This window comes from Legionella moravica DSM 19234 (assembly GCF_000423305.1).
GTDB classification, from domain to species: Bacteria; Pseudomonadota; Gammaproteobacteria; order Legionellales; family Legionellaceae; genus Legionella; species Legionella moravica.
Genome location: NZ_AUHS01000011.1, coordinates 57,672 through 115,342 on the forward strand (window position 1 = coordinate 57,672; position 57,671 = coordinate 115,342).

Genomic DNA, 57,671 nt, shown 5'->3' on the forward strand with positions numbered 1-57,671 from the left:
GTGGTACGGCTTTGGCGCTGCAAGCAGCAGGCGTAGACTGCCGACGAGTTTTTAAAGTAGCTGAAGGCAGACCTCACGTGTTGGATTTTATAAAGAATAATGAAATTGATTTTATTGTGAATACAACTGAAGGCAAGCAAGCCATTGCGGATTCATTTGCTATTCGACGCAATGCGTTACAGCATAAGGTTAGTTATACTACGACATTATCAGGAGCCGAGGCTGCTTGTCTGGCGATGAAATATGAAGATAGGGAAACAGTAACTCGATTACAGGATTTACATTAGAGGTGGATATGAGTAAACATCCTATGACAGTACAAGGTGCTGAAGCACTTAAAGAAGAATTACAACGTTTAAAATTCGTCGATCGTCCTCGTATCGTTGAGGCTATTGCAACTGCCAGGGCTCATGGTGATTTGAAAGAAAATGCGGAATATCATGCGGCTCGCGAACAGCAAAGTTTTAATGAGGGACGAATTCAGGATCTTGAAGCAAAATTGTCGCATGCGCAGATTATTGATATCAGCAAATTACCCAACAATGGGAAAGTTGTATTTGGGGCAACAGTGACCATATGCCATCTGGCAACCGATGCTGAATTAACGTACCAAATAGTTGGCGAAGATGAGGCTGATATCAAATTAAATAAAATATCCTACAGTTCCCCAATTGGTCGTGCTTTGATCGGTAAAGAGTTGGATGACACAGTCACTGTGAATACTCCAGGGGGAATGGTGGATTATGAGATCATTGATGTTAAATATTGTTAGCTCCCGTTGATAATATCCCCTATGGTCACCTGAAAAAATGATCCACTGATTGCTTTTAAATCGTGGATCATTTGATTGCAATCTACACGATGCTTCGTACAAATCTTAACTGCTTTAGTTCTTTGGGTTTATTCGTTGTTTAAATTTGTTGCAATTAAGGGTTGATTTGCATCTGTTCAGAGGTTGTTGTAATGCCTGATGAAGTGGCTAGAAAACGGTTGGAAAGTGAACTCGATAAATTAAATCTGAATATACCTTCATCTGTTTTTCAATACGAAATGAATCGTGAACGGGCGGTAGAATTTTTACAAAATAATTCTTCGGTACCGTTTATTGTTCGCAACTCGAGCATTAATGGATATTTTGTCTTTGATATACCCAGCGAAGACAGACAGAGTTTCAAACATTCTTTAGTTTTACCTCCCAAATCAGATGAGGACGAATTTAAATTATGCAACTATTTTAAAACAACGATTACAGAAGCCTGTTCGCTAAAGGATTATTTTGAACTTGTCTGGGATCCTCTTCACAAGATAATCCGAGCACCTGGAAGGTTGATTTGGCAACAGTTCAAACTTTTAAATCAACAGAATCAGGTCAGAACAATTGCGGTAATGAGCATCCAAAGTCTTGATAACGAAAAAATCGCACTAACATCTGAAGAAGTACAGAGTTATGCGAAAAGTAAGCCTGGTTTACAGTATTCAGGTGATGGGCATACTGGATTTGCAATGGCTGTTGCGCTTAGGTCTCCATTCCTGGTTTTACGATCAAAGGATAATCGTGAAGCAGCGAATAAGATATTAAAAAATCATATTGGTGATAATGGGTTAATCGTTATTACTGGCCATGGGAATCAAGCAGGTTATGGAGTGAGTGGAAACTATATTAGTTTACAATCGCAGGAAGACATCATTTCGATTAATCCAAAAATAAATCGCAGCCCACATGAAATTGCAAGTTCCGCCATGGAGTCTGGTCTAAAAATGGGTAATAGCGTTACTATTTTATTGTGTATTTGCTACGGTGCTTTTAGCCGTCAAGGGAAGGCTGCCAGTTTTGCTTATAGATTAGTACGCGAGTTTGCGAAGCGGGGAGTAAGTACGACAATTTTGGCCACTGATCAGCTCTTTAATCGTTTTGGTTTAAATGCGATTGTTGATAATAAAATCACCTTTGATGAAGGGACAGGGATGGCTGCAAAAGATGTACATGTTATTACAGCCAAGGTACATCGCCCTGAGTTACATCCAGTAATTAACGTATTTAAGCCCAATGAGACCATTCAACTATCTAGCAATGGTATTGATTTTTTAAATCCCAACCTATCTCAACCGATGACGCTCAGTGATACAAGGCGGCAACGAGATGAACGTATGCTTGAGCACCAGAGTAGCCAAAAACAGGTTGAAGAGCACTTTTTGTCAAGACACTCTGTCCCAGGGCATTCTATTGAAGCTAAAGGCCTACGAAAAGGAAATACTACCCCGATTCGAGAACAATCACCACAAGAGAAGAGATTTAATCAGCATCTTCAACTGCTTCTCAACAAAGGCGTGAATTTAAAATGTCGTCGGGACAGAATCAATCCCCTTCAGCAGCAGGACGCTTTTCATGCTTTGAATGATGCTTATGGTGCAGTACTAAACCTGCATCACGCGTTAAAAACAGAAGGAGATGAATATTTTAGTCATCCCACAATAGAAACTTACAGAACTTTTAAAAAGAACTGTGATCGTCAGATAATTGATGCGCGTAAAATTTTGGATAAACACAGAGGGTGGTCTGAATTTTTGATTAATCTGGTTATTGGAATTATTTCTGTGGGTTTGGGATTGATTGTCAAAGGGGGGATTAACCTGGCTCTTAATCACTCCTTCTTTTATGTGCATTCAACCGATTCCTCTAAAAAACTGGATGAAATTGAGGCGTTGATTGATAAAGCAAAGCCATAAACCGAGTTAATTATATGGTCGGCGAGCACTGCCCTGGGCAGTGCTCTATTCATGAAACAAGCAGCAGTATTCAGTCTGATTAAGGTTGATAAACTTCTTGCTGGATTCCACCAACAACCCATGCTTTACTGTTTGTGAATTGATAAAAATGCCAGATTTCATCAAGTGGCGCGATTGCTTCATCATTTTCTTTTATTGATCCTGTAAACCGAACGCTGGCAATTGTAGACAGCGTTTGTTTGGAGACATCAAGTAGTTCAGCATTGAGATTAATGACTTCTGTTTTATTAGGTTCGTCACCGCGCTCTTCAAGTTGCATTTTTATTTCAGCGAACACTTCAGGAGTAGTGAAGGTTTGAATATCTTGAAGGTTTTTTGAATCATACGCAGCCTGTAGGCGAATAAAATTAACTTTGGCATTACGTAAAAAGCTTTCTGAAACAAAGTCGACAGGATTTGAGGTGAAATGAGGGCTGTTACTACTGCTGTCTGAATTAGGTTGAGTAAAATGATTAAATGAATTCTGCCTGAAGGCATTCGATTGAGACGATTGAAATCCTGGCTGCATTCTTCTGCGTAAAAAACTGATTACAAAAAAGATCACTGAGCCGAGGATTAACCAGGTCATCAGTCCATTCGCAAGACCATGCCCCATGAACAGGCTGGCTAAAAGCCCCCCAACTAAAAGTCCACCTAACATACCTCCCCATTTGCTTTTATTGGCTTTTTGTCCCATTGAAGCCGTATTTTGTGGTTTATGGGATGAAAAAAGGCTGCTTTGCGATCGTTGTACACCAAAACTTCTTCCGCCGCCAAAGCGTTTTGCTGACGCCTCATTAATGACCAGTCCAAAAGACAGTAATGCAATTAAGAAATATGAAAGAAAATGACGCATTTTATTACACCTTAAATGTAGTACGGACTGTCATTATATCCGAACACAAACAAACTTGCTCGTGATCTGTTGGGTGTTTGATTGTTCATGGATGAATAGCCTGAAAACTCTATGATATTGCGAAAATTGCATTCTGATTATTGGTTGCATTTAGTTTTGCTCTTGATATGATGCTAGAGAATTAACTATAGGGATATTATTTATGAATAAATTGATTAATTTAGCTGTTTTGTCGTTATCTACTTCACTGGCCTTTGCCAGCCAGGTGAATCTAAAGGGTGAAGTTGACGTGAATATCACCCCTAAAAATCTTAGCGGTGTTACTAAAACTCTGAAATTCAAACTGCCAAAATACGAACTGTCAGCGAATGCAAAATCCTATTTGCATGATCAATTGTCACAATATCCCAAAAATGCTGTACCCTCTGCATCTTTTGCTTCTGAATTACCAAGAAAAGTTAATGTAGGAATGCAATTAACTCCAGTATTGGATCAAGGCTACCATGGAAGTTGTGTTACTTTTGCCGTCACTGCCGCGCTGGATGCTACTTTGGGTGCAGGTGATTACATCAGCCAATTATGCAGCCTGGAATTAGGTAGTTATTTAGCAATTCATGACAAGGCTCAAGCCAGTGGGTGGAATGGTTCTTATGGATCATGGGTTCTACAACAAATTTCTGATTACGGCATCATCAGCAAAAACCATCAAAAATTAAACGGTTGTGCCGGTGTTAAAGAGTATCCATTACAAGAAGAAACCAATGAAGGCAAGCCAATGTCTGATAGTGAATTTTTGGCTCATAGTATTCCAGTATCCAATCTCATTAGTTGGGAAGCTCTTTTACAGGATGAAGAGTCATTTTCTGCTAAAAGAGATATGAATGACGTTGTGTTCCAAATTAAAGAAGAACTGGCTAAAGGTAATCGCCTGACTGTGGGTATGTTGTTGGATGTTTATGTGGGTGATGCCGGGGCTGTTGGTACTAACCGTGCTTATAATGACACCTGGATGTTAACTCCTGAAATTGTGACGGATGCCATGAATGGAAACATTTATGCAGGCCACGAATTGGTTATCACTGGATATGATGATGATCTTGAAGTAACCGATAATGAGGGTCATGTGAATCGTGGTGTGTTTACTCTACGTAACTCCTGGTCAAAACTAGCAGGAGATCAAGGCGATTATTATGTTACTTACGATTACGTCAAGTTCTTGGCTATGGAAGTAATGGCTGTACGTTTAAAAGCAAAAAACGCTTAGAGAGTAGTACTTTAGAATGACAGGTCCCTCGCCAGGGCGAGGGATCTTTAATTATTGGATTAGGGCAGGTAGTAAAACGGATTGGGTAATTTAAATCCTTTTTTTGCATAGCCACCACGAATATCACTGTATTGATCACCAATAGTTGCAATGATTGTATACCCTTGTTTGGTTATATCTTCTCGTGCTTTCGCTTTAAACGGTATAATCGAAGAGTGTGAATAGTTTTTGGGGCGGAGATAAAGGCCTGCCCATTGTTTATAACCGGCTTTAGTCAGATTAATTTGCGTGGCATTACGCTCTGATTCATGTCGGCCTGTAACGAAAAATACTTTTATGCCCTGTTTTAACGCAGTATTGTATAGAGCTAACATTGGTTTGATGACCTTGGCATTTGCAGCCATAATTTCTTGATGTATCTCTTCTTTGGTCCCAACAAAATCACGAGTGACCATTTTATCGTAATTGGACAGACTGGTTTCATCTATATCAAGCACCAACGCCAGTTTATTGGATGATTTATTGTTTTTGTGAAGTTTCGCCTGTTCAACAATGTATTGTTGCGCTTGTTTTATTTTATTTTCCAAATCTTTGTAATAAAGTCCAGAGTCATGGTAATTGACTACATCTTTTCTGACCAGGCTGAGGTTTGGTGGTTCTGAAAATATAGGTGTTGAATACAACAGGGTTAGACATAGGGTTAATATTATTCTGGGTAACACATTGAACTGATGTTTCATTGTCCATCCATAAATTAGCAGAATGACGCATTATATAATGATAATACTGTTTGTCAATTGCTCATCTTGTCTTTCGTTACTGCAATTATTGAAATTCCACAGGCTCTCAAATAGTCATACCTTCCAACCTCGGTTATAATGGTCAATAATTTATTATTTTTGCAATCGCCATGCATTTGAAACAACTAAAATTAGCTGGTTTTAAATCGTTCGTAGATCCCACAGTAGTTCATTTTCCCAGTCAGCTTGTAGCCGTAGTTGGGCCAAATGGCTGCGGCAAATCAAATATTATCGATGCGGTACGATGGGTCATGGGAGAGAGCTCGGCAAAAAATTTACGTGGTGAATCCATGATCGATGTGATCTTCAATGGATCTACAAATCGTAAATCTGTAGGCCAGGCCTCCGTTGAGTTGATTTTTGATAACAGCTTGGGGCGGTTAACGGGGCCGTTTGCCAGTTATGGCGAGATTGCTGTAAAGCGGATTGTGACCCGTGATGGTGATTCGTCATATTATTTAAATGGCAGCAAATGCCGAAGAAAGGATATCACCGATATTTTTTTGGGCACCGGAGCTGGCGCAAAGGGATATTCGATTATTGGTCAGGGAACCATTTCTCGTTTGATTGAAGCAAAACCTGAAGAATTAAGGGCGTTTCTTGAAGAAGCAGCAGGTGTATCAAAATATAAGGAACGACGACGCGAAACCTTACAGCGTATAGAACACACGCGTGAGAATTTGACTCGAGTTGCCGATATCAGAGAAGAACTGGATAAGCAATTACAGCGTTTGGAGCGTCAGGCCAAAGCAGCGGAACGCTACACCGTACTGAAGGAAGAGGAACAATTGTGCCGGGCTGAAATACTGGCGCTCAGATGGCAGGAATTCACAGAACAACAATTAATCAAACAGCGTGAACTTCATGATTGGGCGGTTCGTTATGAGGAACAACAAAGTTTATTAACCGGTTCGAATAAAGAACGCACCCTGTTAAATGAGCAATTACACGATGCCAATGAGCAGTCCCAACAGATTCAGGAAACTTTTTACCATTTAGGTACTGAAATAGCACGCCTCGAAGAAACCCTACAGCAGAAAGAGCGAGATAAAAAGCGTCTTGAGCAGGACAGGCAACAAATGCAGGAGGATTGGCAGATTGCTGAAGGCCAATTAAAACGAGATAAAGAAGAATTACTCAATTGCCAGCAAAGTGCTCAGAATCTTGAGATTGATTTAGAGAAGTTAAAGAGTGAATTTAAAGAGAAGGATCTGGAGCTGCAGGATGCTCAACAGCAACAAAAGAAATGGGAACATCGCTGGCAAGAAGTTCAAAACAATACCAATACAATAAAAAGTGAATTAAAGGTAACCCAGCTCAATTTACACCATTTGGAACAAAGGCGTCAGCAAACTCAGCTTCGCTTGGAAAAGCTGGAGTCGGAACGACACTCTATTTCCCTTGAGAATTTGCAGGAAAGCAAACGTGATTTGGAACACAAGCAAATAAAATTGAAAGAAACGCAATTGTTTGATGAAGAACAATTAAGATTGGGTAATGAACAAATCAATCAGCATCGTATCCATTTACAGGAAACAGAACAGCAATTGCATCAGCTACAGGATGAATTTCATCGTTTAAATAGTGAGCATGCTGCTTTAATTGCCACTCAAAAAGCAGCAAGACAAGCCAACAGGACAAATAAGGAAGGCATTAAGGCCTGGACAGACAAATCCAGATTAATGGATATTCTTCAGGTTGAACCGCAGTGGCAATCGGTTTGTGAAATGGTGCTGGGAGAGGACCTGCACGCTTATGTTTTAGATGATTTTGACGAATTATGGCCGCAGTGGTCTGATTGTGCACGCTTGGGGGAAAGTATCGTAACCCTGAATACCGTGTCGGCTAAGCAAAGCGTTCATTCACGATTGTCTGATAAAGTTAAAGGTATGGTTCCAGCTTCACTCAACAATCTGTATTCAATTTATACTGTAGAACATTTGGAGGAAGCGCGGAATTTGTTGCCGGAGCTGCTGGAACATGAATCTGTAGTAACCGTTAACGGATTTTGGTTAGGGAAGGGTTGGGTCAAACTGGTCAATCCTGGTGAGCAGGATGAAATGGGACTGCTCGCCCGACAGCAAAGAATTGCTGAACTGGCAGTCATTGTTGATGAATTGCAGCAAAAGATTGAATCCATCAGGTTGCTTCGCGATCAGTGTCATGCCCAGTTGCAACAAAGTTTAAATTATCTTGAGGTGTATCAGTTGAATCTTAAAGCCAGCAATGAAGCTTTAAGATTAAATATCTTGGCATTAGACGGAAATGAACAGGCGATACAACACGCTCAACGGCTTATGACCAATATAGCTGAGGAAGTTGACGAGTTATTGGTATTGGTTGAAGATTTGGCAACAGAGCAATTAGGACTTAATGAACAATTAATTTATTTGGAAAACCAAAATCAAAGCGCGGAACAACAACAGCTTCAGGTTATTGAAGAAAAACAAGCCTGGCTGGATTCAGTGACAGAGCAGAAGAAGCACGTTGATGAATTGCGCAAGATGTTGCATCAAACCGAGTTGGAATACGATAGAGAAATTACCAAAATACAGCAGGTTACTGATCGCATTAACAGAGAGCAGGAACGCCTGGATGTTTTGCAGGAACGATTAGAGCATTTAGCTATGTTGTGTTTGCAATCTGCTGAGCCCGATGCCGAATTGCAAGAGCAATTGGCTGAGCAATTATTGAAGCATGGTGAGCTTGAGTCGCAATTAACTTTAAGTCGTGAGCGAGTGGCTCAAATCAGAATGGAATTGGATGCGCTGGAGAAATCGACCCAAAATCATGATCTGGAGGTCAAACGGATACAGGATGTTATTGGGCAAACCCGTATGGATGAACAGGCTTTATCGGTACGTGCGAGCTCGGTTCAGGAATCACTTGATGAGCTTGGTTTGCAGGCCCAGCTTCTTTTGGAGCACATACCCGCAGGAACGACGCAAAGTATGCGTGAAGATGAATTGATCGCTATTACTGAACGCATAAAACGACTTGGGGCTATTAACCTGGCTGCAATTGAGGAATTTGCCACGGAACAGCAGAGAAAACTCTATCTGGATGAACAGCATGATGATTTGAGTGAAGCTTTGGCCACTTTGGAAACGGCCATTGAAAAAATGGATAAAGAAACTCGTTTACGGCTTGAAAATACTTTTGATGAAGTGAATACTTCTTTTAAAGCTCTTTTTCCTCGATTATTTGGAGGAGGAAGGGCGCAGCTTGAATTAACTTGTGATAATCTGTTGGAAGCGGGCATTGTCGTAATGGCTCAACCACCCGGAAAACGAAACAGTACGATTCATTTGTTATCCGGTGGGGAGAAAGCGATGACGGCTGTTGCATTAGTGTTTGCAATATTTCAGCTTAATCCTTCACCATTCTGTATGTTAGATGAAGTGGATGCACCATTAGATGACGTTAATGTGGGGCGATTTTGCGATTTAGTGAAAGAGATGTCACAATTCGTACAATTCTTGTTTATTACACATAATAAGGTAACTATGGAATTGGCAGATCATTTAATTGGGGTAACTATGCGTGAGCCTGGAGTGTCGCGTTTGGTTGCGGTAGACGTGAAAAACGCTTTGACTATGGAGTAAATTATGCAGGCAAATTGGAGCTTAATTCTTAATGTCCTGTTGTTGATTGGCGTTATAGTGGCCATCGGTCGCTTAATGAAAGCAAGAAAGCAAAGTTTAAGTCCAGAGCAGTATCAACCGTCATTGGGACCTGTAACGAATAGTCCTTATGATGCACAACCTTATAATGATGATATTATTGCGGTGAGAAAAATAAATGTGGGCGGTGCGCTTGATTTTGTTAACGATGAAGAGTCTGATCCGCAGATACTAACAAGTACCGCATCCAGACCAGTTCAGCCTCAATTGATCCCTCAGGAGGAGAACACTACGGAACGAAAGACAGAGGTGTCTACTGCAGATACACCCGCAACCATAATGATGTTTTTACTGGCTAAAGAAAACCGACAATTTGCTGGTTATGAGTTATTACAAACTGTGCTCGCAGCGGGATTACGTTTTGGTGAAGGACATTTATTTCATCGCCATCAAAGTGTTAATGGTCAGGGGCCTGTCATTTGCAGTTTGGCTGCAGCTACCGCTACAGGAGTGTTTGATTTACAGAATATAGGCGCATTTAGTGTGCGTGGGTTATGTCTTTTCATGCAAACCTCTAAAAATCCAAGCATAGACTCAGAGCGCTTTGCAATAATGTTAGACACAGCACGACAATTGAGCGAAGGTCTGGATGCTCATTTGCTTGATGATCAACGCAAACCACTGACTGAACAGCGGATTGTCCGTTATTATCGATTATTAAATATAGAACACGTCGAAAGGGAATGTGCAACAGCCTGAGTTGTTGACGCTTCATTCTTTTCAAGCCTACTTTCCGCGACTTGTTCGCGGAATCGAGGGATCTCGCGCAAACAAGGAGCGTATTGCTTCTATAAAGATTGAATTGGATCGAGCGAACACGTCGCGGGACGTAGAAATCTGAATTGTCAACAGACCCTGGTTAATCTGTCACGGCTGTTCCATTAAAAATGTGACGTCTTTCCGAGCGTAGCGAGGAATCTCCTGCAAATTGGCACAATCTAAATTAATGCATTAATTATCATTACCTTTTAAACTCTCTGTTTTTACGAGGAATTTAATGATGTCATCAGAAGATGTACCTGGATTTTTATATCATTTCGACACGTGAAGATGATTCTCGCGTACGCAAAGATCATGCTCCTGAAAATATGGCGATGGTTCGGCATATTATTTTGAACAGGTTACAAAATACCAAAAAGAAATTTAAGGATATGAGCATTAGGCGCCTGCAGAAAAAGGCTGGCTGGGGAGACTCAACTCTTGATATGATTTTAATGGCCGCATTTTAATGGGATCGTGCAACCTTGCGGGAGATTCCTCGCTACGCTCGGAACGACGTCATATTTTTAATGGGACAGCTGTGGTTAATCTGTAAATTAATGTTGAAAATTGCCTTCTTAAAATTTCAAATTACGATTCATCTTGAACTCTAAGCGCGAGTGTTAGTACACTAGACTTTTAGCCTTGTGTTGAGACCATGAATCTAAATACTATTGCATCATTGCTTTCCCAAACCTGTTCGATAAATGCCGAAGTTACTGGTGTTTGTATTGACAGCCGGATTATTAACCCTGGAAATCTGTTTGTCGCCATTAAAGGAGAGCACTTTGATGGGCATGATTTCATCAAGGACGTTGAAGCAAAGGGCGCTGTTGCAGTGGTCGTAAGCCAGGCTATTCAGGGGGTGAACATCCCTCAGTTTGTCGTAGACGATCCTGTCTTGGCTTTGGCTAAAATTGCCGAAGCGCATCGCCAAAAAATTCATTGTCCTGTCATTGCATTAACTGGCTCAAATGGAAAAACTACCGTTAAAGAAATGATAGCCGCAATTTTACCCTCTCCTTCACATGCAACTAAGGGTAATTTAAACAATCATATTGGCGCTCCTTTAAGTGTATTGCAGCTCAATCAGCAACATCGCTATGCTGTCTTTGAGTTGGGAGCAAATCACCTGGGAGAAATTGCTCATACCGTGGGAATTGTTCATCCTGATGTAACCTTGATTAATAATATTGCTCCAGCTCATGTTGAAGGATTTGGCTCAATAGATGGTGTTGCACGAGCAAAAGGAGAGATACATCAAGGTTTATCCGCTCATGGAACTGTTGTGATTAATGATGATGATGCTTATTCCCATTTTTGGGATAGTTTGATAGGGGATAAACGGGTATTAAGATTTTCAGCGACACACCCAGCAGATATTTATGCTCAGGATGTTCGATTGGATACTCATGGCCGAGGCCATTTTTCTTTAGTGTTGCCGAATGCCAGAGCTGATATTGAATTACAGGTACCTGGTTTGCATAATGTCAGGAATGCTTTGGCTGCAGCAACGTGTTGTTATGCCGTTGGTATTTCAATTCAGGACATTCAAAATGGTTTAAACCAGTTCGGCGGAGTAAAAGGGCGAATGACCACTTTACCTGGGAAAAACAAGTCAACAATTATAGATGATACGTATAACGCCAATTTGCGCTCTGTGCTAACTGCTTTGGAAGTATTGGCATTGCGGCCTGGAAAAAGAATATTTGTATTCGGAGACATGGGTGAGTTAGGTGAGTGGGCGACGCAACACCATCAGGAAGTTGGATTGGCTGCGAAACAATTGGGAATTGATCAAATGTTAAGTTGTGGAACCCATAGCCTGTTAGCCTCCCAAGCATTTGGCGCCCAAGGACACCATTTTTCAAGCCAGGAAGAGTTGGTTCAAAATTTACTCGATGAGCTGTCAGATAATACAACTGTATTGGTAAAAGGATCACGCTCTAGCGCGATGGAAAAAATTGTGAATAAACTGCTTAATTGATTCGATTTGAATGTGATATGCTTTGTCGCTTTTTGCCCCACTAGGGGTTTGTGTTTTACAGTAGTTTAAATAAAGCACAGCCCTAATGATTAACATGAGGAAAAATTATGCTCTATTGGCTAACGCAGCTATTCCAGGGACAGTATCATGCGTTAAGAGTTTTTCAATACCTGACTTTCAGATCCATCCTGGCTTCTTTAACCGCATTAATGGTCGGTTTGTTGTGTGGTCCCTTAATGATTAACTGGTTGCGGGGATTGCAAATTGGCCAAATGGTCCGTAATGATGGCCCTCAATCGCATTTATCCAAAGCCGGCACGCCTACCATGGGGGGCGTATTAATATTAGTGGCTGTTACGGTCAGTTGTCTGCTTTGGTGTGATTTAAAGCAATCCAGTTTGTGGTTGGTACTGTTGGTTACTCTGAGCAATGGTATTGTTGGTTGGGTTGATGATTATCGCAAGTTGGTATTAAAAAACAGTAAAGGTCTTCCAGGACGATGGAAATATTTTTGGCAATCAGTTATTGCTGTGATTGCAGTTGTGTATTTATACATGAATGCCAGTTTGCCTGTGAACACCCAGTTAATTCTGCCATTTTTTAAAACCGTGACTTGGGATCTGGGTATTTTATTTCCATTCCTTGCTTATTTTGTTATTGTAGGTAGTAGCAATGCTGTCAATTTAACGGACGGATTAGATGGATTGGCAATTATGCCCATAGTTATGGTGGCTGGTGCTCTTGGTGTTTTCGCATACGCTTCCAGTAATTCGGTGTATTCCAATTATTTGGCTATTCCGTTTGTACCCAATACAGGTGAGTTAACTATATTTTGCTCGTCTATTGTTGGCGCAGGTTTAGGATTTCTTTGGTATAACAGTTACCCAGCACAGGTCTTTATGGGGGATGTCGGTTCTCTTGCTTTAGGCGCTGCATTGGGCATAGTGGCTGTAGTCGTAAGACAGGAACTTGTGTTATTAATAATGGGTGGGTTATTTGTCATTGAAACAATCTCGGTTATATTACAAGTGGGCTATTTTAAAATATCTCATGGGAAACGATTGTTTCGCATGGCGCCGCTACACCATCACTTTGAATTAAAAGGGTGGTCGGAGCCTAAAGTCATAGTCAGATTCTGGATTATTACTGTTGTATTTGTGTTATGCGGTTTGGCTACATTAAAACTACGATAGGCTAGGTGCATTCATGAATCATTCCTTATATTTAGTCGCAGGCTTAGGCAAAACAGGATTATCTATAGCAAGGTACCTGCATAGAAAAAATAAACCCTTTATCGCATTTGATACCCGGATAGAGGCTCCTGGACTAGCAGAGTTTAAAGCGGAATTTCCTCATATTCCTGTTTATCTGCAATCGATACCCGAAGAACAATTAAGTCAGTTAACGGATATCATCACCAGTCCTGGTTTGTCTCTGGATACGCCTTTTATTAAACAGGCGATTCAGTCAGGTGTTGCCGTCTATGGTGATATTGAGTGTCTGGCCAAAGAGATTAATGCGCCTGTTGTAGCGATTACAGGAACGAATGGCAAATCTACAGTGACCACTTTAGTGGGCGAAATGGCGAAAGCCGCTGGATTCAGTGTTGCTGTCGCAGGTAATATTGGAACACCAGTACTGGATATGCTGGATGATGATCACCAGTATGATTTATGGGTTCTGGAATTATCCAGTTTTCAACTGGATTTGACTCATTCTTTATCACCGATAGCCGCGACTATTCTGAATGTAACCCCGGATCATTTAGACAGACATCATACCATGGAAGCCTATACGCAGGCCAAACAACGAATTTATCACCAGGCTAAGGTCGTCATTGTGAACCGTGAAGACGCGGCGACCATTCCGAGTGATGCAATGAACACAGGGGCTCAGCAGGTCTCTTTTGGCAGTGATGTTCCTGCCCCAGGCAATTGGGGAATCATCTCCAGAGAAGGGAGCATGTATCTGGCAAAAGGTAGTGAATGTCTTTTGTCTGTAGACTCCCTATTGATCAAAGGAGTGCATAATTGGCTTAATGCGCTTGCTGCGTGCGCTTTGGCTGAGGCTGCTGGAATACCAGAACACCATATCGTGCAGGTATTGAAAACATTCTCAGGATTACCTCATCGTTGTCAATGGGTAAGGTCTCTGGATGGTGTCGAGTGGATAAATGATTCAAAAGGAACAAATGTAGGTGCCACGATCTCTGCTATTAATGGAATAGGGGGTGCTATGCAAGGGAAAATTGTTCTTATCGCTGGAGGGCAAGGGAAAGGTGCTGATTTTAACGATTTGACGAAGCCGATTGCCGATTTTGTTCGTTCCATTGTACTTATAGGAGAAGATGCTGACAAAATGGAGGCCGCTCTGGCTCATGTCGTGCCTGTAGTTCGTGCGTCTTCACTTGATAATGCCGTGGTATTGGCGAAGACATGTGCAAAACCGGGCGATGTCGTTTTGTTATCACCCGCCTGTGCAAGTCTGGATATGTTTCGCGATTTCAATCATAGGGGGGATGTCTTTGCATCCTCCGTAAATGGATTGTAAGTAGCATGCGACCAAGACATTTAAATCAAAGAGGGAAGCCAGTCAGTAAACCGATATCACTCTATGACAAGTGGTTGATTGGAGCTGTTTTTGGCCTGGTGATTATTGGTTTGATGATGGTCGCTTCCAGTTCGGTGATGATCTCTACTAAATACTTTCACCAACCGTTTCATTTTTTAATTCGACAGGCCTGTTATTTATTTTTTGGTTTAATGCTGGCCTTGATTGTAGTGCGTACGGACAGCAGTTTTTGGGAAAAAATAAGCATGCCCATGCTGATTATCTGTTTGGTGATGTTGCTTGTTGTGTTGGTCCCGGGAATTGGCCGATCTGTGAACGGTAGCAGGCGATGGCTTGCTTTTGGACCCATAGGCATTCAAGTGTCAGAAATGGCAAAATTAACCATGATTTTTTATTTGGCAGGGTACTTGGTACGGCAGCAAGAAGCGGTGAGTAGCAGTATCTTCGGATTTATTAAGCCCATGATGATCTTGGGTGTTGTTTCCTTCTTATTGCTGCTAGAACCTGATTTTGGAGCTACTGTTGTTATTTCTGGTACCGTTATGGCCATGCTGTTCCTCGCAGGAGTGAGATTAAGGTACTATATAGGTTTAATGATTGTGGTTATTGGCGCTCTCGCGCTTCTTGCCATTTCTTCACCTTATCGTGTCGCCAGGTTAACTGCCTTTCTGGATCCCTGGGCTGATCAATATAATAGCGGATATCAACTCACGCAGTCTTTGATCGCATTTGGACGTGGGGGCTGGTTTGGCTCAGGTCTTGGTGAAAGCATCCAGAAACTAATGTACTTACCCGAAGCACATACCGATTTTTTATTCGCTGTACTTGCTGAAGAGTTAGGGTTGTTTGGAATTTTAGTTGTAATGCTGTTGTATAGTATACTTGTATTTAGGGGACTTAATATCGCATATACAGCCCATGTTCAAGATCGTCTCTTTGCTTCATTTACGGCATATGGTCTGACTTTTTGGTTAGCCTTGCAGGCTGCAATCAATATGGGGGTTAATGTGGGTTTGTTGCCTACAAAAGGGCTAACTCTGCCATTACTTAGTTACGGTGGTGCCAGTATAGTAATTAATTGTGTGGTTGTCGCATTGTTATTGCGAATAGACCATGAAAATCGTTGGCAGTCTCTTGGATTGAGAACGCAAACGGCATAAGGGGGAATTGTGAATAATTCAGGACCATTTTTATCTACAAGGATGGGGCATGTAGAACAAATTCATTTTGTTGGTATCGGTGGCGTTGGCATGTGCGGTATCGCGGAAGTGTTGCATAATCAAGGTTATCGTATTACAGGTTCTGATATTGGTGAGAGCAGCACGGTACAGCGATTAAAATCGTTGGGTATACAGGTTCATATTGGTCATCGTGTTGAGAATATTCAAGGTGCTGATGTAGTTGTGCGTTCTTCGGCTGTTGATATGAATAATCCGGAGATTATTGCCGCACGTGAATTAATGATTCCGGTGATCCCAAGGGCAGCAATGCTGGCTGAGTTAATGCGATTCAGGCATGGAATCGCTATTGCTGGAACTCACGGTAAAACGACGACCACCAGTCTGGTGAGTAGCTTGCTTGCCGAAGGTGGACTCGATCCCAGTTTTGTTATTGGTGGAAAACTAAATAGCTGCGGCAGCAATGCACAATTAGGCAAATCGGCCTATTTTGTGGTTGAGGCGGATGAAAGCGATGCTTCATTTTTATTTTTAAAACCGATGATGGCAGTGGTTACCAACATCGATGCTGATCATATGGATACCTATCAGGATGATTTTGATAAATTAAGAACTACGTTTCTTGAATTTTTACATCACTTGCCTTTTTATGGTCTGGCTGTGGTGTGCATAGAAGATGACGAAATTCAAAAAATTCTTCCAGCAATCCAAAGACCTACCTTAACCTACGGATTTAAAGAGGAAGCTCATTACCGCGCTGTAAATTGGACACAAAATGAAATGCTCAGTCAGTTCACCGTAATTAGGCCCGCTCCTTATTCGCAATTAGCGATTGAGTTCCGATACCCTGGGCGTCATAATGTCTTGAATGCCTTGGCAGCAATTGCAATTGCAACAGAGCTGGGGGTTGATGATGAGTCCATTATTCGCGGTCTGAAAAAATTTCAGGGAGTAGGACGACGGTTTCAAATGCTGGGTGAACGACAGTTTGAACACGGCTCTGCTATAGTCGTTGACGACTACGGACATCATCCACAAGAAATTTTATCAACGATCGATGCATTCCGACGTGTTTGGCCGAATAGACGCCTGGTGCATGTATTTCAACCGCATCGTTACAGCAGGACCCAATCTTTATACAATCAATTTATCGATGTTTTAAGTCTTTCTGATGAATTGTTCCTGTTTGATATCTATGCTGCAGGCGAGAAAGCGATTCCAGGCGTTACCAGTGAGGGGTTGGCTCAAGGAATCAGGGGTAAAGACAGACGAGTGACCCTGGTTAATGAACAATCTTTGAAAGAAAAACTGGACGAGCTGGTTAAAGATGGTGATGTTATTTTGATGCAGGGAGCTGGAAATATTGGCCAAATGGCAGTAAATCTAATGAAAAAGGGTGAAAATTAACATGCACGCAATGGAACAGGATTGTGTCCTTGTTGCAGATATTGAAGCTGTGATTTATTTGGTGCAAACTAAAGTTAAAGAGCAAACAACTATAGAGTTGATGCACGAAGTACATATTATTGGAGACTGTTAATGTCTAAGCTTATCAACCTTGTTTTGCTTTATGGCGGGAAATCAGGCGAGCATGAAGTTTCCCTCACTTCAGCGTCTTCGGTTCTCAGGCATCTGGATTCTGAAAAGTACCATATTATTCCGATAGCAATGGATAAAAATGGGCAGTTTCATTTGCACACTTACACCGATTTGCTGAATTATAAAGAAAAACTCCCTGTAGTAACCGAGTTTTCGAAACCATTGGACAGTTTGGTAAGTAATGGTCGCCTTGCTGTTGATGCCGATGTCGTTTTTCCTGTAGTGCATGGTCCGTTATACGAAGATGGCAGCCTGCAAGGCTTGCTCGAGTTGGCTGGCGTGGCCTATGTGGGTTGCGATGTACTGCCTTCAGCCATTGGTATGGATAAGGATATGGCACGAAGAGTCGCATGCATTGATGGCCTTCATTCTGCCCAGTATCAATTATTATCCTGGCATACTACTCCGGCTGAAAGACAGCAGTTTTGTAATGATGTTTCTGCTGAATTGGGTTGGCCCTTATTTGTAAAGCCTTGTTCCTTAGGATCCAGTGTTGGTATTCATAAAGCAAGAAATATGGCCGAGTTGGTTGCTGCTGTAGATGATGCCTTACGGTACGATGAAGAAATCCTGGTTGAACAATTCATTCAGGGTCGAGAAATTGAATTGGCTGTACTAGAAAATAATAAACCTTCTGCCAAGCCTCGAGTCAGTGTGGCGGGAGAAATCCGGGTGAATCATCCAGATGGTTTTTATTCATATACCGCTAAATATCTGGAAAGTACTCAGACTGATTTAATCATTCCAGCGCTGTTAAATGAGAAACTGAGTGAGCGTTTAAAACAAGCTGCTGCCGATATTTTTTCACGATTAAAATGCAAAGGAATGGCGCGAGTTGATTTTTTTGTAAATGATAAAACAGAAGAAATATACTTTAATGAAATCAATACATTGCCCGGTTTCACCTCAATCAGCATGTATCCCAAACTGTGGCAGGCTAGCGGTTTGACTTACTCTGAGTTACTTGATGAACTGATTCAAATTGCAATGACACATCAACACTGTCGACAACATTTAGTGACTAATTACCTGTGAAAGAGAACATCAAGAAAAAGGATGTTGATTCCGATGGGCTGCGCTATGCCAGTCTGTTGGGGTTATTAATTGTAAGTGCCTTGCTGCTGGCAGGGCGTTTGGGTTATTTATACCTTGCTGATGCGGAACGTTTTCCGATAACTACAATTAAAGTTGCAGCCAGTTATGAGCATGTCAGTCATAAGGAATTGGAGTCCATATTGGCAAAACATTTGAGTGCCAGTTTTTTTGCTTTACCGGTGAGCCAGTTACAAAATGAACTTAATGCAATAAACTGGATTGAAAGTGCTTATGTGGAACGAGTCTGGCCTGATACAATTAAAATCAAGTTGGTAGAAAAGAATCCTGTTGCCATTTGGGACAATGCCTTGATGACCGAGGATGGCAAATTATTTAATGAGGGTGATGTTCCTGCTGATTTAAGCATCCCAAAATTGAAAGGTCCCATCGGTCAACAATTAGACGTCTTACAAGTTTATGAAAAATTGAGTAAGATATTATCATCGTATGGTTTAAATGCTTCTGGATTGAGCTTAAGAGACAATCAGGCCTGGGTGTTAATACTGGGTAATGGCGTAAAAATATACTTAGGAAAGAAAGAGTTAGAAGCGCGATTGCTGCGTTTTTGTAAAGCATATCCTGCAGTGTTTGCTGAAAAAGCAGATCAGTTGGCGAGCGTGGATTTACGTTATCCACGTGGAATGGCAGTGCAGTGGAAACAACAAACGGGACGATAATGGCTAAAAAAATAGAAAAAAATATTATCACTGGATTGGATATTGGCACTTCAAAAATAATTGCCTTAATTGGTGAAGTGACCTCTGATGGAGCGATTGAAATAATTGGAATTGGCCGCCATCCTTCTCGCGGTTTAAAACGTGGAGTCGTCGTTGACATAGAAGCCACAGTTAATTCCATACAACGCGCAGTGCAGGAAGCCGAGTTAATGGCGGGCTGTGAAGTCAGAACCGTTTATGCAGGGATAGCCGGAAGTCATATCCGTAGTTTGAACTCCCATGGGATTGTTGCTATTCGGGATCAGGAAGTGTCTCAGGCTGATGTGGAACGAGTGATTGATGCAGCCAAGGCCGTGGCCATACCTGCCGATCAAAAAATTCTCCACATATTGCCTCAGGAATTCATCATTGATCATCAGGGTAGTATCCGTGAGCCTATAGGCATGGCTGGAGTCAGGTTGGAGTCCCGGGTGCATATAGTTACCGGATCAGTCAGTGCCGCTCAGAATATAGTCAAGTGCGTCCGTCGGTGTGGATTGGAAGTCAATGACATCATTTTGGAGCAACTGGCATCCAGTCATGCGGTACTGACTGAAGATGAAAAAGATTTGGGTGTTTGCCTGATTGATATTGGTGGTGGTACTACTGACATTGCCATATTCTGTGAAGGGGCAATTCAGCATACTTCAGTAATTCCCATCGCAGGAGATCAGGTGACAAATGATATAGCGATGGCTTTACGAACACCAACAAAGGCTGCGGAAGCAATTAAATTGACCCACGCCTGTGCTTTACCTGAACTGGCAAACTCAAATCAAATGCTGGAAGTTGCAAGCGTCAATGAACGGCCAGGAAGAAAAATATCAGCCAAGGCGCTGGCTGATGTCGTTTCTGCCCGATATGAAGAGTTGTTCTCTTTGGTTCGCAATGAGCTAAAACGAAGCGGATTTGAAGACAGAATGGCTGCTGGTATTGTCCTGACTGGTGGCGCTTCTAATGTCAGGGGCGCAATTGAACTTGCGGAATTAAATTTTGAAATGCCAGTTCGCAAAGGATGTGCGCATCATGTATCTGGTCTGGCAGAGGCTACTGAAAATCCCTCTTTTGCTACCGGTGTTGGCTTGCTGCTTCATGGCTTCCAACAGCAATATGAAGGAGGATATAATGTGCCAGCATTGAATGATAATACCAAGGGAATTTGGTCACGAATGAAAGAGTGGTTCCAGGGTAATTTTTAATTGATTAGACACATGATTTTATAAAATTTTGACGAATACTCATGACGATTGAGTAAACGATTAGGGGTTGCATCATAATGCAACATGTTCAAAACTGTTTTAAAGTGATAAGCAGAACAAAGCAGCACACTAGGGGAGCGGGGTTATGTTTGAATTAATGGAAAGCAGCCATCATGATAATAATGCTGTAATAAAAGTAGTCGGTGTTGGTGGTGGCGGCGGTAACGCTGTGGAACATATGGTTGCTGAAAATATTGATGGTGTCGAGTTTATTTGTGCTAATACAGACGCCCAGGCATTAAAAGGTTCCAATGCTAAAATTCATATTCAATTAGGTGACGAACTGACCAAGGGATTGGGGGCAGGAGCTAATCCTCAAATCGGCCGTGAAGCTGCAGAAGAAGACAGAGATCACATACGAGAAATCTTAAGCGGTGCGGATATGGTTTTTATTACAGCAGGTATGGGCGGAGGCACTGGAACAGGTGCTGCACCAGTATTTGCCGAGATTGCCAAAGAATTGGGAATCTTGACCGTTGCTGTTGTAACCAAGCCATTTTCTTTTGAAGGAAAGCAACGAGCACTTGCAGCTGAAGATGGAATCCGTCGTTTGGCTGAGCATGTTGATTCATTGATAACAATACCAAACAATAAATTATTAAGCGTTTTAGGAAAAAACATCAGTTTACTGAATGCGTTTAAAGCGGCAAACAACGTGTTGCTTGGTGCCGTAAAGGGTATATCGGACTTAATTACTCGTCCTGGATTAATCAACGTGGATTTTGCTGACGTGCGAACAGTAATGTCAGAAATGGGTATGGCCATGATGGGAACAGGAAGTGCTGTAGGCGAGCAAAGAGCCAGACAAGCAGCTGAAGCAGCAATCGCTTCTCCTTTACTGGAAGATGTGAATTTTTCCGGAGCACGAGGAATACTGGTCAACATTACTGCCGGTCTGGATATGTCTATTGGCGAGTTTGAAGAAGTTGGCGACGTGGTTAAAGAATTTATTTCCGATGATGCAACCGTGGTCGTGGGTACCGTAATTGATCCTGACATGACTGATGAAATGCGGGTTACTGTAATCGTAACTGGTTTGGGTGACATGAGACAACGTCATCAACAGCCGCAACAACAAGGTCAAAGAGCTCGTTTAATGGAATCCACTCGAAGTGATGGGTCTCTTGACTATCACCAATTGGATCGGCCTGCGGTTATTCGTAAACAAGCTCAAAGTGCTTCTTTATCTCCATCTGCTGCAAAAACTAAAAATCCTGTTAGTGATAGTGTTCCAGATGTTGATTATCTGGATATACCAGCCTTCCTTCGTCGTCAGGAAGAGGAAGCCTAGTTGCACGAATACTCGAGTGTATTTTTTAAACGATTCTGAGTTTTAAAATGGAGCACAGTCTTATGCAGGCTGTGCGTTTTAAGGTTGTGATCGTCTGAATGACGCTTGAAACAGGCTTTCAAATAAATGATTTGTTCTTGATTAATGTATTGATTTTAGATTAGAGATGCGTTCTGGATAATACGAATCAATTAAGTGTTTTTCGTAAATCCTGGCAATATTATTAGGGAAAAATAGGTCTATACGGTTTAAGTATAGAAAAAAATTAGACTAATCAATAAATTGTTGCTAAGATCAAGAGGTTTTTGCGCGCAAAATAAATAAAGAAAAAAGGTGAGCACTGAATGATAAAACAAAGAACTCCTAAAAAGGTAATCCAGGCTACTGGCGTTGGGTTGCATTCCGGTGAGAAAGTGCTTTTAACCTTAAGACCCGCTCCTGTTAATACAGGGATCGTTTTTAGAAGAGTGGATCTGTCACCAGTTGTCGAAATTCCAGCATCCTACGAATATGTCGGGGATACCATGCTCTGTACTACTTTACATCATGGAAATGTTAAAATTGCAACTGTAGAACATCTCCTGTCTGCTTTGGCTGGTTTAGGTATTGATAATGCCTACATTGATGTCAATGCGCCAGAGTTACCGATTATGGATGGCAGTGCAGCACCCTTTGTTTTTCTGATTCAATCTGCTGGCATAAAAGAGCAAAATGCTGCCAAGAAGTACATCCGTATTCTTAAGCCCATTCGTGTTGAAGACAATGGTAAATACGTTCAGTTCTTACCGCATAAAGGGTATAAGGTTTCTTTCACTATTGATTTTGATCACCCTGTATTTAATGACAAGCCCCAAACCGTTAGTTTTGATTTTTCAGGCACTTCCTATGTGAAAGAAGTCTGCCGTGCCAGAACTTTTGGTTTTCTTTCCGACTATGAAAAATTGCGGGAATGTGATTTGGCTAAAGGCGGTAGCCTGGATAATGCTATCGTTGTTGATAATTACCGTGTACTTAATGAAGATGGATTACGTTTTGAATCAGAATTTGTGACTCATAAAGTTCTCGATGCAATTGGTGACTTATATTTGTTGGGTTCCAGTTTAATTGGTGCATTTGAAGGGTATAAATCAGGTCACGAATTGAATAACAGGTTATTACGTGAATTAATGGTCAGGCAAGACGCTTGGGAATATACCTATTTTGACGCAGAAAATTATTTGCCATCAATGCAATCTGAATATTATCCTGTCGAAGCCTAATCCAAACATAATGACACCATCAGGCTATTTTTTAGCTTCATTCAGGGTGTGTTGATAATCATTTAATGACTTGTCATAACACCCTGGTTAAAGGCTAAAGAACTTGTTGGCGTAACTTATTAGTCAGCTCATCTCCACAGTAGCGGAGTTCCATTACAGTGATGCTATGGTTCTCATTAAATAAATCTTTAATAGTGATGTATCTATCTCAGTAATATTAAATTGATTGGATGTTTTCTATTAATTTGTAATATGCTCTGGATATAAAGGCAAAGGAGTCGCACGATGAAAATCAAAACAGGATTAATAACTCTTTCACTGATCTGTAGTTCTGCTGTGTCTTTAGCCGATGCTACGATTGACACCAAACAACGTGACGCACTCCGTCTGCACTGGATGGACTCTACCATTTTACCTGGTCAGGATTACTATTCCTACGCAAATGGAGCCTGGCAAAAAAATAATCCTATACCCGCTGAATATGCCTCCTGGGACAGTTTTAATGTACTCAATGAAAAAATTCAGAATATCATTCATCAGATGCTCATTAATGCTGCGCAAGATACCCACGCTAAAGAGGGCAGCATAGAGCAAAAGGTAGGTGATTTTTATTTTAGTGGAATGGATGAAACAACCATCAACAAAGTGGGTATTACCCCCATACAATCTGAATTTTCTCGCATTGACTCGATAAAATCTCTTGATGATTTACAAAAGGAACTGGTCCATTTACATCAAATAGGTGTCGATGCTTTATTTGGTTTTGGCAGCATGCAGGACTATAAAAACAGTAACTTGATGATAGGAGCTGCCGTTCAAGGCGGCCTGGGTCTGCCAGAACGCGATTATTATTTAAGCGACAATCCCAAATTCAAAAAAATTCGCGAAGCCTATGTCAATCATCTCGACAAGATGTTTCAGTTACTTGGCGACAGCCCGGAAAAGGCTGCCAAGGAAGCAAAAACCGTAATGGATATTGAAACCCAGCTGGCTAAAATTTCAATGCCTATAATCGAACGTCGTAATCCCAAAGCGGTATATCATATTATGACGCTTAATGAGCTTGAACAAATTACCCCTGATTTTTCATGGCCCTATTATCTAAAGGCAATAGGTCAGGATCAACTGACCAGCATTAATTTAGCGATGCCTGATTTTTTTAAGGGTATGAATAATTTATTAAAATCAATCAGCCTGGATGAGTGGAAAATCTATTTACGCTGGCATTTAATAGATGCGTTTGCTTCCTATCTTTCCAAGCCTTTTGTAGATCAGAATTTTAAGATGGTCAGTGCTCTTACAGGAATTGAAAAATTATTACCTCGATGGAAACGGGTTGTGAATACTGAAAATGGAGCGTTAGGATTTGCAATTGGTAAAATGTATGTAGAGAAGTATTTTCCTCCGAAGGCCAAAGAGCAGGTCGAAGAAATTCTGAAGAATATTCGTAGTGTTTTGCGAAACGATCTGGCTTCCTTGAGTTGGATGTCTCCAGAAACAAGAACAGCAGCATTGAAAAAACTGGACTTAATGCAGCAACGAATTGGGTATCCGACAAAATGGTGGGATTATTCCAAACTAAAAGTGGATAGAGGACCTTATGTGCTAAACGTCATAAGGGCCAATGTATTTTTGATTAATAGAGATCTGGAGAAAATTGGTAAGCCCATTGATAAATCCGAATGGGAGATGACGCCACAAACGATTAATGCTTATTACGATGTTTCAATGAACAGTATCAATATGCCTGCCGGGATATTACAAGCTCCATTTTTTGATCCTGATGCACCTGCTGCAGTGAATTATGGCGCGATTGGATTTGTAATGGGGCATGAAATCACTCATGGTTTTGATGATCAAGGAGCACAATTTGATGGTTATGGAAACCTGAATAATTGGTGGAAACCCGAAGATTTGACCAAATTTAACAATGCGACTCAATGTATCGCAGATCAATTTTCTAACTATGTGGTTGATGGCAATTTGCGCGTACAGGGAAAACTGGTCGTTGGCGAAGCTGCTGCAGATCTAGGTGGTCTTACTCTAGCTTATAAAGCATTTTTGCAATCAAACGATTATAAAACTGCCAAAACTATAGAGGGTATTACCCCTGCTCAGCAATTTTTCCTGGGTGCTGCACATGTTTGGGCTAAGAATATCCGACCCCAGCAATTACAGAATCAAGTAACAACCGATCCTCATCCACCAGCTCAATATCGAGTTAATGGCAGTTTTGCCAATATGCCTGAGTTTAGAGAGGCTTATAAACTTCCGGACGACAGTCCCATGGTCAATAAGCAGAGGTGTGTTATTTGGTAAAAAACAGGAACAAACAAAATTTGCTATAGTTAGGTTAGAAAAGTCAGTAGCTTCAGGCACTAGGGTCTGTTGACAATTCAAGTTTCGACGTCCCGCGACTTGTTCGCGGGATTCAATTCATTCTTTATAGACGCAATATATTCTTGTTTTGCGCACGATGTATCGATTCCGCGAACAAGTCGCGGAAAGTAGGCTTGAACATAATGAAATGTCAACAGCCCCTAGCAAAAGGTATTGGAACAGCAGTAAAAATATTAACGATGGAGTGTATCATGTGCCGACTCGTTGCGTATTTAGGTCGTCCAACTTTATTGGAAAATGTACTAGTCACACCTAAGAACTCCATAATTATGCAGAGTCTGCATGCACGTGAAACCAATTTGCGAACCAATGGAGATGGTTTTGGGGTTGGGTGGTATGCTCCTGAAATAAGCTCGGATCCTGCTTTATTCACCTCTGTTTTTCCAGCATGGAATGATAGAAATTTGTTGAATTTAACAGCCAAAATTCAATCTCCCTGTTTTTTTGCCCATGTTCGCTCTGCCAGTGCTGGCGGAGTGACTAATTATAATTGTCATCCCTTCGTCTATGGGGATTGGATGTTAATGCATAATGGTGAAATTCACGATTTTATCAACGTGAAACGGCATATAAGGCATTTATTGGATGATGATATTTACCACTGGGTTAAAGGTGAAACGGATTCCGAGCATTTATTTGCGTTGTTTTGGCAACTTGCCAAAGGGCGCGATTTAAGTCAGATGACCGTGGTTGCAGACGTTTTACAGGAAACGATACTTCGCGTAGAGGATGTCATCAGAGAGTTCGGTCATCCTGGTGTTTCTTATTATAATGTATGTCTAACCGATGGGAAAAGAATCATAGCAACGCGATATACCAGTCATAAAAAGAAAAAGCCATTAACAATGCATTATCTGGTTGGTTATGTTTTAGCGACTCATGGCCTATGGATAAAAGAAGAAGGAAAACCGGCTTATATAGTCGTTTCCTCTGAAAAATTGAATGATTTGGCTGAGGGTTGGGAAGATGTGCCTGAACATCACATGCTGCTGATTGATGAAAATAAGAACATTCAATTGCGCCCTTTCTAAACAATAGGATAAACTATCGTCCCTTAATCCTTTATTGAGAAGATTATGACTAAAGAAGAAATGATGTGCCGTATCATTCGTTTTGTTACCAAGAAGCCTAGTGCGAAAAAAACCTGTTGCAGATAATGATTCCAAGCCTTCATGATCTGAAACGATATAAGAATCAGAATGTAATTAATTATTTTTGCTACCATCATCCGGAGTGTTCCCTGGATGATGGGCAGTGTTTATTTGAAGATTTGTTATCCTGGCTGTGGTTAAACTATCAACGTTCTAAAAACGGCAAACTGACTTATCTTTTTGGTCCTTTATTGGTTCTGGACGAGATGTGGCATATCTTTATATTGCACACACGGGATTATATTGATTTTTCCATGCATTATTTTGGTGAGTACATTCATCACGAGATAGAACCCATAGGCTTTGAGCATATTATTGAAGAAGACGAATTAACTGATTTTCTGCATGATTGTTTTGAATACCTCGATCAGGATTGGGTGGCGAGGCGATTTTCAAGTGCTTTAACTGATCAAACTGGATAATCAGATGGGCTTTGTTCACGATCCATCCCTTTTTATTTCCAGCATTCTTTTCAACCGTATTCAGTAAACTGTTTTTCATGTACAGTACGGCCAATTGATATGGGGCTAAATGCCCGAAAACAGAATGAGGTACAAGCACATGTTACACATTGCACTTTATCAGCCTGAAATTCCCCCTAATACGGGCAATATCATTCGATTATGTGCAAACAGTGGCGCCCAGCTTCATCTGATTCATCCTTTAGGTTTTGAATTGGATGATAAACGGATGCGTCGAGCTGGTTTGGATTATCATGAATGGGCTTCGGTTCAACAATACGCGGATTGGAATGATTTTCAGGAACAGCATAAGGGACGCAGGATATTCTGTTGTACTACCAAGACGGACCAGAGTTACAGTGAAGTGCAGTATCAACCAGATGATATATTATTATTTGGACCGGAAACTCGAGGTTTGCCTGCCGAAATCAGAACTCAGTATGCATCCATTCGCATTCCAATGGTTGAGAATAGCCGTAGCCTGAATTTATCCAATGCAGTGGCTATCATTTTATTTGAAGCCTGGAGACAGCTCAAATTCGCTTGAATTAAGCCCCTAAAGCATGGTGGTTAATCGATCTGGAGTGCTACTCTTCTGCTGTCGGAAATTTAAGCCAGGATTAAATCTCTTGTTCGCCATTGGCAAGATGTAGCAACGCTTTGCGCAAGGGTTGATAAGAGCACTGTTCACTTTCACGAATAATTGACGCTTTGGCTTTTTCTGTTAATTCATGAGAAGAATGTAGTTGTTTGGTGCTTTGTACGATCGGCTCAACCAGCTGGATTTTGATCGATGTGAGTTGGTACATGCCCGCTTCTTTTCTTAATTTGTCGCGTAGTTCGGGTATGGCATAGCGTAATTGTGATGCCCATGCTGCATTGGAAGTGGTGAGCGTCAGGCAACCTTTTGAAAAGCTACCCACGTGACATGCAGAGGCCAAATTTTCAGGAAGGATTTGGGATACTTTTTTGGAGAGTTCTTCCAGTTGCATGGAGCGCTGGCATATGTCCAGAAGTTGTTTATTCAGGCATCTACTGATAATACGCATATTTTTATTCTCAAAATGATCGTGAACACAACTGTATTCCTATTCGGTTTGATAGTAACATAAAGAATAGAACTATCGCTAAATTTACTGTTTTATGTTTAGAATAGAACAGCAATATCAATAACGGCGTTTCTTTTCAGAGCATACATCAAGGTGGAAAATGGCTGAGACAAATACAGACAGTAACGTGATTTACTTTACCCGATTGCATTGGATTATATTTTTCGGGCCCATCCTAGGTTTGGTATTAGCAAGTGCACTTTATGTGTACATTGTTCAATTACGGCAAATTAGCCTCCTCTTGATTGTATTCGCCTTGCTTTGGATTTTGATGACCTGGGTTACCTATTATTTTTCCTCTATAACCATTAAAAGAAAACAGGTTATTTTACGCACCGGAATTATAGTCAGGCAGACTGTTGATATCCCTTTAAGTAAAATTGAAACCATTGATATTCGTCAATCCATTTTGGGAAGTATATTGCGCTACGGTGCATTGGTTATCACTGGAACTGGTGGAACACGCCATATAATCAATTTTTTGCACCACCCGTTAACATGCAGACGGTACATTGAGCAGTTGATGAATGAACCTCAATAAATGAATTTAAATGAATACTGGGAATGCGGATCACTGTGGTTGGTGGTGAACTGTATTTCTCTCTATAAGCTCTGTTAATCACTCGTTTGATCCGGGAAGTCTCCTAATGCTCCCTTATAAAAATCACTATTGGTTACATTAATTTCCCCTGAAAATGGGTAGTCAAAATTAAGCGCAAGAGCTAAATTGAAGCCCAATAACCCTGAAAAAAGCAATACAGGCGTCAGGTTAATGAGGTTGTCTCTTCCTCGGATCAAGCCCACTATAATGGCCAGGAATATCGAATAGACAAAAACGGTATCGATTAATGTTTTAGGAATAATGCTTTCAACTTTACTCAGCCTGTCTCTTCGGGATTGTAGAATGTAATTAACATTTGAGGTAAGAAGGGTGTGATAGAGTTTATCTTGATAAGTGATTGCCGGTAAATTTTGAATTTGAGAGTACAGCTTTTCCAGGCTATCCCATGCCGCAGGACTATCAAGCCCTTTACGCATGGCTTTCCATTCATCAACACGAACGTGGACTGTATAATCGGCGATGTTCTGTTTTAAGTTTTTTTGTTGTTCAGCTGGAAATGCCGCGATATTTCGAAGCATAACCGCCAGATAATAAGCCTCTTTAGAGGCGGCATTTCGGGCATCCTGCTGATAATTCCACGTATTGATAATAATAAACGCGAGCAAAACAAAAAAACCACTGGCTAATATGCCCATAAGTGTATTGGTTAGTTTGACATGCTCTTCACCAGCAGAGATATGAAACCAGGTATTTGAGATACGAGAAAACAGATAGGTAATCAGCATAAACACCAACATCAATAAAATGATTAACAAGTTAAACGGAATGATGTTGATGAGTTCTCTAAACATTAATTTCCTTCCTGTATCCTATTTTATCCCTGAGTTTCTATTCTTCCTTATGAGAATATCCACAGCCTTCACGTGGGCATAAAATTTGACGGCCAAATTTTTTACTTTCTTTTACAGTAAGTATAGGCCATGCACACTGAGGACAGGGTTTATCAATGGGTTCATTCCATAAAGCATAGTCACATTTGGGGTAGTCGCCACAAGAATAGAAAATTTTACCTTTTCTGGATTTTCGCTGTAGAATTTTCGCTTGATTGCATTTGGGGCAGACAACTCCGGTATCAGCCGGTTTTTCCAGCGGTTCCATATGTTTGCACTGAGGGTAATTGCTGCATCCTATAAATCGACCGTAACGTCCTGTTTTAATATGCAACGCACCAGAGCAAAGAGGGCAACTTCTACCTTCTACAACTTCCGGTTCAGTTTTTTCATTGTCTTGCCCCCCCATGTCCTGGGTGTAATCACATTCTGGATATCCTGTGCAACCAATAAACCGACCACGTTTACCAAGTCTTATGGATAGTGGTTTTTGGCATTTGGGGCATTGTTCTTCCAGGACTTCAGTCGTGACGTCCTTGCGTTGAACCTGTTCATCCGTATCCTGTATTTGTTGTACGAAAGGTTGCCAGAATTCTTCCAATACCGGGATCCACTCCTTTTCACCTCGTGCTACTGCATCAAGTGTATCTTCAAGTCCCGCTGTAAATTTATAATCAACGTACCGGGTAAAATAACTGGTCAGAAAACGATTCACTATGCGGCCTACATCAGTGGGCAAAAATCGTTTTTTATCTACCACTACGTATTCACGTTGCTGTAAAGTATGAATAATGGCTGCATAGGTAGAGGGACGTCCTATATCGTATTCTTCCAATGCTTTTACAAGAGTTGCTTCGGAATATCGTGGAGGCGGTTCTGTGAAATGCTGATTGGCTTCAATATCCGCTACTTTTACTTTTTCACCGACGGTAAATGGAGGCAATAGGCTTCCTTCATTATCATCATCTTTGGAATCATCTTTCCCTTCCTCGTATACAGTAAGAAAACCAGGGAATGTAACAGTTGAACCATTAGCGCGAAACAGAGTGCCTTCACCGCAACTAAAATCAACGGCAACAGTATCCATAACCGCATCTTCCATCTGGCAGGCTATAGTTCTCTTCCATATAAGGCTGTATAGTTTGAATTGATCAGTGGTCAATGCATCCTGAACCATTTCAGGGGAGCGTTTCACCGATGTGGGTCTAATTGCCTCATGAGCCTCCTGGGCGTTTTTAGATTTAGTCTTGTACACACGAGGTGCTTGAGGGCAATTATCTGCTCCATAGCGTTGAGTAATGTATTCTCGAATCTCATCTACAGCTTCAGTTGCCAGATTAACCGAGTCGGTACGCATGTAGGTTATAAGACCTACTGTACCCGTTCCAATATCGATACCTTCATACAGCTGCTGAGCCACCATCATTGATTTGCGCGCTGTGAATCCCAGTTTTCTCGCTGCTTCCTGTTGTAGCGTTGAGGTTATAAAAGGGGGAGAGGGTTTTCGTTTCCGTTGTTTCTTTTCGATCTGAGTAACTGATAAATAACCTTGAGCCTGTTTGATCAGCTCCTCTTTTATCTGATGTGCCTGATCTTGATTGGTGACGGTAAATTGTTGTATTTTTTCGTTTTTATATTGAGTTAATCTGGCTTCAAACCCTGTATTTGCATGATGACATTGAGCCAGAATTTTCCAATATTCTTGTGCTACAAACCGTTCAATTTCTTCTTCTCGCTCAACGATTAATCGAAGAGCCGGGCTCTGTACTCGTCCTGCGGAGAGTCCTCGACGGATTTTTTTCCAAAGCAGGGGTGATAAATTAAAACCTACCAGATAATCCAGTGCACGCCGTGCCTGTTGTGCATTGACTAAATCCATGGAGATGGTGCGTGGGTTATTGATGGCATCCTGAATGGCCGATTTGGTGATTTCATTAAAGAAAATCCGATGAACTGGTTTTTCTTTAATCAGGTTACGCTCTTTCATTAATTCAAATATATGCCAGGATATGGCTTCGCCTTCTCTATCAGGGTCAGTCGCCAGCAGTAATGAATCTGATTTTTTTAGTGCTTTGGCTATGGTTTCAATATGTCGTGCGTTCTTTTCTATGGGCGCATAAGTCATATTGAAGTGATTATCCGGATTCACTGAGCCTTTACGAGGAGGCAAATCACGCACGTGGCCATACGATGCCAGGACGTCATAATCGGTACCCAGATACTTTTGAATTGTTTTGGCTTTAGCAGGTGATTCTACGATCACCAAGTGTTTACTCATATGAAATAAACCTTTCCTTAAAATTGGTAGTATGCTCACCAAATGTTGACATCATAAATATTGGTGACTTGTTCTTAAAGATAATTAATTTAATGTTAGCTCATCTTCTTTTTGGTATAGCACAAGATCAAGAAAAGCCAACTGTTCTTCATCCATGTGGTTTTCCAGAACGTTTCTAATCGTCCATTTTGTTTCTTGTAATGTTACTATGCGCGAATCAGAGCCGTGTAATTGGTTGATTATTGTTTCAAACAGGTTTGTATCAATTATACCCCATAATTTCATTCGCATTAGAAATTGATAACTGGCTTTTGTCAATTTCATTTGTTCTTCATACGTGAAAATTCGTATTGATTGTTCCTGGGCTGTTTTGATAAATAAAGCCTGGTCTTCTGCATGCAGTATCTCATCATCTTCTGTGAGTTCCGGTACGCCTTGCTCATCGGACTTATGGCTTTTTTGGAGTTGAGTCAGGCTTGTTTCAAATAAATTCAATAACATTTCAAATAAGTTATCTTTCATATTAACACCTTATATAGCCACCAGGTACGGCCTTGACGGCACCTTTTAATTCTAAATCTGCAAGTTCACCAGTAACTTGTTCGAGAGTATATCCACTACGTACAATGATTTGATCGATGCTCGTCATTTCAAAGCCAATGAACTTTACTAGGTTTTCATTCCCGCTGGCAAGGGAAAAAAATGATTTATCATCAGTTAGTTGATGGGGTTCAATTCTCAATTCCTCTAATACATCAGATACTGAGGTCACCAGCTTGGCACCTTGTTGTAGTAAATAATGACAGCCTCGCGCTAACGGATTATGGATGGATCCTGGAATAGCCAATACATCTCTATTCTGCTCCAAAGCCATTTTTGCTGTGATTAAGGAACCACTTCTAATTGCCGCCTCAATAACCAATGTGCATAATGATAAACCGCTTATTATACGATTTCTGCGTGGAAAATGTCCAGCGATTGGTGGACTATTTAATGGGAACTCGCTGAGTAACAAACCATTTTGAGTAATTTGTTCTGCCAATTTGATATGCCGTCGAGGATAGATACAGTTTATTCCAGTACCTAGGACGGCTATGGTTTGTCCATGTGCTTCGAGACATCCGGCATGCGCCTGACCATCGATTCCCAGAGCCAATCCGCTGACTATGGTAATTCCATGGGAAGCAAGTGATTTAGCAAAACTTCTGGCATTTTCACTTCCGGTGATGGATGGATTGCGACTGCCAACTACGGCTAATTGGGGATGATCGAATGAAGATAACTGGCCTTTTGCATACAAAATTACAGGAGGATCGCTGATTTCTTTTAATAGCTCCGGATATTCCGGGGAATTCCAGGTTAATAAATGATGATCAGATGCGCCATTTTGCCAGGCTAAATCTTCTTGAATCTGATCCAGATTAAACTCTGTTATGGTTTGAGCCAATACTGAGGGTAAGCCCGCTTCCTCCAGAGCAGATTTTGAGAGATTAAAGAGTTCTGTTAAATCTGGCCACCTCTTAAGCAGTTTCCTGACAGTGCGGGGACCCACTTTGTTCATTCGGTTTAATGCGAGTAAAAAGGGTAAATTGTTCATGGGTTGGTAACTCTATCCATTAAGTATATGGCTCGGGTAGAGCGAACGACTAAAGCAAAACTGGTTTTGGTGAACGGACGAAATACCAAGGCCTCGCCGATGCGTTCGGGAGGCAGATTAATCGGGATCAGTGGATTTTTGGGATCACGAATGATTCGCTTTTTACCATAAATACCAAGAACATCACCCGCTTCTATTCCTGAAGTGACGCCCAGATTAATGACGATTACACCTCCCACCGCAACCTGACTGTTACCAGAAGGCATGCCGCCAGGCATTTCAATAATATAGCCTGAAACGGATCGGGAGGGTGATTTAGGCTCGAAGTAAAAATCAAATTCGGGACTGTTATTAATCAGTACCTTATCCATTTTTTTTATACCAACTCTAATGCTGGTGAGCAATAATGTTGCTGGCTCGCCACCGGCAACCAATTCACCGTACCCAACCAGATTTGCGTTAAAACCTAACAGCTCATTAGTGATTGGATCGATGTAATTTTTTCCGCCTCTGAATATCGAGTACGCTATGCTACCCCCCGGTGGCATTTCAGTAGAAGGGTGTAATCCTTTGACATAGACTTGAGCGCCTTGCCCTCCTAGCATATGCTCTCCCATGAACGCAACGACATAAGGCGCTCGGGTCAGCACGTCTTCATCAAGTACTAAGGATTCATCTAAAAACGGTCTTATATCCACCAAGGGTATTGTCGGAATCGCTTCGTCAGCCTGACGAGGCCGAACTCTGGGAGATAGCTTGATTGTTCCATTAGACAGTACTCTGATGTACGGTTGATTTTGGAAATAATCCAGAATTAAAACGGCCCCAGGGTATAAACGATTAGGATTCTGGATATTGGGGTTGGCTCTCCATAATGATTTCCATTCCCATGGATTTTTAAGGTATTTGTTGGCAATACTCCATAAACTATCCCCATGTTGAACAACATACCGTTGGGGAGAGTCTTCTCGCAGGCTTAATGCATGGTTTAAAGGGGATAATAAAAAACATAATAAAATGAGCAAATATCTCATGTATCAATCCTTTGTCTGGCCTTTGCGTCTTCTGAAACGTTTACCTATCTCTAAATTCAGGTCCAGCTCTGCACCCCATCGTTTCGTGGTTAGACCGTCTAGTCCAGAATAAAAGCTCTAAAACACTGGATACCAAGGTCAAGCCAGGGGACGTTGACAGCGATGTAATTAAGAGACAGGGCATCTTGCAGCATTACTGTATATGGGGGATAATATCATGACTTTGATGTGGAGAACCAGATTACCAATGGCTATTAGAAAGATTCTTTATTTACCCGATGAACGTTTAAGAAAGATTGCACAGCCTGTTGTAAATTTTGATGACAGTTTGCAAACTTTGATTGACGATATGTTTGATACCATGTATCACGCACGGGGGGTAGGTCTTGCTGCTCCACAAATTGGAGTGAGTTTGCGTTTATCGGTAATTGACATTATCGGAGATAAAACGCAACAGATGGTTATTATTAACCCGGAAATAGTATCCGCTCAGGGTGAAAAAGAATTTGAAGAAGGCTGTTTGTCCGTCCCCGGTGCATATGACACCGTAATCAGGGCAGAAAAAGTTACAGTCAACGCACTGGACAGATTCGGTAATCCTATTGAAATATCCGGCGAAGGTTTACTTGCTGAATGTTTACAGCATGAAATTGATCATCTAAACGGTAAATTGTTTGTCGATCTGTTGTCTCCTTTAAAAAGAATGATGGCTCGTAGAAAACTGGATAAATTCAAGCGTCAGCAAGCTCGCAAATCATGAGTGGATTAACGATAGTTTTTGCAGGTACTCCTGAATTTGGACTCCCATGCCTGGACGCTTTAAGCCAGTCATCACATTCTGTGACAGCGGTATACACACAACCGGACAGGCCGGCGGGGCGTGGCCGAAAAATGCAGGCTTCTGCGGTCAAAGAATGGGCTATAGCGCATCAGATTTCAGTTTATCAACCACTTAATTTTAAAAATCCCGAAACCATTGCAGAGTTGGCCGCATTAAAACCGGATGTGATGATCGTCATTGCTTATGGGCTCATATTGCCAAAAGCCGTATTGGATATTCCTCGATTGGGATGCATCAATGTCCATGCGTCCTTGCTGCCCCGATGGAGGGGGGCTTCTCCAATTCAACACGCTATTTTACATGGTGATGAGCGATCTGGAGTAACCATTATGCAGATGGATGTCGGTATGGACACAGGCGATATGTTAGCTGCAGTTGATTGTCCTATTACTTCGACCGATACTGCAGGCAGTCTGCACGATAAGCTCGCTCAGTTGTCTGCCCAGCCTTTATTATCGACTTTGGCCGCATTAGCCGCTCACAAAGCGCATCCTGAAGCTCAAAATAATGAGTTAGTAACCTATGCTGGTAAAATCAATAAAGAAGATGCGAGAATCAATTGGCATGATTCCGCACAACAAATTGATTGTACCATTCGAGCGTTCAATCCATGGCCAATTGCTTACACTCATGTTGGGGATGAAATACTCCGCCTTCACAAGGCACAGCCGTCCGACACCATCAGTTCAGAAGCGCCAGGCACCATTCTTCATTTGGATAAAAAAGGAATGTTGGTTGCTACAGGAAATAAATCCATCCTGATTGAAGTTATTCAATTTCCTGGAGGAAAAGCAATTTCAATTGCTGACTGGCTGAATTCAGGGAAAACCCAATTGCATGCAGGTTTAGTGTTGTAATGAAAAATAATGAACGGTTACAGGCGTTAAAGATTTTAACCGCATTAATGGAAGAAAAATCCTCCTTATCCCAATTGATGCCTGCTTCGGCAGATCTATCGCCTATGACCAAAGAACTGTGTTATGGATTTTGCCGTCATTATTTTCGCTTGGAAGCAATCGCTGATTATCTGGTAGATAAAAGGCCAAAATCAAAAGAGGTCTGGATTGCATTATTGATGGGGCTTTATCAACTGCACTATATGAATAAGCCTGATTATGCTGTAGTCAAGGAAACTGTCGCACTGCTTGAAAAAATAAAAAAAGTATGGGCAAAGGGCTTGCTCAATGCCGTTCTGAGAAATTTTTGCCGCCAACACCAGGAAATTATAGCCAAGCTGGGATCCCATCCCGGTTTTGTTTATGGACAGCCTCAATGGTTATTACAACGCTTAAAGGCCGATTGGCCAAGTGAATGGCAAGCTATCGCTCAAGCTAATGATGAACATCCTCCAATGACCCTCAGAGTCAATACCTCAAAAATATCAGTTGAAGAGTATTTAAACGAATGTGCCAAGATTGGAATTGAAGCCTATGCTCATCCAGTTGCTGCTCAGGGAATTACATTGATTGCTCCATGTGACGTACATCAATTACCCGGTTTTGCGGATGGATTAGTATCCGTTCAGGATGCGGCTGCACAACTGGCGGTATCTTTGCTGTTACTAAAACCTGATCAGCGGGTACTGGATGCTTGCTGTGCTCCGGGGGGTAAAACCTGCCACATTTTAGAAGCAGAGCCTGAACTGGCCCAATGCGTTGCCCTGGATGTGGATGTAAAACGTCTTAAGAGAGTTCAGGAAAACCTGGATAGATTAAAACTTAAAGCCACTTTAGTGCAAGGTGATGCTTCAATGCCCCAGACCTGGTGGGATGGAGCGCTCTTTGATCGCATCCTTCTGGATGCCCCTTGTTCAGCAACAGGTGTCATACGCCGGCATTCGGATATTAAATTACTGCGAACCAATGAAGAAGTGCGTGCTGTATCTCAAACGCAACATGCTTTATTGCATGCTTTATGGCCATTACTCGCTCCGGGCGGTATTATGGTTTATGCCACCTGTTCGGTTATTGCTGCTGAAAACGAACTCAACGTTGCGGAATTTGTGGCTGCACACCCTGATTGCCAGGTTGCACCGGGTAACTGGTCCTGGGGTCGAAAAACTGGCCATGGTCAGCAGATTTTGCCAGGAGAGCAGGGTATGGATGGTTTTTTTTACAGTGTACTCGTTAAATCGGACTTGGGCCGCTGACTCTGATTCATCGCCACGATTCAACGATCCAATTAAAATAAAGGATGATCCATGATAATCAATTGGCCACTTATTATTGTTTTGTTTTGCTTGTGTATTCCGGGTGTCTGCATTGCAATGTCCCGGCTAGTTTATTTTCTATTGCCGCATAATAGTGATGCTTTAAAAAAACGATTGGGTCGATTCGCAGTGCTGCAAACCCTGTTTATGGTGGGTGTTATGGCCTTTGCGGGATCAGTATTGTCCGGACAAACCGGTTTGAACGCCCCTTTGCTGGAAGCCCTTTTAACAGGTAAAGCGGGACTGGATTCTTTTCAATCCATTGTACTGCCTACATTTCTATATACCCTGGTCGGCTCCGTTATTTTTTTTGTGTTTTATTATGGAATCGTCGCTTCCATCCTGGATGAACATAGTTTTCAAATTTTAGCAAAATTGCGAGCAGCTCTAGGCCTTGATGGCTGTGTTCTTTATGGTGGGGTGGTAGAGGAAGTCATCGTTCGATGGGGGTTAATGAATGTGGTGGCTTACTTTGGCCTGATGTTTGCCAAACAAAGAAGTAATACAGTAATCGTTACTTCAATCATACTTAGTGGTTTTCTTTTTGCTGTCGGACAAATTCCTGCTTATATTGCCGCAGGATGTATTGCAAGCAGACGTTTTCTTTACTCCCTCGTATTGCTCAGTCTTTGGCAATCACTGCTTTTTGGTTTCTTATTCTGGCAATACGGGTTGATTTCTGCAATTCTGGGTCATATGCTATTTCATCTAGCCTGGGGCTTTTATGATAAGCAGTAAGCACGAGTTAGGCGTGTGTATATTTTTGTGTCCAATTACTTAAATTGGTCACATACTGCTTCTTAATCATCTCTCTGACAAAATCTCTCGGCATGACTGCTGTTGTTGTGCGATTTAGACATAGTGATAACCAGTGTCGGGTACTATTGTAATACCGGTGCGATCTCTTCTTTGTATTTATTGCCCACAGTGTTTTGAGTATCCATCGATTGATTAAACCGGCAATTAATGCTTTAGAAAATCACCAAGTGTAAAAAAACTGTAAAGTAATTCACTCTTAATGATGCCTTAATTTTGAGCATATATTCTGAGGCTAACTTTTAATATTAAAGGTTGAGAAATGGTTGCTTTAACAAACATCGGTAGTGAGTTTTCACACTTAGTGAAAGAACTACATAAAAACCCTGATAATCCTGCATTACAGCAGGAGGTAGTCAGCCGTATGTCTGAAATGAAGGCTTTGGCGAAAAAAATCCGTTGGATTTGTATCGTCTGGCCCAAGTGTACGCACCTACATCACCCCAATATAAAAATATGATGAGACAGTCTGCTGCCAGCGGGTGTACCAATGCCATGTTGTCGCTGACGGAATTATTATTGAAATCTGGCTCAAGCACCGATGTGAAAACAGCAGCACATTATATGAAAATGATAGAGGCTTCCAAGGATACTCATATCATCAAACAAAGCAGGGCATTAATCTCTGTATATCCGGATCTTGCTGACGAATTGAGAAGCACTGTCAAGACAGAACCTTATAACGCCAAAATCAGATTCTTTTCCAACCCAGTGGAACAAAAACCCGATCATCAAGTCGAATTACACAACGATCATGCAATTTAGTCCCCAGGTGTTGTGAGCGAGGCACTCTTTTTAACTTAATGGCAATGTTTTTTAATATTGCTCATTAAGTGATCACAATACACCCTCGTCTTTTACACTTATGGATCAAGCCTGGTATTAATCCTGACTGGTTTATGAAACAATAATCATCACTCTCTTTTTGTTTTTCGCTAAGATGCATACTGAATTTATTTATATACCTATTGAACAATTGCATGCAGGTCAATATCAACCTCGGCAGGATTTTAATGTCGACTCTTTAAATGAACTAGCTCAATCCATCGCCTCGCAAGGCTTAATTGAACCCCTGGTTGTCCGGGCTATTGCAAGACAACGTTATGAGATAATTGCCGGTGAGAGGCGTTGGCGCGCTGCAAAAATAGCAGGATTACGGGAAGTGCCTTGTCTTTTGGGCGAGTACACTGATAAACAGGCCTGCGCGCTGACTCTAATCGAGAACATCCAACGCCAGGATCTGAATTTAATTGAGGAAGCTACAGGATATCGTCGATTAATGGATGAGTTTCATTATCATCAGGATGAGATAGCCTTATTGGTTGGCAAGTCTCGCAGTCATATAGCTAATATCATCCGTTTACTCTCTTTATCTGAGTTTGTTAAAAGCCTGATTCGTGATGCCAGGTTGTCTTTTGGGCATGCCCGGGTTCTTGTGGGATTAACGTCTGAACAGCAAGAACTGTTTGCCCAACAGGTGATCGAAGAACAATGTTCAGTGCGGCAGCTGGAGCAGGCTGTGAAAGATTATAAAACTCAGGATTTAGACAGCCCTAAGAACGCTAGAAAAGACAGGGATATTGAACGTTTGCAATCTATTTTATCCGAACAGGTCGGTGCTCCTGTGCAAATAGTAAACGATACTGCCGAGGGTGGTTGGTTAAAGGTTAAATTTTTTGATAATGATACCCTTGCAGGGCTTTTGGAGCGCCTGGGCTTGAGATATGATTAGTTAAATGTGCTAAATCGTTCACTCTTATTTATTAAGGAAACACAATTGATGAAAAGGACGTTAACTGGCGTTTGTTTGTGGGCCTTATGGTCTATATCTTCTGGTGCCAGTTTGCAAACAGGTGTAGACCAGTTAATAAACCGTTTGAATCCTAACGTCAATCTTGGAATTGTGGTTTTGGATTTAACTTCTGGAACCACGCTTTACAAACGTAATGCAGGGCGTTTATTTATTCCTGCCAGTAATATGAAACTGTTTTCGGAAGCGGCTACTTTGATGGCGCTGGGGCCGGATTATCGGTTTAAAAACCAACTGAGCACCAGTGCAGGACAAATAAACCAGGGGGTTCTTAATGGAACTCTTTATTTGCATCTGAGTGGTGATCCTTCTTTTACACGAGATGATTTAAATTCCCTTCTTTCCAAACTTAAGGAGTGGAATGTTCGTTCTATTCAGGGCAATGTCATTATTGACAGCAGCCTTGCTTCAGTTACCGCTTATCCACCGGGTTGGTTAAAATCGGACTTATCCTACAGTTATGGTGCGCCTATAGCTCCCTTGATGATTGATTCCAACCGACTGACCGTTACGGTAAATCCCGGGTCACAGGTTGGTGCTCCAGCGGTTATTGAAGTTGATGATGGTGGTGGTGCTGTAGTCCTGGATAATCAGGTCACAACCAAAGCCAATGAAAAGGGATGTGGAGTGGGGTTTACTCTGGACAAGGACAATCACTTGACTGTTCGTGGCTGTGTGGGGCTAGGTCAATGGGCTTTACAACAACGTCTGGCAATTATTAACCCATTAATGTATGCCCAGGGAATGATAAAAAGTGAATTGGCAAAAGCAGGCATTCAATTAAATGGCCAGGTACAATTAGGTAAAGCCCCTGCGGGAACCCTTCTCATTGCTACTCAGTATTCAAAACCCATCAGGCAGTTGATGGCCGATACCTTAAAACCATCAGATAATTTGTATGCAGATAGCCTTTATTTGCATACAGCCGCTAAAATTAACGGGGCACCGCTTAACTGGAATGAGGCACAGCCGGTCATCAAGAACTTTTTGCAACAACAGACCGGTATCGATTTGACGAATGCGATTTTTACCGATGGTTCTGGATTATCGCGATACAATCTGGTTACCCCTGAACAAACAATTTCTTTATTGAAATTTTTATATCAACGTTTTCCGTTATCTTATGAATACATAGCGGCTTTACCCATTTCAGGCCGAGACGGTACTTTGCAAAAACGATTTAAGGAACCTGGACAACAGGGTTTTGTTCGTGCCAAGACAGGTACCATGACCGGAATGAACAGCTTGTCTGGCTATTTATACACTGTAAATGGCCATACTTTGGCTTTTGCGATGTATATTAATCGATTGCCTGGGAAATCTTCAGGCCCAGGACGCCCATTACTGGATGCTCTGACCGCGTATTTTTTGAAACAAAGTCCGGAAAGCAGTAGATTAGCGAGAGTTTTTGCGCCGCATAATCGGATTAACTTCCAGATGAACCCAACTCAGGTCTCTGTACAACGAAGCCATCAAGCCAAGTGGAGACGTTTGGAATCGGCAGTACGATTAGCCCTTAAAGGCCAGGCTGTAAATGTAGTCTACAGAGGAAATGAGCTTCTTGTTACTGATAATCAATCGGATGGAAACAAAGTGTGGGCTGCACTGCAACCTTTGGGAAAAAAATATTCATTTGCCGTTGCCTTATCATCTGACTCATTGAATTTTACTCCTAAAGGAACACCCATGATGTTATGGATAAAAACAACTTCAAATGAAGATCAAAAAGGAAGAACCTGGATTATCCGCGAGGCTGTTTAATGTGTTTGATGCCCCATGGTCAGTTAGGTCTGACTGCGGGTGCTACCCACTTGTTTGAATGAATCGTTATTTGACACGATAAAACAAATATCCATAAGCTGTAGTACACTTTATGAATGAATACTCATATAAAGTATGAATTATCCCATTGTTATTGGAGAGATTGAATTGCGTTCTTTGATTAAGGTATTTTTTTTGTTCGTTTGTATTACTCATTCTGTCATAGCCGCTCCTCGTTTTTTAACTGTTTCAGACATTCATTACGGAAGTGACAACAGCTCCTTGGATGGTCAGGATACGGGTAAGGAATTTTTAGCGATTGCTTTGAACCGGATTAAAGAGCTGACTAATAATGTAGATTTTATTCTTTACCTGGGTGATCTCCCGACTCATTCAATTTTTGTTACGGCCAAAAAGGCAGCCTATGAAAAGACTTTATTTGCTGGATTATATAAAGCGGATCAGAATTTAAAACCCATGTTTTACATCACTGGGAATAATGATTCTTTAAGCGGAAATTATCAACCCTTTGCACAGGATGGGAAATCCCCTTTGAATTTAGCCTCGGATTGGACTGGAGCCTGCGCCCATTGTGAGGGATTAATCATTGAAGACAGCCATATGCGAAAAGATGGGTATTATTCCAGTTACGTCATCCCTGATAACAAGGAAATCATATTATTGGCTTTGAACACGGTTCAATTTACTAAAATTCCTTTTTATATGCCCCAATACCCTAATCAACAACAAGATGCTTACACACAGCTTTTTTGGCTAGAGCAACAATTGAAGACTCATCAAGCCAAACAATTATTAATCGCAATGCACGTGCCTCCTGGAACGGCTTATAATGGAGCCTTATTTTGGCACCCGGCTTATTTATCCCGATTTATTCAGTTATTGGATAAGTATCATCAGCGCTATGGTCAGATAACCTTGCTTTCTTCACATACTCATATGGATGAGTTCAGAAAAATTCAATTAAGTGATGGAATGAATGTATATGATTACTCAACACCAAGTGTTAGCCGTGTTCATCATAATAACCCAGGACTAAAGGTATTCTCCCTGGATCACCAATTTAGGATACACGATTTTATTACTTATTACACAACTGATTCAAATGATTGGGGCACGGATAACTATCATGCTATAGGAACTGCGGATGCTGTTTTTCCCAATTGCAAGAAGACCGATCTGGCGCAATGTTTAAACTCTATGACTAAGGAACAAGTTTGCGACAGTATGGAATCCGGTTTGTTTTATGGGGTAAAAAGTCCACGAATTAAAAATCAGGAATGCGTTAAAACGTATTTAGTGAATTAACGTTTAACATTGGAAGTGAAAATAACTCAGGCTGTTATTCAACCTGAGTTATTTTACCGGGATATTAGGCTGTAGCGGTATCAGTGTTTTCAATTTCACTGGGAAGATTTCTAATGCGCTGTGCTTCAATTACCAATACTTTGAAGTAGTCATAGGACATATAGAAATTTCCTTTATCTCCATATTGATCACCCCAGGAATTGCGAAGGGTAAATAATCCCTTGTGTTGTCGACCCTGATCGTCAATTGCAATGGCATTATCATCATATCCTGTAATGACCATCTCATGTCCACCAAAAAAAGGATTCAAGTAGATATCTCGTGCTATCTCAGGTGTCAGAACCCAGGTATCAAATTGGGAATGATGGGAACCTATTGCACCCATGGTGCCCAGATCGAAATCCAGAAGAAGAACAGCAAAGGTTACTCGATCGCCTTCGTTTAAAGCAGTTTTAATGTCATTGATTGTTTTGTTTGTATCAGTTCGCTCCATAATCGCTTGATAGATATCAAGAATTGGCGAAAAAATGATGGTTTTTTCATAGAGATCTTCACTGAGTTCACGGAACTTCTCTAATGGCATTGCAGTTTCCCAGGTCGGTTGTTCACTCTGTGGATACTCAGTCAAACCACCGCAACCCATTGTTTTTTGTTTTTCTTTGCTGACAATTCCAAACTGTTCCATTTGGCTTAGCACCAATCGTCCAATAGAGCCGTCCCAGCCACTGGGTGCATATCCATTTTTTTCGAGATATAGACCTAATTGCAATTGACATAATTGGCTGACGTAATCCCCTTTATTCAATGCAGCGTCAACTGCTGCTGTGGTTGCAAACGTGACGCATGAGCCGAAACTTCCTTGATTTAAAACAGGAACATCATTCATCCCTAATTCAATTTTTTGCGGTAAATGAGCTGGGGTTATCAGGGTATTGGCTTTATTAATTGTTGCTGTACTGCGCTTGTTCAGTGTCTGTATAGCATTGGGGGACAGTTGCATTTTAAGAAGTTTAATGTTTTGTTTTTTTGCTTTTGTATTGAGAGTTTTATTTTGAGGAGCTTTAAGAGTCTGGGTTATCGTTCCAACAACTTTAAGATCCTGGGCATAGATATTCGTACTAAGTGCCATGGCTAAAAAAAACAACTTAGATGTTCGCATTGATACATTCTCCAAAATAGTACATGCTTAAATAACGGAGAGCGATCATACTTGATGGATTAAAAATAATCAACATAGCGTTATTATGATCACCTGAGTATTGATCAGGAACGTTAAACTACATTCGGGGATGGGGGCATCTCTCAAAGTAAAACCCACAACGCCTATTTGTTCATACTGTACTGATAGATGAAAATTCCTTGTCTATTATCGCCAAACTCACTGAATCGTCTGATGATATTGCCAAAAGAAAGTCCTGCGGTTTTTCATCAAGAAAAGGTTTACTTAATATTTGTGGAGTATAGTTACTTTATATACCGTATTAATTGAATCAGTGAGATTAAAATTATGCCCCATTCACATTTGTATCGATCGATGGTGAAAGAAACCTCTTATCGTGATGAAAAAGAGAATAAGCAAGTCAAGGAACAACGCCTTGATAGTAGCCTTCTTGTTGATGCAATCAACAGCACCCCTCATGCTGGCCTGCAGGATTTATACAGTGAGATGGGCGATTTGTTGCGCGAAACCAATGATGCGCAATTTGGTATTGTGTCTGAGCTTGTTCATGTTGATGGTGAAGTGCAATGGGTTAGGGATGCCACTCAATCAGTTCCTTTAGAAGATCGGATGCCTCATAATGCACCGGTTATTGAAGCAAATAATGCTTTGCTGCGCTGCCTTTCCCGTTTACGTCCTATTGATTTTGCCATTAACCAAAAATTGGGTGTTCAGGAACCTGGACCGGCATGCCGTGAACGTTTGAAAGCTAATGTTCAAGAGTTAACCCGTGCTGTCCTGGAATCGGCTCAAAGTGATAAAAGTAACGCTGAAAAATTAAAAGAAATAACACGACTTGAAACAGATTTTAATACGGCATTAATTAAAGAGCTTCATGAAGCCAATTTAACTCAAGGATGTGACACTGCTGAGCAAGCAGAGAAGCTCTTGTTTCATTATCGTAATTTATCAAGTCTTCTTGAACATCCTGCACGAACTATGGTTACTTTAACCTATGATAAAACTGCACAGGTTTTTCAGCGTGAAACGCAATATCCAGTCACCGAAAAAACACAAAAGCAGCATGAAGCAATACATGAATTAAAGAAGATTCAGCCTTATCCTTTTCGTGACGAAAAAAACGCACATAATTCAAAAAATACAGCCTTTCAGGAGGCAGATGCCTTTTTTGTTGATCTGATGGATAAGGATACAACATCACTTTCTGCTCAGGCTCGAAAAACTCATCCTGTTGGAGCCAAAAATGGGTTTATTGTCAAAAATGAACTGATTCCAATAACTGAGGAGGCTTTGCAGGAGGCCGATCTTCATACCATTCATGCGGCTCAGGAGAATACACTCTGGTTGGCACGAATGGGGGTGCCCGTATACGTGGGGTCTGGTGAATCCAGTAAGGCTATTGAAGGGCATACCATTGAGAATTTAGAACAAATGCGAATGGCTGCTGCACAACGAATGAATAGTGTGCCTCCAAAATTACATGTGACTTGCCTGAATACCTACAGTCCTCTGGAAAATCAGACGACGATGATTAATCATTTGTACCAGGCAACGCGTCAACAAGAGAATGGTGATGACATTACTTATGCGCCAACGAATCCTGATGGCACATTTCGAGTTCTTGATGTCGCGCCTAATTTACATTTTGCCGAAGGACAGGCGCCTGTTGGTACCCTGCCTTTGCAAAAAGCGGATCGACTGGATCAGGTAACTCAAGTTGTACTCGCAGCGGCACAACACGATGATACGTTAAGTATTGTCCAATGCGCCAGTGGACAGGACAGAACTGGAACTGCTGTTGAAAAATCAACTCAGGTCTGGATGCAAAAACGCTACGAGCAAATGGGCAAAAACCCCGCCAATATTCAAACCATGCGTGCTGAGGGGGGTAATGCCGCTGAAATAACCACACATCATATTCATGGCTCTCCGGGGATGAAAACCGACTCCATGGCAAATAATTTTTTTGGAAGCGGTACGGCGTTTTCTTCAGCGGCATCGGAGCAATTTTATCGCTCCAGCGCAAAGACCAATAAGCAAAACAAGGTGGGTGCTGTTGATTTTCTTAAGAAGCCTTCTCCGGAAGCCTGGAATCAATATCGAAACTCGTTGCAGGACTTCGAACAAAGCCTGGCTGATTTTTCTCAAACAATCCAAGGTGATCAAAAGAGACAGCAGTTTTACGAGAGTGGGCTGGATGTATTGAAAAATATAAAAAAGATTGCAGCGGATCATCCTGATTCGCGAAGTTTGGCTGATCTTAATGCAACCCTCCCTCACTGTTGTCATCTTATCAAGCATCATGATCAACCTGACAATCCTGACTATCAGGAGAGTATGAGGCGGTTGGCTGGTCTTTCACAGCATGCATCAGGATCCTCATCGCCAGGTTGGAAAGCTTTGGGGGTGGGGTTAATGACTTTTGCCTGTTTAGCGTTGGTTGTAGCTGGTGTTTTAGCTGCAATTCCTACTGGAGGAGCCAGTCTTCTAATGACCGTTGCAGGAGCGGTGGGTCTGAGTGTTGGAGGAGCTGCAGCAATTGGGGCAGGCGTTGTTGCTGCAACGGGGGTAGCAGGAGTTGCTGCATATAAAGCCGGTTCTGAAAAGGGGCTGGCTCATTCTATTTCTGAATTCAAGACTGCACTGAATGATATAAAACATAAGGAGAATGTGGACGATGAACCTTCTCCTCGGAGTGGACAATTCAGCGTCAAATAGATTGCTTCTGGCAATATAAATGACTGACTTTCTCAATTCAAAGCGGTATAAATTAATTGGTTTATACCGCTTCACATTCTTTGATTAATAAAAATCAATGGTCGTTGTGGTCACATCTATAGGGCCTGGTTGATCGTAATCGAACATAACAGTTTCAACAACCGGTGCGACAGTGACCTGTCTGTATTCAACGACTTCCGTAGATGTATAAACACAACCGGTAGATAATAAGGCAACTCCTATTAACAATATCCATTTCATAGTGCAACCTCTTGTGGTTATTATAATCAAATTGTAGTTTATTTGGTCTTTAAGCGCCAGTTGTGTCGTTTCCTTTTGTATTTTCTTATTTTTTTCCGTCCACATAGTAAAGAAAAGCCAATATTTGCGCGACTGCAACATACAAATCCTTGGGAATTTCTTCATTGATCCGAACACTTGCTAACAGAGACGTGAGTTCCTCATTTTGTTCCAGAGGAATGCCATGCTTTTTGGCAGTAGCAATAATTTTTCGGGCTAAATAACCCTCTCCTCTGGCAATCACCCTGGGAGCAGACGTGCCATCGTATTGTAATGCAACTGCCCTGGTTTTCTTTTTTTTCATACGCGTATGTCCAGTAGTCGTAAATTTGCCACGTCAATGTGATTTTCTTCCAATCCTGCCTGGACATTCCAGTTGCGGAGTTGCAGTCCTAATTTAGAAAGAACCTCTTGCATTTCCATCTGATATTCATCAATTGTCTTTATGGCTGAAGCATTTTGAGTATTGATTTTAATATCAATCTGTTTCGTATGAAGTGTCACTGTTGCTTGTAAGGCTCCCAGATGAGTCAGATTGAGGGCAAACGACAGTGACCATCGAGATTGCTGCATGGGTCCAGCTTTATGCTGTTTGATCATCATAGGAATAACGTCAATGTTATGATCGGTTTTTACAGGCAGATCAAACATAATGAGGTATCCGTCTTGCTGATTCGTTGAAAGATGGTTGATCTGATGTGTTGTGATTCGGGCAATTACCTGACCGATCTGATCGCGCAGAATATGTTGTAATGCTTCAAGTGATAAGTCCATGGTATTGAGTAACAGGTTTGGGGATAAAGGTTGAGGTATAGCCCCTGGCAGGGGCAAAGGATCCCTGGCTAATTGTTTTATTTCTGTATCTGGAACCCTGTAGGGATTGTCTCTTCTGTCCGCTGGTAGACTGCTTAATAATTTAATACATTGCCCTTTAAAATCTGAATTCAGTTTTTGTTGGGTAATCCCCTTTTGCCATTCAAGCAATATGGATTCTAAAAAAATACCACTGTGATTAACGGCCTGCATGAATTGTTGAGGAAGTTGACCCAGGCCGGTAATGCTGTTTAACAGGGCTTTAATCTGTTGACTTAGCGCATAAGGCAATTGGTCTGATTTCATCAATGCAGTAAGGGTATGCAGCATATTGGTTGGCGGGGCCTGTTTGGGCAGAGTCTGAAGCAGGGCATTTTGCAGTATTGATGACGAAGGATCTTTCTGTTGCACTTCGAGTACGGTCTCGTGCTGGTTTGCTGCAATTACTTTAACATCAAGTAGATCTCCCGGAGCAAAATGATGGGAACTTTTGGCATTGAGATTTTGACCGTTAATATTAATCAATACCTGATTATTGGTTAATGCGGTGACCACAACCGTTTTCAGGATTTGTCCGACATAAAGTTCGGTAGCCGGTTTTGCTAATTTTATCTCCTGGACAGGGGTTAACCTGACGCTTGAAGATTTATTCATTTCAACAGCCATAGGCATTCTTCCGGTTCAAATTGAATCAGTATATACTCAACTTCTTTGTTATCGGCAGAGTTGTGAATTGCTTTAAAATTCACCAGGAAGGGATACCAGGAATTGAACCGAGACAATCATTACTCTTAGATTAAGGGAATAGAGCCTTGAGTTCATCTGGTCATTACGCAATTTGAACAGGGTGTGGTGATGTTAGATAGAGCCAGTGTAGTTGATGAGCAGTTTATTAAGCGAGTAATGCAAGGAGATTTCCCGGAACCCCAAAGTTCCATGAGTCCAGAAATGGCAGAGCTGGATAAAAAAACTGCCATAGAGCTTTTTGATTCGCAAATTAAATCCCGATTACTTGATTTAATTGCCAGGCAATTAAAAGAAAAAGGGTTGTCGTTTTATACCATAGGCAGCAGTGGGCATGAGGGTAATGCCGTAATGGGGCAGGTATTTAAACACACTGATATGGCTTTTTTGCATTATCGAAGTGGCGCTTTCTACTTGCAAAGGGCAAAGCAACTTCAGGGCACAGATGGTGTAAAAGACATTCTTCTGTCTTTGGTCGCTGCAGCATGCGATCCTATCTCTGGTGGTCGACACAAGGTATTTGGCAGCCTTCCATTAAATATTCCCCCGCAAACATCCACAATAGCCTCTCATTTACCTAAAGCACTGGGTGCGGCTTTATCCATAACCCGCGCAAAAGAGCTGGGTATAAAAGGCAATCTGGGGGTGGATTCAGTGATTGTTTGCTCCTTTGGTGATGCCTCGGCCAATCATGCATCCACTCAGACAACCTTGAATGCCTGTTCCTGGATTGCTCAACAAAATTACCCCTTGCCCATAGTCTTTATTTGCGAAGACAATGGCATTGGCATTTCGGTTCCCACTCCAGCTAACTGGATAGAGACTTCAATTAGCTCTAGACCCGGACTTCATTACATCAGTTGTGATGGCTTGAACATTGCCGATACCTATGCGAAAGCTCAGGAAGCAGAATATTTGGCGCGAACAAGAAAACAACCGGTGTTTTTGCACATGCGTTGTGTTCGATTGTTGGGGCATGCCGGTTCTGATATTGAATCTCAATACGCCACTCAAAGCGAAATTGAACGCAGGGAGGCTAATGATCCTTTGCTGCATACTGCCGGTATTCTTTATCGTGAGGGCTGGATGACCCTTCAAGCGATGGTTGATCTGTATCAGGATAATAAAGACCTTATCGAAGCTAAAGCGGTAGAAGCAATCAGAGAGCCTCGAATGAACAGTGCTGAAGAAGTGATGGCTTCAATCATTCCCAAAGTAGAGCAACAGAAAGGGTCTGATCTTCCGGACGAAGCCAAGCGCATCAAGGCATTCGCTGCGGCTTACAGTCAGTTGTCCTTAAAGCGCAATATGTGTCAACAGATTAACTTTGCGTTGACTGATTTGATGCTGCAATACCCGAATATGCTGATCTTTGGTGAAGATGTGGGGAAAAAAGGCGGAGTCTATCGCGTTACAGCAGATCTTCAGGCTCGTTTTGGTCAACGCAGAGTTTTTGATACGATTTTGGATGAAACAACTATTTTGGGAACCGCGATTGGCTTGGCCCATAATGGGTTCATCCCGGTACCTGAAATCCAGTTTTTAGCCTATTTACATAATGCGGAAGATCAATTACGGGGTGAAGCGTCTACCCTCTCGTTTTTTTCCAGTGGCTTATATAAAAACCCCATGGTGTTGCGAATCGCTTCACTGGCCTATCAAAAAGGATTTGGAGGACATTTTCATAATGATAACTCCATTGCCGTATTGCGCGATTTACCCGGTGTTATTGTCGCCTGCCCATCAAATGGCCCGGATGCTGCGCGAATGTTACGAACCTGCATGCGTCTGGCGCATCAGGAAGGACGCGTAGTCGTGTTTTTAGAGCCTATTGCCTTATACATGACTAAGGATTTACACAGCCCAGGGGATAATGGCTGGCTATTTGATTATCCTGCTCCGAATGAACTGATTCCTCAAGGCAGCGTGGGAGTTTACGGTGAAGGCGATACGGTGATTTTAACTTATGGAAATGGATATTATTTATCGCGCCAGGCAGAAAAAGTATTACGTGAGCATCACGGAATCAAGGTTAAAATTGTCGATTTGCGCTGGCTTAGCCCGTTGCCCAAAGAAGCCATATTAAATGAAGTGGCTCATGCAAAACGTGTTTTAATTGTCGATGAAGGTAGACAAAGCGGATCAATTAGTGAAGGATTAGTGACATTATTAATGGAAGAGGCCCCATCAGGTTTGAAAATAAAACGTCTCACCGGTAAGGATTGTTTTATTCCATTAGGAACAGCCTGGCAGTATTTATTACCCAGTCAGGAAAGTATCGTAGAAGCGGTAATCGCATTACAGTCAGATAAAAGGGAGAAGGAAAGTGGACGACTTGTTATTTCTTGATGAACAATTGCATGATGATGAGCGCATGATACGTGATAGCGTTGCGCGTTTTGTCAGCAATGATGTAATTCCATTGATGGCTGAATCTTTTGAACATGCTCATTTTCCGCGTCAATTAATAAAACAATCCGCTGAGCTGGGTTTATTGGGTTTAACTTTACCCACGCAATACGGTGGATCAGAAGCATCTTATGTAGCGTATGGATTGGTATGCCAGGAGTTAGAGCGGGGCGATAGTGGCTTGCGCAGTTTTGTTTCCGTACAAAGTTCTTTATGCATGTATCCAATTTTCAAATTTGGTAATGAAGAACAAAAAATGCGTTATTTGCCGGCAATGGCAGCTGGAGAAGTGATTGGCTGTTTTGGCTTGACAGAACCTGATTCCGGCTCCGATCCGGCAAGTATGCGTACCCATGCTAAAAAAGTAGACGGCGGCTGGATTTTAAATGGAGCAAAAATGTGGATTACCAATGCTCCTATAGCTGATATTGCAATAGTCTGGGCTAAAACCGAATCAGGAATCAGAGGATTTATTGTTGATACGCGATCCAAGGGAATGAGTTGTCCAGAAATTAAATTGAAAATGTCATTACGTGCTTCCATAACCGGTGAGCTGGTTTTTGATCAAGTTTTTGTTCCTGATGAAAATCTTCTTCCTGGAACGGAGAAAGGTTTAGGCGCTGCTTTGAGCTGTTTGAGTCAGGCGCGTTATGGAATTGCCTGGGGTGCGATGGGGGCTGCTATGGCGTGTTTTGATCTGGTGCGTGATTACGTGCTGGAACGTAAGCAATTTGATAAACCCTTGGCTTCCTTTCAATTAATTCAGAAAGATTTGGCAGAAATGTACACCGAGATTATCAAAGCACAATGCCTTAATTTACAGATTGGCCGCTTGAAAGATCAACATCGGGAAACACCGACGATGATTTCATTGGCTAAAGGGAATGCTTGTCGTGAGGCATTGAAAATTTCACGAAAATGTAGGAATCTAATGGGCGGAAATGGAATTAGTCTTGAGTATCATGTCATTAGACATATGCTTAATTTGGAATCGGTCTTTACTTATGAGGGTACTGATAATGTTCATACCCTGGTCATGGGAAGACACATAACAGGAATTAACGCTTTTGGTTAACAAGGCTCTGCTTTTTCGGAGCAGGTCTGGTTACCATGAGTTAATTGCTAAATAAGTAATTGTTCGATTCACGTTCTTCTGTCACTGGACGGAAGAGCGTTCAGAGTTTTTTATACACAAGCTCTGCTATTAAGTACTCGATTTCTGAGATTTGAGACAGGATTGTCTTCTGGATTTACCATTAGTTGTTTAGGGAAATGCAATGTTAGTAACGGTTTTATTCAGAAAATTACAGGAGTTTATATGATTAATCGATTAAAAGGAGTTTTAATTTTAAGCCTGTCTGTTTTGGCTTTAAATGCACATTCGAGTAATAGCTTGGATAGTAAAGAGGTTTTAGCTCAAAAATGTCGTGACCTGGCGCAGTCTGTTGCTTCTTTAGTTTCAAGCCAGGAAAAAAGAGCATGCGAAGAAAAACTTGCGATGGCATCCATATACATTGAAAATGCTGGAGATTGGATAGTAGAGGATGTCTATTCAGCTGCAAAAAAAGAACTCGATAATGCAGTCTTTAATTTACAGTATGCTGAGTTGAATAACTGCAACAGATACATTCAAATATCACATTCCAAGTTTGAAGCGCAAAGAATAAAAAATTCCCTATAAAAAATATTCATTTTTTTTATTCATGCTAACGCCTCTTTAACTGATGTTAGAGAGGCTTTTGTGTTTTAGTTGTTTATGCTGTATTTGACCTGCACTATATTATTTCCAAAAGTCTTCGTTTCAAGCAATTGCAAGTGAATGTCTTCTTTAAGTGCGCCAAATAAAGGGCGTCCAGAACCGATTAGTACCGGAATGTAGGTAATGGTTAATTCATCAATCAGGTTTTGAGCTAAAAAGCCCTGTATGGTAACCCCTCCATCAATGTAGACATGTTTGACTCCCTGTGTACGAAGTTGCTCGATTAATGCTTCGGGTTGTTCGGAGGTTACAGAGACATGAGAGTGTAAGGATTCAGGAATTTGAATATTCTGACTGCTCATTACAATCACGGGTAATGTCCCATAGGGCCATTCTTCAAAAGTCCTGATTTTTTCATAAGATGCCCGTCCCATAATCAGCGTATCTACAGTGGCAATAAACTGTTTGTAGCCACAATCCTCGCCCTGAGGCACCAGTTCATGGGATTTCATTAACCAATCAATAGAACCATCATCTCTGGCAATATAGCCATCAAGACTTGTGGCAATAAAAACAGAACATTTGGGTAGTCGCATTAGAGGCTCCTGCAAAGTTCATTAGTTTAATCCAGTGCAGAACTGAATAGTACCTATTTTTCTACAACCAATGGTTCTGCTGTCCTATGGCCTGAAGAGTTCAAAGTAACGTCATCCCGAATGTAATGCATTAATGTCTGGGGAAAATAAGCTTATTTCGATCAAATCCCCTCTCCACCGCGCGTAGCGTGGGAGAGAGGGTTTAGGGTGAGGGGGGTAAAATACTTGCGCGCAAAAGCGCGCTCATTCAGGTGAACGTTTGCGACACTGCTTGCGATTGCGAAGACCTTTTAGCGCCTGGAGAAATAATAGAACTTGGTAGTCGCGCAGCGACTACCAATTATAAATCTTCAAATGGTATACATTCTTTCATTGTCTTTGTTCTTCGAATCGGCTAGATTCAACCGCTATCTCTTTAACTGATTTGAACCTAGAATCATAACATTTCATAACAGTTTATTTTAAAAATGTATATTGAATCCAGCCAGCTTATCTTTTCTCCTTCAGATTTAACTCAATTCATGGAAAGCCCCTTTTCTTCGTGGATGGAGCATTTGGCCATGACTAATCCCGAATTACTTCCTGCTCCAGATGAAGGTGATGCTCTTGGCGCGGTGTTACAGGACTTGGGAAATCAACATGAACTGGAGGTGTTGGCAGAATTCCAGAGACAGGGCCTAACCATTGCGAATCTACAGCATAGCGAAGGCCCGTTTAAAGATACACGTGAGGCAATGATAAAGGGATTCGATGTGATTTATCAGCCACGGTTAGAATTGCTTCCTTTTAAAGGTTATGCGGATTTTCTTATCAAAACAGAAGGGGCGAGTCGGTTTGGTGATTATCATTATGAATTGTACGATAGCAAATTGTCGCAATCGGCCAAACCATCATTTTTGATTCAACTCTGTTGCTATGCTGAAATGCTTGAAGTCCTTCAGGACAGAAAACCTGAGTACATTACGGTTATTTTAGGCTCTAAGGAATTCAAACGGTTCAGGATGGCAGATTATTATTATTTTTATCAACAACTAAAGGAACAATTTCTAATCGCTCACCAGCAATTTACTACGAGTAATTGCCCTGATCCGGCAGCATCTAAAAGTTGGGGGCGATGGGGTACTCATGCTGAGCACTTGTTAAAAAAGGCAGATCACCTGATTCAAGTGGCGACCATTACTTCCGGGCAAATCAAGAATTTGACCAAGGCAGGAATAACCAGTATGACTGCTTTAGCCAATACTCAATTGGATAGAGTTAAAGGCATCAAGCCCGATATTTTAGAGCGGTTGAAACTACAAGCCAGAATTCAAAAAGAAAGCGAGGGTAAACCCGTACCTGAATTTCAATTCATCCCACTGGAACCAGGAAAAAAACAGGGATTGGCTTTATTGCCTCCAGCCTCACGAAGCGATATTTTTTTTGATTTGGAAGGGTTCCCTTTGGAAGAAGGCGGTCTGGAATATTTATGGGGAGTGGTTTGGTTTGATGAGCAGGGCAAGCGGCAATATACCGACTTTTGGGCACACCATCACGAACAGGAAAAAGAGAGTTTTCAAGCTTTTATTCAATGGGCCTATCAACGTTGGCTCGATGATCCCTCCATGCATATTTATCATTATGCTCCTTACGAAGTGTCCGCTTGTCGGAAATTAATGGGTAAATACGGTGTGTGCGAGTTTGAAGTAGATCAACTTTTACGTAATGAGGTTTTTGTTGATTTGTATAAAGTAGTAAAAGGCTCATTAATTATTGGCGAGCCACGCTATTCCATTAAAAATGTGGAGCATTTATATCGAGGTAAACGAGATACCGAAGTAGGTTCTGGCGGTGACTCGGTTGTCGTTTATGAGCGTTGGCGGGAACACCCGGATGGGGACACCTGGCAAACCTCAAAAATATTGAACGACATTCGTGAATACAATATCGATGACTGCAATTCAACACATGAACTGGCGGTTTGGCTCAGAATCCAACAAACCCATTTGGGAATTAATTATCTGGGTAAAACTCAACTTATCGAAAATGAACTTACAGAAGAAATTTCCGAAACGATAAAATTACGCGATGCTTTGCTGAGTCAGGCGGAACAATTAGCTCATGAAGGCAAGAATGACCAGGCAAGGATTCATACAGTTCTCGCCTGGTCTTTAGAGTTTCATCGACGGGAAAACAAGCCAGTTTTTTGGCGTATGTTTGATAGGAAGGGATTGAGTGAGGAAGAACTTCTTCATGATATTGATTGCCTGGCCTGTTGTCAGCGCACTGAAAAACCGGGATATAAACCCAAACCTTCTGTGCGTAATCTGGTTTATGAATATTCATTTGATCCGGATCAGGAATTTAAGGGAGGTGCGAATCAATACTATGTGTTGGGAAAGGAATATGAAGACGGAAAATCTGTAAAAGCCTCTCACTATGCAACCGATAGTGATTTGGAACACGGTTTAATTGCGTTGCAACTCAGAAGCGAGATAAAGGAATCGATAACCTTAATTCCCGATGAATATGTAAATCCAGCTCCCATACCTGCAGCAATTGCCAAACAGGCTCAGGATTTTTTAAAGGGAACTCTGTCGCAGTCAGCCTTGATTGATTTTCTTGCCAGAACAACGCCCCGAATTCAATACCACACCTCAGGTCAACCCATAGCGCCAAGCCATAACCCGCAGGAGCGTATGCAACAAATGATAAAGGCGGTTACTCATCTGGACAACAGCTATCTTACCATTCAGGGACCGCCTGGTGCGGGTAAAACCTATACGGGAAAACATCTGATTGCCGAGTTGATTCAGAAAGGGAAAAAAATTGCCATTTCATCGAACAGTCACAAAGCGATTAATAATTTATTGATCAGTGCAGCCGCCTACTGTCAGAAGGAAGGGATCAAGGGGCATTTCGCGTGTACACGTAATACAGATGGCGCCATTGACGCACTCAATATCGATGTCTTGGAAACTAAAAACATCAGTGAATTTATCAGGCCAGGTTGTGTTGTCGGGTCTACTGCATGGGGTTTGTCCCGAAACGAACTGGAGGGAGCCTTCGATTATCTTTTTATTGATGAAGCAGGTCAGGTCAGTGTCGCTAATTTAATTGCTATGAGCCGATCAACAAGCAACATTATTTTAATGGGCGACCAAATGCAACTGGGGCAACCCTCTCAAGGAAGCCATCCTGAAGACAGCGGCTTATCCATTTTGGATTATTTATTACATGATACCCCTACAATTGCTGATAGCATGGGGGTATTTCTTGGTACTACTTATCGCATGCATCCCGCTGTGAATCACTTTATCAGTGAAGCTATTTATGAAGGCAAACTTGAAACAGCACCAGAAAATGACAAGCAACGAATCCAGATACCGGATCATTATCAAGGTCCTTTGAATAAAGAAGCCGGTATTGTCACCATTCCAGTGTTTCATGAAGGGAATACTCAGGCCAGTGATGAAGAAGTGGAGCAAATAGTATTATTAACCAGGGATTTACTGGGACGAACGTTTTACACCCATGACGGACAAGAAAGGATACTCGGCTGGGACGATATTCTTTATGTGAGCCCTTACAACCATCAGGTGAATAAACTGAAAGCGGCTTTGGGCGAACAGGCAAAAGTGGGTAGTGTTGATAAATTTCAGGGTCAGGAAGCACCTGTAGTATTTTTAAGTATGTGTGCCAGTAGCGCAAATGAATCGCCGCGTGGTTTAAATTTTCTATTCGATAAACACCGCTTGAATGTAGCAATATCAAGAGCGCAATGCCTGGTTGTGGTCGTGTATTCGCCAGCCTTGCTGGAAACAGTGCCTAATAGTATTGAGCAAATCGCTATGATGAACCTGTTTTGCAGGTTAACCAGTGATCCTAATGGAATTCAGTAGGAG

49 protein-coding genes and 1 pseudogene (1 of these 50 only partly in view) are annotated in these 57,671 nt (G+C 41.6%); 37 read left to right on the plus strand and 13 right to left on the minus strand.

All coding sequences use genetic code 11. The features are described 5' to 3' along the window. From carB to G543_RS18275, 3 genes are all read left to right on the plus strand, one after another. On the plus strand, window positions 1-287 hold the 3' portion of the coding sequence (carB, locus tag G543_RS0102730; RefSeq protein ID WP_028383166.1) for a carbamoyl-phosphate synthase large subunit. The gene continues 2,917 nt to the left of window position 1, outside the view; 287 of the gene's 3,204 nt are visible here — the last part of the coding sequence; its start codon lies beyond the left edge, outside the window; its stop codon occupies window positions 285-287. Between the two features lie 8 nt (window positions 288-295). Further along, window positions 296-772 (plus strand): transcription elongation factor GreA, encoded by a 477-nt coding sequence (greA, locus tag G543_RS0102735; protein WP_028383167.1) that lies wholly within the window; start codon window positions 296-298, stop codon window positions 770-772. 191 nt (window positions 773-963) lie between these two features. Then, window positions 964-2,727 (plus strand): hypothetical protein, encoded by a 1,764-nt coding sequence (locus tag G543_RS18275; protein ID WP_051190555.1) that lies wholly within the window; start codon window positions 964-966, stop codon window positions 2,725-2,727. A 79-nt stretch (window positions 2,728-2,806) separates the two neighbouring features. Here G543_RS18275 and G543_RS0102745 read toward each other — a convergent pair whose 3' ends face one another. After that, window positions 2,807-3,622, minus strand: a complete 816-nt coding sequence (locus tag G543_RS0102745; RefSeq protein WP_028383168.1) for a Tim44 domain-containing protein — start codon at window positions 3,620-3,622, stop codon at window positions 2,807-2,809. A gap of 202 nt (window positions 3,623-3,824) precedes the next feature. On the opposite strand from G543_RS0102745, the gene G543_RS0102750 reads away from it, so the two are divergent. Beyond that, entirely contained in the window at window positions 3,825-4,886 is a 1,062-nt protein-coding gene (locus tag G543_RS0102750) for a C1 family peptidase (protein WP_028383169.1), read from the plus strand. 59 nt (window positions 4,887-4,945) lie between these two features. Here the strand turns inward: G543_RS0102750 and G543_RS0102755 are convergent, their stop codons facing one another. Then, the gene (locus tag G543_RS0102755; protein WP_028383170.1) at window positions 4,946-5,626 is read right to left on the minus strand and encodes an HAD family acid phosphatase; all 681 of its coding nucleotides are present in this window, start codon (window positions 5,624-5,626) and stop codon (window positions 4,946-4,948) included. Window positions 5,627-5,796: 170 nt separating this feature from the next. On the opposite strand from G543_RS0102755, the gene smc reads away from it, so the two are divergent. The 18 genes and pseudogenes from smc (at window position 5,797) to trmL (ending at window position 27,642) form a co-directional block, all read left to right on the plus strand. Continuing rightward, entirely contained in the window at window positions 5,797-9,291 is a 3,495-nt protein-coding gene (smc, locus tag G543_RS0102760) for a chromosome segregation protein SMC (protein ID WP_028383171.1), read from the plus strand. Between the two features lie 3 nt (window positions 9,292-9,294). Continuing rightward, window positions 9,295-10,068 (plus strand): cell division protein ZipA, encoded by a 774-nt coding sequence (gene zipA, locus G543_RS0102765; protein WP_028383172.1) that lies wholly within the window; start codon window positions 9,295-9,297, stop codon window positions 10,066-10,068. Between the two features lie 314 nt (window positions 10,069-10,382). Then, window positions 10,383-10,598: a DDE transposase family protein gene (locus tag G543_RS0102770; protein ID WP_028383173.1), complete on the plus strand. Its 216-nt coding sequence runs from the start codon at window positions 10,383-10,385 to the stop codon at window positions 10,596-10,598. A 188-nt stretch (window positions 10,599-10,786) separates the two neighbouring features. After that, on the plus strand, window positions 10,787-12,115 hold the full coding sequence (locus G543_RS0102775) for a UDP-N-acetylmuramoyl-tripeptide--D-alanyl-D-alanine ligase (protein WP_028383174.1): 1,329 nt from the start codon (window positions 10,787-10,789) through the stop codon (window positions 12,113-12,115). Between the two features lie 107 nt (window positions 12,116-12,222). After that, window positions 12,223-13,308 (plus strand): phospho-N-acetylmuramoyl-pentapeptide-transferase, encoded by a 1,086-nt coding sequence (gene mraY, locus G543_RS0102780; protein ID WP_028383175.1) that lies wholly within the window; start codon window positions 12,223-12,225, stop codon window positions 13,306-13,308. A gap of 13 nt (window positions 13,309-13,321) precedes the next feature. Next, on the plus strand, window positions 13,322-14,665 hold the full coding sequence (gene murD / locus G543_RS0102785; protein WP_028383176.1) for a UDP-N-acetylmuramoyl-L-alanine--D-glutamate ligase: 1,344 nt from the start codon (window positions 13,322-13,324) through the stop codon (window positions 14,663-14,665). Window positions 14,666-14,670: 5 nt separating this feature from the next. Further along, window positions 14,671-15,846 carry a putative lipid II flippase FtsW gene (gene ftsW / locus G543_RS0102790; protein ID WP_028383177.1) on the plus strand — a complete coding sequence of 392 codons (1,176 nt, stop codon included), beginning with the start codon at window positions 14,671-14,673 and terminating at the stop codon, window positions 15,844-15,846. A 9-nt stretch (window positions 15,847-15,855) separates the two neighbouring features. Further along, a complete protein-coding gene (gene murC, locus G543_RS0102795) occupies window positions 15,856-17,271 on the plus strand; it encodes a UDP-N-acetylmuramate--L-alanine ligase (protein ID WP_028383178.1) in 1,416 nt (471 codons plus the stop codon). A 34-nt stretch (window positions 17,272-17,305) separates the two neighbouring features. Next, a pseudogene (locus G543_RS18880) lies at window positions 17,306-17,404 on the plus strand (UDP-N-acetylmuramate dehydrogenase); the annotation flags it as partial. Continuing rightward, the gene (locus G543_RS0102805) at window positions 17,404-18,498 is read left to right on the plus strand and encodes a D-alanine--D-alanine ligase family protein (RefSeq protein WP_028383179.1); all 1,095 of its coding nucleotides are present in this window, start codon (window positions 17,404-17,406) and stop codon (window positions 18,496-18,498) included. The pseudogene G543_RS18880 and the gene G543_RS0102805, both read left to right, overlap by 1 nt. Continuing rightward, window positions 18,495-19,235 (plus strand): cell division protein FtsQ/DivIB, encoded by a 741-nt coding sequence (locus G543_RS0102810; RefSeq protein WP_028383180.1) that lies wholly within the window; start codon window positions 18,495-18,497, stop codon window positions 19,233-19,235. The genes G543_RS0102805 and G543_RS0102810 overlap by 4 nt, the downstream gene beginning before the upstream one ends. Beyond that, a complete protein-coding gene (ftsA, locus tag G543_RS0102815) occupies window positions 19,235-20,473 on the plus strand; it encodes a cell division protein FtsA (RefSeq protein ID WP_028383181.1) in 1,239 nt (412 codons plus the stop codon). The genes G543_RS0102810 and ftsA overlap by 1 nt, the downstream gene beginning before the upstream one ends. Before the next feature lie 145 nt (window positions 20,474-20,618). Continuing rightward, window positions 20,619-21,824 (plus strand): cell division protein FtsZ, encoded by a 1,206-nt coding sequence (gene ftsZ, locus G543_RS0102820; RefSeq protein WP_028383182.1) that lies wholly within the window; start codon window positions 20,619-20,621, stop codon window positions 21,822-21,824. 344 nt (window positions 21,825-22,168) lie between these two features. After that, the gene (lpxC, locus tag G543_RS0102825) at window positions 22,169-23,083 is read left to right on the plus strand and encodes a UDP-3-O-acyl-N-acetylglucosamine deacetylase (protein ID WP_028383183.1); all 915 of its coding nucleotides are present in this window, start codon (window positions 22,169-22,171) and stop codon (window positions 23,081-23,083) included. 285 nt (window positions 23,084-23,368) lie between these two features. Further along, complete coding sequence (locus tag G543_RS0102830; protein WP_028383184.1) at window positions 23,369-25,402, plus strand: M13 family metallopeptidase; 2,034 nt, start codon at window positions 23,369-23,371, stop codon at window positions 25,400-25,402. Between the two features lie 272 nt (window positions 25,403-25,674). Next, window positions 25,675-26,514 carry a class II glutamine amidotransferase gene (locus G543_RS0102835; RefSeq protein WP_028383185.1) on the plus strand — a complete coding sequence of 280 codons (840 nt, stop codon included), beginning with the start codon at window positions 25,675-25,677 and terminating at the stop codon, window positions 26,512-26,514. Window positions 26,515-26,639: 125 nt separating this feature from the next. Continuing rightward, complete coding sequence (locus tag G543_RS0102840) at window positions 26,640-27,056, plus strand: glycine-rich domain-containing protein (protein WP_028383186.1); 417 nt, start codon at window positions 26,640-26,642, stop codon at window positions 27,054-27,056. Window positions 27,057-27,195: 139 nt separating this feature from the next. Beyond that, window positions 27,196-27,642 (plus strand): tRNA (uridine(34)/cytosine(34)/5-carboxymethylaminomethyluridine(34)-2'-O)-methyltransferase TrmL, encoded by a 447-nt coding sequence (gene trmL / locus G543_RS0102845; RefSeq protein WP_028383187.1) that lies wholly within the window; start codon window positions 27,196-27,198, stop codon window positions 27,640-27,642. 73 nt (window positions 27,643-27,715) lie between these two features. Here trmL and G543_RS0102850 read toward each other — a convergent pair whose 3' ends face one another. Continuing rightward, window positions 27,716-28,144, minus strand: a complete 429-nt coding sequence (locus G543_RS0102850) for a DciA family protein (RefSeq protein WP_028383188.1) — start codon at window positions 28,142-28,144, stop codon at window positions 27,716-27,718. A 160-nt stretch (window positions 28,145-28,304) separates the two neighbouring features. Between G543_RS0102850 and G543_RS0102855 the strand changes: the two genes are divergently transcribed. Then, a complete protein-coding gene (locus tag G543_RS0102855; RefSeq protein ID WP_028383189.1) occupies window positions 28,305-28,745 on the plus strand; it encodes a PH domain-containing protein in 441 nt (146 codons plus the stop codon). Between the two features lie 74 nt (window positions 28,746-28,819). Here the strand turns inward: G543_RS0102855 and G543_RS0102860 are convergent, their stop codons facing one another. The 5 genes from G543_RS0102860 to G543_RS0102880 all read right to left on the minus strand — a co-directional run bounded on the left by G543_RS0102860 (window position 28,820) and on the right by G543_RS0102880 (window position 34,565). Continuing rightward, window positions 28,820-29,617, minus strand: a complete 798-nt coding sequence (locus G543_RS0102860) for a bestrophin-like domain (RefSeq protein WP_028383190.1) — start codon at window positions 29,615-29,617, stop codon at window positions 28,820-28,822. A gap of 37 nt (window positions 29,618-29,654) precedes the next feature. Then, window positions 29,655-31,934 carry a type I DNA topoisomerase gene (gene topA / locus G543_RS0102865; protein WP_028383191.1) on the minus strand — a complete coding sequence of 760 codons (2,280 nt, stop codon included), beginning with the start codon at window positions 31,932-31,934 and terminating at the stop codon, window positions 29,655-29,657. 84 nt (window positions 31,935-32,018) lie between these two features. Further along, complete coding sequence (locus G543_RS0102870; protein ID WP_028383192.1) at window positions 32,019-32,456, minus strand: DUF494 family protein; 438 nt, start codon at window positions 32,454-32,456, stop codon at window positions 32,019-32,021. 1 nt (window position 32,457) lies between these two features. Further along, a complete protein-coding gene (gene dprA / locus G543_RS0102875; RefSeq protein ID WP_028383193.1) occupies window positions 32,458-33,531 on the minus strand; it encodes a DNA-processing protein DprA in 1,074 nt (357 codons plus the stop codon). After that, window positions 33,528-34,565, minus strand: a complete 1,038-nt coding sequence (locus G543_RS0102880; protein WP_028383194.1) for a LysM peptidoglycan-binding domain-containing protein — start codon at window positions 34,563-34,565, stop codon at window positions 33,528-33,530. Before G543_RS0102880 ends, dprA begins: the two co-directional genes overlap by 4 nt. 247 nt (window positions 34,566-34,812) lie before the next feature. On the opposite strand from G543_RS0102880, the gene def reads away from it, so the two are divergent. The 9 genes from def (at window position 34,813) to G543_RS0102920 (ending at window position 43,328) form a co-directional block, all read left to right on the plus strand. Beyond that, the gene (gene def / locus G543_RS0102885; RefSeq protein ID WP_028383195.1) at window positions 34,813-35,325 is read left to right on the plus strand and encodes a peptide deformylase; all 513 of its coding nucleotides are present in this window, start codon (window positions 34,813-34,815) and stop codon (window positions 35,323-35,325) included. After that, entirely contained in the window at window positions 35,322-36,263 is a 942-nt protein-coding gene (gene fmt / locus G543_RS0102890) for a methionyl-tRNA formyltransferase (protein ID WP_028383196.1), read from the plus strand. Before def ends, fmt begins: the two co-directional genes overlap by 4 nt. Next, window positions 36,263-37,555, plus strand: a complete 1,293-nt coding sequence (gene rsmB, locus G543_RS0102895; protein ID WP_028383197.1) for a 16S rRNA (cytosine(967)-C(5))-methyltransferase RsmB — start codon at window positions 36,263-36,265, stop codon at window positions 37,553-37,555. The genes fmt and rsmB overlap by 1 nt, the downstream gene beginning before the upstream one ends. A 51-nt stretch (window positions 37,556-37,606) precedes the next feature. Continuing rightward, entirely contained in the window at window positions 37,607-38,353 is a 747-nt protein-coding gene (locus tag G543_RS0102900) for a CPBP family glutamic-type intramembrane protease (protein ID WP_028383198.1), read from the plus strand. A 340-nt stretch (window positions 38,354-38,693) separates the two neighbouring features. Then, window positions 38,694-38,891, plus strand: coding sequence for a hypothetical protein (locus G543_RS18885; protein ID WP_115343453.1), 198 nt, complete (start codon window positions 38,694-38,696; stop codon window positions 38,889-38,891). Next, the gene (locus G543_RS18890) at window positions 38,888-39,196 is read left to right on the plus strand and encodes a hypothetical protein (RefSeq protein ID WP_115343454.1); all 309 of its coding nucleotides are present in this window, start codon (window positions 38,888-38,890) and stop codon (window positions 39,194-39,196) included. Before G543_RS18885 ends, G543_RS18890 begins: the two co-directional genes overlap by 4 nt. A gap of 175 nt (window positions 39,197-39,371) precedes the next feature. Beyond that, window positions 39,372-40,163 carry a ParB/RepB/Spo0J family partition protein gene (locus G543_RS0102910; RefSeq protein ID WP_028383199.1) on the plus strand — a complete coding sequence of 264 codons (792 nt, stop codon included), beginning with the start codon at window positions 39,372-39,374 and terminating at the stop codon, window positions 40,161-40,163. A 48-nt stretch (window positions 40,164-40,211) separates the two neighbouring features. Beyond that, entirely contained in the window at window positions 40,212-42,002 is a 1,791-nt protein-coding gene (gene dacB, locus G543_RS0102915) for a D-alanyl-D-alanine carboxypeptidase/D-alanyl-D-alanine endopeptidase (RefSeq protein ID WP_028383200.1), read from the plus strand. A 135-nt stretch (window positions 42,003-42,137) separates the two neighbouring features. Next, complete coding sequence (locus tag G543_RS0102920) at window positions 42,138-43,328, plus strand: metallophosphoesterase (RefSeq protein ID WP_081675596.1); 1,191 nt, start codon at window positions 42,138-42,140, stop codon at window positions 43,326-43,328. Window positions 43,329-43,392: 64 nt separating this feature from the next. On the opposite strand, the gene G543_RS0102925 is transcribed toward G543_RS0102920, so the two are convergent. After that, window positions 43,393-44,487: a C1 family peptidase gene (locus tag G543_RS0102925; protein WP_028383202.1), complete on the minus strand. Its 1,095-nt coding sequence runs from the start codon at window positions 44,485-44,487 to the stop codon at window positions 43,393-43,395. A 348-nt stretch (window positions 44,488-44,835) separates the two neighbouring features. Between G543_RS0102925 and G543_RS18280 the strand changes: the two genes are divergently transcribed. Continuing rightward, window positions 44,836-47,226 (plus strand): hypothetical protein, encoded by a 2,391-nt coding sequence (locus G543_RS18280; RefSeq protein ID WP_051190556.1) that lies wholly within the window; start codon window positions 44,836-44,838, stop codon window positions 47,224-47,226. Window positions 47,227-47,310: 84 nt separating this feature from the next. On the opposite strand, the gene G543_RS19160 is transcribed toward G543_RS18280, so the two are convergent. The 3 genes from G543_RS19160 to fliK all read right to left on the minus strand — a co-directional run bounded on the left by G543_RS19160 (window position 47,311) and on the right by fliK (window position 48,993). Beyond that, entirely contained in the window at window positions 47,311-47,487 is a 177-nt protein-coding gene (locus tag G543_RS19160; RefSeq protein WP_165482376.1) for a hypothetical protein, read from the minus strand. Between the two features lie 85 nt (window positions 47,488-47,572). After that, window positions 47,573-47,830: an EscU/YscU/HrcU family type III secretion system export apparatus switch protein gene (locus G543_RS0102940; RefSeq protein ID WP_028383203.1), complete on the minus strand. Its 258-nt coding sequence runs from the start codon at window positions 47,828-47,830 to the stop codon at window positions 47,573-47,575. Continuing rightward, window positions 47,827-48,993 (minus strand): flagellar hook-length control protein FliK, encoded by a 1,167-nt coding sequence (gene fliK / locus G543_RS0102945; RefSeq protein ID WP_238584687.1) that lies wholly within the window; start codon window positions 48,991-48,993, stop codon window positions 47,827-47,829. The genes G543_RS0102940 and fliK overlap by 4 nt, the downstream gene beginning before the upstream one ends. A 201-nt stretch (window positions 48,994-49,194) precedes the next feature. Between fliK and G543_RS0102950 the strand changes: the two genes are divergently transcribed. The 3 genes from G543_RS0102950 to G543_RS0102960 all read left to right on the plus strand — a co-directional run bounded on the left by G543_RS0102950 (window position 49,195) and on the right by G543_RS0102960 (window position 53,173). After that, window positions 49,195-51,432 carry a dehydrogenase E1 component subunit alpha/beta gene (locus G543_RS0102950; protein WP_028383205.1) on the plus strand — a complete coding sequence of 746 codons (2,238 nt, stop codon included), beginning with the start codon at window positions 49,195-49,197 and terminating at the stop codon, window positions 51,430-51,432. Continuing rightward, window positions 51,410-52,567 carry an acyl-CoA dehydrogenase family protein gene (locus tag G543_RS0102955; protein WP_028383206.1) on the plus strand — a complete coding sequence of 386 codons (1,158 nt, stop codon included), beginning with the start codon at window positions 51,410-51,412 and terminating at the stop codon, window positions 52,565-52,567. The genes G543_RS0102950 and G543_RS0102955 overlap by 23 nt, the downstream gene beginning before the upstream one ends. A 243-nt stretch (window positions 52,568-52,810) precedes the next feature. After that, window positions 52,811-53,173: a hypothetical protein gene (locus G543_RS0102960; RefSeq protein ID WP_028383207.1), complete on the plus strand. Its 363-nt coding sequence runs from the start codon at window positions 52,811-52,813 to the stop codon at window positions 53,171-53,173. 65 nt (window positions 53,174-53,238) lie between these two features. On the opposite strand, the gene G543_RS0102965 is transcribed toward G543_RS0102960, so the two are convergent. Beyond that, a complete protein-coding gene (locus G543_RS0102965) occupies window positions 53,239-53,787 on the minus strand; it encodes a dihydrofolate reductase family protein (RefSeq protein WP_028383208.1) in 549 nt (182 codons plus the stop codon). A gap of 467 nt (window positions 53,788-54,254) precedes the next feature. On the opposite strand from G543_RS0102965, the gene G543_RS0102970 reads away from it, so the two are divergent. Continuing rightward, window positions 54,255-57,668, plus strand: a complete 3,414-nt coding sequence (locus G543_RS0102970; RefSeq protein ID WP_028383209.1) for a TM0106 family RecB-like putative nuclease — start codon at window positions 54,255-54,257, stop codon at window positions 57,666-57,668. Window positions 57,669-57,671: the final 3 nt, after the last annotated feature.

Bases quoted from the DNA above. Each gene is read 5' to 3' on its own strand.
- greA (WP_028383167.1), top strand. From the start codon at position 296: ATGAGTAAACATCCTATGACAGTACAAGGTGCTGAAGCACTTAAAGAA.
- G543_RS18275 (WP_051190555.1), top strand. From the start codon at position 964: ATGCCTGATGAAGTGGCTAGAAAACGGTTGGAAAGTGAACTCGATAAA.
- G543_RS0102745 (WP_028383168.1), bottom strand. From the start codon at position 3,622: ATGCGTCATTTTCTTTCATATTTCTTAATTGCATTACTGTCTTTTGGA.
- G543_RS0102750 (WP_028383169.1), top strand. From the start codon at position 3,825: ATGAATAAATTGATTAATTTAGCTGTTTTGTCGTTATCTACTTCACTG.
- G543_RS0102755 (WP_028383170.1), bottom strand. From the start codon at position 5,626: ATGAAACATCAGTTCAATGTGTTACCCAGAATAATATTAACCCTATGT.
- smc (WP_028383171.1), top strand. From the start codon at position 5,797: ATGCATTTGAAACAACTAAAATTAGCTGGTTTTAAATCGTTCGTAGAT.
- zipA (WP_028383172.1), top strand. From the start codon at position 9,295: ATGCAGGCAAATTGGAGCTTAATTCTTAATGTCCTGTTGTTGATTGGC.
- G543_RS0102770 (WP_028383173.1), top strand. From the start codon at position 10,383: ATGTACCTGGATTTTTATATCATTTCGACACGTGAAGATGATTCTCGC.
- G543_RS0102775 (WP_028383174.1), top strand. From the start codon at position 10,787: ATGAATCTAAATACTATTGCATCATTGCTTTCCCAAACCTGTTCGATA.
- mraY (WP_028383175.1), top strand. From the start codon at position 12,223: ATGCTCTATTGGCTAACGCAGCTATTCCAGGGACAGTATCATGCGTTA.
- murD (WP_028383176.1), top strand. From the start codon at position 13,322: ATGAATCATTCCTTATATTTAGTCGCAGGCTTAGGCAAAACAGGATTA.
- ftsW (WP_028383177.1), top strand. From the start codon at position 14,671: ATGCGACCAAGACATTTAAATCAAAGAGGGAAGCCAGTCAGTAAACCG.
- G543_RS0102805 (WP_028383179.1), top strand. From the start codon at position 17,404: ATGTCTAAGCTTATCAACCTTGTTTTGCTTTATGGCGGGAAATCAGGC.
- ftsA (WP_028383181.1), top strand. From the start codon at position 19,235: ATGGCTAAAAAAATAGAAAAAAATATTATCACTGGATTGGATATTGGC.
- ftsZ (WP_028383182.1), top strand. From the start codon at position 20,619: ATGTTTGAATTAATGGAAAGCAGCCATCATGATAATAATGCTGTAATA.
- lpxC (WP_028383183.1), top strand. From the start codon at position 22,169: ATGATAAAACAAAGAACTCCTAAAAAGGTAATCCAGGCTACTGGCGTT.
- G543_RS0102830 (WP_028383184.1), top strand. From the start codon at position 23,369: ATGAAAATCAAAACAGGATTAATAACTCTTTCACTGATCTGTAGTTCT.
- G543_RS0102835 (WP_028383185.1), top strand. From the start codon at position 25,675: ATGTGCCGACTCGTTGCGTATTTAGGTCGTCCAACTTTATTGGAAAAT.
- G543_RS0102840 (WP_028383186.1), top strand. From the start codon at position 26,640: ATGATTCCAAGCCTTCATGATCTGAAACGATATAAGAATCAGAATGTA.
- trmL (WP_028383187.1), top strand. From the start codon at position 27,196: ATGTTACACATTGCACTTTATCAGCCTGAAATTCCCCCTAATACGGGC.
- G543_RS0102850 (WP_028383188.1), bottom strand. From the start codon at position 28,144: ATGCGTATTATCAGTAGATGCCTGAATAAACAACTTCTGGACATATGC.
- G543_RS0102855 (WP_028383189.1), top strand. From the start codon at position 28,305: ATGGCTGAGACAAATACAGACAGTAACGTGATTTACTTTACCCGATTG.
- G543_RS0102860 (WP_028383190.1), bottom strand. From the start codon at position 29,617: ATGTTTAGAGAACTCATCAACATCATTCCGTTTAACTTGTTAATCATT.
- topA (WP_028383191.1), bottom strand. From the start codon at position 31,934: ATGAGTAAACACTTGGTGATCGTAGAATCACCTGCTAAAGCCAAAACA.
- G543_RS0102870 (WP_028383192.1), bottom strand. From the start codon at position 32,456: ATGAAAGATAACTTATTTGAAATGTTATTGAATTTATTTGAAACAAGC.
- dprA (WP_028383193.1), bottom strand. From the start codon at position 33,531: ATGAACAATTTACCCTTTTTACTCGCATTAAACCGAATGAACAAAGTG.
- G543_RS0102880 (WP_028383194.1), bottom strand. From the start codon at position 34,565: ATGAGATATTTGCTCATTTTATTATGTTTTTTATTATCCCCTTTAAAC.
- def (WP_028383195.1), top strand. From the start codon at position 34,813: ATGGCTATTAGAAAGATTCTTTATTTACCCGATGAACGTTTAAGAAAG.
- fmt (WP_028383196.1), top strand. From the start codon at position 35,322: ATGAGTGGATTAACGATAGTTTTTGCAGGTACTCCTGAATTTGGACTC.
- rsmB (WP_028383197.1), top strand. From the start codon at position 36,263: ATGAAAAATAATGAACGGTTACAGGCGTTAAAGATTTTAACCGCATTA.
- G543_RS0102900 (WP_028383198.1), top strand. From the start codon at position 37,607: ATGATAATCAATTGGCCACTTATTATTGTTTTGTTTTGCTTGTGTATT.
- G543_RS18885 (WP_115343453.1), top strand. From the start codon at position 38,694: ATGGTTGCTTTAACAAACATCGGTAGTGAGTTTTCACACTTAGTGAAA.
- G543_RS18890 (WP_115343454.1), top strand. From the start codon at position 38,888: ATGATGAGACAGTCTGCTGCCAGCGGGTGTACCAATGCCATGTTGTCG.
- G543_RS0102910 (WP_028383199.1), top strand. From the start codon at position 39,372: ATGCATACTGAATTTATTTATATACCTATTGAACAATTGCATGCAGGT.
- dacB (WP_028383200.1), top strand. From the start codon at position 40,212: ATGAAAAGGACGTTAACTGGCGTTTGTTTGTGGGCCTTATGGTCTATA.
- G543_RS0102920 (WP_081675596.1), top strand. From the start codon at position 42,138: ATGAATTATCCCATTGTTATTGGAGAGATTGAATTGCGTTCTTTGATT.
- G543_RS0102925 (WP_028383202.1), bottom strand. From the start codon at position 44,487: ATGCGAACATCTAAGTTGTTTTTTTTAGCCATGGCACTTAGTACGAAT.
- G543_RS18280 (WP_051190556.1), top strand. From the start codon at position 44,836: ATGCCCCATTCACATTTGTATCGATCGATGGTGAAAGAAACCTCTTAT.
- G543_RS19160 (WP_165482376.1), bottom strand. From the start codon at position 47,487: ATGAAATGGATATTGTTAATAGGAGTTGCCTTATTATCTACCGGTTGT.
- G543_RS0102940 (WP_028383203.1), bottom strand. From the start codon at position 47,830: ATGAAAAAAAAGAAAACCAGGGCAGTTGCATTACAATACGATGGCACG.
- fliK (WP_238584687.1), bottom strand. From the start codon at position 48,993: ATGAATAAATCTTCAAGCGTCAGGTTAACCCCTGTCCAGGAGATAAAA.
- G543_RS0102950 (WP_028383205.1), top strand. From the start codon at position 49,195: ATGTTAGATAGAGCCAGTGTAGTTGATGAGCAGTTTATTAAGCGAGTA.
- G543_RS0102960 (WP_028383207.1), top strand. From the start codon at position 52,811: ATGATTAATCGATTAAAAGGAGTTTTAATTTTAAGCCTGTCTGTTTTG.
- G543_RS0102965 (WP_028383208.1), bottom strand. From the start codon at position 53,787: ATGCGACTACCCAAATGTTCTGTTTTTATTGCCACAAGTCTTGATGGC.
- G543_RS0102970 (WP_028383209.1), top strand. From the start codon at position 54,255: ATGTATATTGAATCCAGCCAGCTTATCTTTTCTCCTTCAGATTTAACT.